54 protein-coding genes (1 of these 54 running past the window's edge) are annotated in these 57,671 nt (G+C 30.3%); 15 read left to right on the forward strand and 39 right to left on the reverse strand.

The annotated features are described in order from the left end of the window. Nucleotides 1-378: 378 nt before the first annotated feature. From ACTNBA_RS14715 to aroB, 5 genes are all read right to left on the reverse strand, one after another. Nucleotides 379-1,533 (reverse strand): AlbA family DNA-binding domain-containing protein, encoded by a 1,155-nt coding sequence (locus tag ACTNBA_RS14715; protein WP_441074993.1) that lies wholly within the window; start codon nucleotides 1,531-1,533, stop codon nucleotides 379-381. 95 nt (nucleotides 1,534-1,628) lie between these two features. After that, on the reverse strand, nucleotides 1,629-2,135 hold the full coding sequence (locus ACTNBA_RS14720) for a shikimate kinase (RefSeq protein WP_441074995.1): 507 nt from the start codon (nucleotides 2,133-2,135) through the stop codon (nucleotides 1,629-1,631). A 35-nt stretch (nucleotides 2,136-2,170) separates the two neighbouring features. Beyond that, the gene (gene aroC, locus ACTNBA_RS14725; RefSeq protein ID WP_441074996.1) at nucleotides 2,171-3,247 is read right to left on the reverse strand and encodes a chorismate synthase; all 1,077 of its coding nucleotides are present in this window, start codon (nucleotides 3,245-3,247) and stop codon (nucleotides 2,171-2,173) included. Then, the gene (gene aroA, locus ACTNBA_RS14730) at nucleotides 3,225-4,508 is read right to left on the reverse strand and encodes a 3-phosphoshikimate 1-carboxyvinyltransferase (protein WP_441074998.1); all 1,284 of its coding nucleotides are present in this window, start codon (nucleotides 4,506-4,508) and stop codon (nucleotides 3,225-3,227) included. The genes aroC and aroA overlap by 23 nt, the downstream gene beginning before the upstream one ends. Before the next feature lie 11 nt (nucleotides 4,509-4,519). Further along, the gene (gene aroB, locus ACTNBA_RS14735; protein ID WP_441074999.1) at nucleotides 4,520-5,581 is read right to left on the reverse strand and encodes a 3-dehydroquinate synthase; all 1,062 of its coding nucleotides are present in this window, start codon (nucleotides 5,579-5,581) and stop codon (nucleotides 4,520-4,522) included. 256 nt (nucleotides 5,582-5,837) lie between these two features. Between aroB and ACTNBA_RS14740 the strand changes: the two genes are divergently transcribed. Both ACTNBA_RS14740 and ACTNBA_RS14745 read left to right on the forward strand, forming a co-directional pair. Further along, complete coding sequence (locus tag ACTNBA_RS14740; RefSeq protein ID WP_441075000.1) at nucleotides 5,838-6,758, forward strand: CPBP family intramembrane glutamic endopeptidase; 921 nt, start codon at nucleotides 5,838-5,840, stop codon at nucleotides 6,756-6,758. A gap of 32 nt (nucleotides 6,759-6,790) precedes the next feature. Next, nucleotides 6,791-6,922: a hypothetical protein gene (locus ACTNBA_RS14745; RefSeq protein WP_278245262.1), complete on the forward strand. Its 132-nt coding sequence runs from the start codon at nucleotides 6,791-6,793 to the stop codon at nucleotides 6,920-6,922. Nucleotides 6,923-6,976: 54 nt separating this feature from the next. Here the strand turns inward: ACTNBA_RS14745 and nifJ are convergent, their stop codons facing one another. The 7 genes from nifJ to ACTNBA_RS14780 all read right to left on the reverse strand — a co-directional run bounded on the left by nifJ (nucleotide 6,977) and on the right by ACTNBA_RS14780 (nucleotide 17,091). Further along, nucleotides 6,977-10,495 carry a pyruvate:ferredoxin (flavodoxin) oxidoreductase gene (gene nifJ / locus ACTNBA_RS14750; RefSeq protein WP_441075001.1) on the reverse strand — a complete coding sequence of 1,173 codons (3,519 nt, stop codon included), beginning with the start codon at nucleotides 10,493-10,495 and terminating at the stop codon, nucleotides 6,977-6,979. Nucleotides 10,496-10,774: 279 nt separating this feature from the next. Next, nucleotides 10,775-12,178 carry a vWA domain-containing protein gene (locus tag ACTNBA_RS14755; RefSeq protein ID WP_441075003.1) on the reverse strand — a complete coding sequence of 468 codons (1,404 nt, stop codon included), beginning with the start codon at nucleotides 12,176-12,178 and terminating at the stop codon, nucleotides 10,775-10,777. Nucleotides 12,179-12,184: 6 nt separating this feature from the next. Continuing rightward, the gene (locus ACTNBA_RS14760; protein WP_441075005.1) at nucleotides 12,185-13,318 is read right to left on the reverse strand and encodes an ATP-binding protein; all 1,134 of its coding nucleotides are present in this window, start codon (nucleotides 13,316-13,318) and stop codon (nucleotides 12,185-12,187) included. A 13-nt stretch (nucleotides 13,319-13,331) separates the two neighbouring features. Further along, nucleotides 13,332-14,135 carry a hypothetical protein gene (locus ACTNBA_RS14765; protein ID WP_441075006.1) on the reverse strand — a complete coding sequence of 268 codons (804 nt, stop codon included), beginning with the start codon at nucleotides 14,133-14,135 and terminating at the stop codon, nucleotides 13,332-13,334. Nucleotides 14,136-14,379: 244 nt separating this feature from the next. Then, entirely contained in the window at nucleotides 14,380-15,609 is a 1,230-nt protein-coding gene (locus tag ACTNBA_RS14770; protein ID WP_441075008.1) for a sensor histidine kinase, read from the reverse strand. Continuing rightward, nucleotides 15,596-16,330 (reverse strand): LytR/AlgR family response regulator transcription factor, encoded by a 735-nt coding sequence (locus ACTNBA_RS14775; protein WP_441075009.1) that lies wholly within the window; start codon nucleotides 16,328-16,330, stop codon nucleotides 15,596-15,598. Before ACTNBA_RS14775 ends, ACTNBA_RS14770 begins: the two co-directional genes overlap by 14 nt. A 41-nt stretch (nucleotides 16,331-16,371) precedes the next feature. Beyond that, a complete protein-coding gene (locus tag ACTNBA_RS14780) occupies nucleotides 16,372-17,091 on the reverse strand; it encodes an accessory gene regulator B family protein (RefSeq protein WP_441075011.1) in 720 nt (239 codons plus the stop codon). Between the two features lie 379 nt (nucleotides 17,092-17,470). Between ACTNBA_RS14780 and ACTNBA_RS14785 the strand changes: the two genes are divergently transcribed. Continuing rightward, nucleotides 17,471-17,653, forward strand: coding sequence for a hypothetical protein (locus ACTNBA_RS14785; protein WP_150845295.1), 183 nt, complete (start codon nucleotides 17,471-17,473; stop codon nucleotides 17,651-17,653). 207 nt (nucleotides 17,654-17,860) lie between these two features. Here the strand turns inward: ACTNBA_RS14785 and ACTNBA_RS14790 are convergent, their stop codons facing one another. After that, a complete protein-coding gene (locus tag ACTNBA_RS14790) occupies nucleotides 17,861-19,177 on the reverse strand; it encodes an HAD hydrolase family protein (RefSeq protein WP_441075013.1) in 1,317 nt (438 codons plus the stop codon). A 590-nt stretch (nucleotides 19,178-19,767) separates the two neighbouring features. Here ACTNBA_RS14790 and ACTNBA_RS14795 point away from each other — a divergent pair. Together ACTNBA_RS14795 and ACTNBA_RS14800 are read left to right on the forward strand one after the other, a co-directional pair. Further along, nucleotides 19,768-19,968, forward strand: a complete 201-nt coding sequence (locus tag ACTNBA_RS14795) for a thioredoxin family protein (protein ID WP_346876296.1) — start codon at nucleotides 19,768-19,770, stop codon at nucleotides 19,966-19,968. Nucleotides 19,969-20,142: 174 nt separating this feature from the next. Beyond that, complete coding sequence (locus ACTNBA_RS14800) at nucleotides 20,143-21,024, forward strand: nitroreductase family protein (protein ID WP_441075014.1); 882 nt, start codon at nucleotides 20,143-20,145, stop codon at nucleotides 21,022-21,024. A 71-nt stretch (nucleotides 21,025-21,095) separates the two neighbouring features. Here the strand turns inward: ACTNBA_RS14800 and ACTNBA_RS14805 are convergent, their stop codons facing one another. Next, entirely contained in the window at nucleotides 21,096-21,896 is an 801-nt protein-coding gene (locus tag ACTNBA_RS14805; protein WP_441075016.1) for a MerR family transcriptional regulator, read from the reverse strand. Nucleotides 21,897-22,062: 166 nt separating this feature from the next. After that, nucleotides 22,063-24,078, reverse strand: coding sequence for a penicillin-binding transpeptidase domain-containing protein (locus ACTNBA_RS14810; protein ID WP_441075018.1), 2,016 nt, complete (start codon nucleotides 24,076-24,078; stop codon nucleotides 22,063-22,065). Between the two features lie 209 nt (nucleotides 24,079-24,287). On the opposite strand from ACTNBA_RS14810, the gene ACTNBA_RS14815 reads away from it, so the two are divergent. Together ACTNBA_RS14815 and ACTNBA_RS14820 are read left to right on the forward strand one after the other, a co-directional pair. Next, entirely contained in the window at nucleotides 24,288-25,589 is a 1,302-nt protein-coding gene (locus ACTNBA_RS14815; RefSeq protein WP_441075019.1) for an alpha-L-fucosidase, read from the forward strand. A gap of 33 nt (nucleotides 25,590-25,622) precedes the next feature. Next, a complete protein-coding gene (locus tag ACTNBA_RS14820; protein WP_441075020.1) occupies nucleotides 25,623-26,879 on the forward strand; it encodes an MDR family MFS transporter in 1,257 nt (418 codons plus the stop codon). 108 nt (nucleotides 26,880-26,987) lie between these two features. Here ACTNBA_RS14820 and ACTNBA_RS14825 read toward each other — a convergent pair whose 3' ends face one another. From ACTNBA_RS14825 to ACTNBA_RS14840, 4 genes are all read right to left on the reverse strand, one after another. Then, nucleotides 26,988-27,419 (reverse strand): MarR family winged helix-turn-helix transcriptional regulator, encoded by a 432-nt coding sequence (locus ACTNBA_RS14825; protein ID WP_035134710.1) that lies wholly within the window; start codon nucleotides 27,417-27,419, stop codon nucleotides 26,988-26,990. Nucleotides 27,420-27,569: 150 nt separating this feature from the next. After that, nucleotides 27,570-28,433 carry an NAD(P)/FAD-dependent oxidoreductase gene (locus ACTNBA_RS14830; protein WP_441075021.1) on the reverse strand — a complete coding sequence of 288 codons (864 nt, stop codon included), beginning with the start codon at nucleotides 28,431-28,433 and terminating at the stop codon, nucleotides 27,570-27,572. A gap of 57 nt (nucleotides 28,434-28,490) precedes the next feature. Next, on the reverse strand, nucleotides 28,491-28,802 hold the full coding sequence (gene trxA / locus ACTNBA_RS14835) for a thioredoxin (RefSeq protein WP_035134706.1): 312 nt from the start codon (nucleotides 28,800-28,802) through the stop codon (nucleotides 28,491-28,493). Between the two features lie 363 nt (nucleotides 28,803-29,165). Continuing rightward, nucleotides 29,166-30,380, reverse strand: coding sequence for a NupC/NupG family nucleoside CNT transporter (locus ACTNBA_RS14840; RefSeq protein WP_441075024.1), 1,215 nt, complete (start codon nucleotides 30,378-30,380; stop codon nucleotides 29,166-29,168). A gap of 394 nt (nucleotides 30,381-30,774) precedes the next feature. Between ACTNBA_RS14840 and ACTNBA_RS14845 the strand changes: the two genes are divergently transcribed. The 4 genes from ACTNBA_RS14845 to ACTNBA_RS14860 all read left to right on the forward strand — a co-directional run bounded on the left by ACTNBA_RS14845 (nucleotide 30,775) and on the right by ACTNBA_RS14860 (nucleotide 33,448). Further along, the gene (locus tag ACTNBA_RS14845; RefSeq protein ID WP_441075025.1) at nucleotides 30,775-31,416 is read left to right on the forward strand and encodes an undecaprenyl diphosphate synthase family protein; all 642 of its coding nucleotides are present in this window, start codon (nucleotides 30,775-30,777) and stop codon (nucleotides 31,414-31,416) included. A gap of 325 nt (nucleotides 31,417-31,741) precedes the next feature. Continuing rightward, nucleotides 31,742-31,984, forward strand: a complete 243-nt coding sequence (locus tag ACTNBA_RS14850; RefSeq protein ID WP_346879808.1) for a hypothetical protein — start codon at nucleotides 31,742-31,744, stop codon at nucleotides 31,982-31,984. Nucleotides 31,985-32,219: 235 nt separating this feature from the next. Beyond that, entirely contained in the window at nucleotides 32,220-33,002 is a 783-nt protein-coding gene (locus ACTNBA_RS14855; RefSeq protein ID WP_441075026.1) for a threonine/serine exporter family protein, read from the forward strand. Next, a complete protein-coding gene (locus ACTNBA_RS14860) occupies nucleotides 33,002-33,448 on the forward strand; it encodes a threonine/serine exporter family protein (RefSeq protein WP_441075028.1) in 447 nt (148 codons plus the stop codon). Before ACTNBA_RS14855 ends, ACTNBA_RS14860 begins: the two co-directional genes overlap by 1 nt. 91 nt (nucleotides 33,449-33,539) lie before the next feature. On the opposite strand, the gene ACTNBA_RS14865 is transcribed toward ACTNBA_RS14860, so the two are convergent. Next, nucleotides 33,540-34,532, reverse strand: coding sequence for a DUF4003 family protein (locus tag ACTNBA_RS14865; RefSeq protein WP_441075030.1), 993 nt, complete (start codon nucleotides 34,530-34,532; stop codon nucleotides 33,540-33,542). A gap of 541 nt (nucleotides 34,533-35,073) precedes the next feature. On the opposite strand from ACTNBA_RS14865, the gene ACTNBA_RS14870 reads away from it, so the two are divergent. Continuing rightward, complete coding sequence (locus ACTNBA_RS14870; RefSeq protein WP_441075031.1) at nucleotides 35,074-36,396, forward strand: sodium-dependent transporter; 1,323 nt, start codon at nucleotides 35,074-35,076, stop codon at nucleotides 36,394-36,396. A 140-nt stretch (nucleotides 36,397-36,536) separates the two neighbouring features. On the opposite strand, the gene ACTNBA_RS14875 is transcribed toward ACTNBA_RS14870, so the two are convergent. Continuing rightward, nucleotides 36,537-37,349 carry a DUF2225 domain-containing protein gene (locus ACTNBA_RS14875; RefSeq protein WP_441075032.1) on the reverse strand — a complete coding sequence of 271 codons (813 nt, stop codon included), beginning with the start codon at nucleotides 37,347-37,349 and terminating at the stop codon, nucleotides 36,537-36,539. A gap of 288 nt (nucleotides 37,350-37,637) precedes the next feature. On the opposite strand from ACTNBA_RS14875, the gene ACTNBA_RS14880 reads away from it, so the two are divergent. Next, nucleotides 37,638-38,918 (forward strand): M28 family metallopeptidase, encoded by a 1,281-nt coding sequence (locus ACTNBA_RS14880; RefSeq protein ID WP_441075033.1) that lies wholly within the window; start codon nucleotides 37,638-37,640, stop codon nucleotides 38,916-38,918. A 153-nt stretch (nucleotides 38,919-39,071) separates the two neighbouring features. Here the strand turns inward: ACTNBA_RS14880 and ACTNBA_RS14885 are convergent, their stop codons facing one another. From ACTNBA_RS14885 to ACTNBA_RS14910, 6 genes are all read right to left on the reverse strand, one after another. Continuing rightward, nucleotides 39,072-39,422: a DUF2200 domain-containing protein gene (locus ACTNBA_RS14885; RefSeq protein ID WP_441075035.1), complete on the reverse strand. Its 351-nt coding sequence runs from the start codon at nucleotides 39,420-39,422 to the stop codon at nucleotides 39,072-39,074. A 176-nt stretch (nucleotides 39,423-39,598) separates the two neighbouring features. Further along, a complete protein-coding gene (locus ACTNBA_RS14890) occupies nucleotides 39,599-40,393 on the reverse strand; it encodes a class I SAM-dependent methyltransferase (protein WP_441075037.1) in 795 nt (264 codons plus the stop codon). Nucleotides 40,394-40,748: 355 nt separating this feature from the next. Further along, a complete protein-coding gene (locus ACTNBA_RS14895; RefSeq protein WP_441075039.1) occupies nucleotides 40,749-41,366 on the reverse strand; it encodes a hypothetical protein in 618 nt (205 codons plus the stop codon). 144 nt (nucleotides 41,367-41,510) lie between these two features. Then, nucleotides 41,511-42,764: a 2,3-bisphosphoglycerate-independent phosphoglycerate mutase gene (apgM, locus tag ACTNBA_RS14900; protein ID WP_441075040.1), complete on the reverse strand. Its 1,254-nt coding sequence runs from the start codon at nucleotides 42,762-42,764 to the stop codon at nucleotides 41,511-41,513. Nucleotides 42,765-42,813: 49 nt separating this feature from the next. Then, on the reverse strand, nucleotides 42,814-43,527 hold the full coding sequence (locus ACTNBA_RS14905; RefSeq protein WP_441075042.1) for a hypothetical protein: 714 nt from the start codon (nucleotides 43,525-43,527) through the stop codon (nucleotides 42,814-42,816). 12 nt (nucleotides 43,528-43,539) lie between these two features. Next, nucleotides 43,540-45,006, reverse strand: a complete 1,467-nt coding sequence (locus ACTNBA_RS14910; RefSeq protein WP_441075043.1) for an SLC13 family permease — start codon at nucleotides 45,004-45,006, stop codon at nucleotides 43,540-43,542. Nucleotides 45,007-45,320: 314 nt separating this feature from the next. Here ACTNBA_RS14910 and ACTNBA_RS14915 point away from each other — a divergent pair, with 314 nt between their 5' ends. Continuing rightward, nucleotides 45,321-46,223: a LysR substrate-binding domain-containing protein gene (locus ACTNBA_RS14915; protein ID WP_441075045.1), complete on the forward strand. Its 903-nt coding sequence runs from the start codon at nucleotides 45,321-45,323 to the stop codon at nucleotides 46,221-46,223. A gap of 192 nt (nucleotides 46,224-46,415) precedes the next feature. Here ACTNBA_RS14915 and ACTNBA_RS14920 read toward each other — a convergent pair whose 3' ends face one another. The 11 genes from ACTNBA_RS14920 to ACTNBA_RS14970 form a co-directional block, all read right to left on the reverse strand. After that, nucleotides 46,416-47,033, reverse strand: coding sequence for a cyclase family protein (locus tag ACTNBA_RS14920; protein WP_441075047.1), 618 nt, complete (start codon nucleotides 47,031-47,033; stop codon nucleotides 46,416-46,418). Nucleotides 47,034-47,161: 128 nt separating this feature from the next. Then, entirely contained in the window at nucleotides 47,162-47,665 is a 504-nt protein-coding gene (locus ACTNBA_RS14925; RefSeq protein WP_441075048.1) for a kinase, read from the reverse strand. A 193-nt stretch (nucleotides 47,666-47,858) separates the two neighbouring features. After that, nucleotides 47,859-49,304, reverse strand: a complete 1,446-nt coding sequence (locus tag ACTNBA_RS14930; protein WP_441075049.1) for a DUF4367 domain-containing protein — start codon at nucleotides 49,302-49,304, stop codon at nucleotides 47,859-47,861. After that, on the reverse strand, nucleotides 49,297-49,851 hold the full coding sequence (locus ACTNBA_RS14935; RefSeq protein ID WP_441075050.1) for an RNA polymerase sigma factor: 555 nt from the start codon (nucleotides 49,849-49,851) through the stop codon (nucleotides 49,297-49,299). Before ACTNBA_RS14935 ends, ACTNBA_RS14930 begins: the two co-directional genes overlap by 8 nt. A gap of 326 nt (nucleotides 49,852-50,177) precedes the next feature. Further along, entirely contained in the window at nucleotides 50,178-50,411 is a 234-nt protein-coding gene (locus ACTNBA_RS14940; protein ID WP_035134670.1) for a hypothetical protein, read from the reverse strand. 108 nt (nucleotides 50,412-50,519) lie between these two features. Beyond that, entirely contained in the window at nucleotides 50,520-51,233 is a 714-nt protein-coding gene (locus tag ACTNBA_RS14945) for a class I SAM-dependent methyltransferase (protein ID WP_441075052.1), read from the reverse strand. A 33-nt stretch (nucleotides 51,234-51,266) separates the two neighbouring features. Further along, the gene (locus tag ACTNBA_RS14950; protein ID WP_441075054.1) at nucleotides 51,267-51,497 is read right to left on the reverse strand and encodes a shikimate kinase; all 231 of its coding nucleotides are present in this window, start codon (nucleotides 51,495-51,497) and stop codon (nucleotides 51,267-51,269) included. Nucleotides 51,498-51,744: 247 nt separating this feature from the next. After that, nucleotides 51,745-52,221 (reverse strand): pyridoxamine 5'-phosphate oxidase family protein, encoded by a 477-nt coding sequence (locus tag ACTNBA_RS14955; RefSeq protein WP_441075056.1) that lies wholly within the window; start codon nucleotides 52,219-52,221, stop codon nucleotides 51,745-51,747. A 72-nt stretch (nucleotides 52,222-52,293) separates the two neighbouring features. Beyond that, on the reverse strand, nucleotides 52,294-52,911 hold the full coding sequence (locus ACTNBA_RS14960; protein WP_441075057.1) for a DUF6273 domain-containing protein: 618 nt from the start codon (nucleotides 52,909-52,911) through the stop codon (nucleotides 52,294-52,296). Between the two features lie 351 nt (nucleotides 52,912-53,262). Then, a complete protein-coding gene (locus ACTNBA_RS14965) occupies nucleotides 53,263-55,704 on the reverse strand; it encodes a PEP/pyruvate-binding domain-containing protein (protein WP_441075059.1) in 2,442 nt (813 codons plus the stop codon). A gap of 439 nt (nucleotides 55,705-56,143) precedes the next feature. Next, nucleotides 56,144-56,953, reverse strand: coding sequence for a DUF1189 domain-containing protein (locus ACTNBA_RS14970; protein ID WP_441075060.1), 810 nt, complete (start codon nucleotides 56,951-56,953; stop codon nucleotides 56,144-56,146). Nucleotides 56,954-57,278: 325 nt separating this feature from the next. Between ACTNBA_RS14970 and ACTNBA_RS14975 the strand changes: the two genes are divergently transcribed. Beyond that, nucleotides 57,279-57,380 (forward strand): putative holin-like toxin, encoded by a 102-nt coding sequence (locus ACTNBA_RS14975; RefSeq protein WP_035134660.1) that lies wholly within the window; start codon nucleotides 57,279-57,281, stop codon nucleotides 57,378-57,380. A 273-nt stretch (nucleotides 57,381-57,653) separates the two neighbouring features. On the opposite strand, the gene ACTNBA_RS14980 is transcribed toward ACTNBA_RS14975, so the two are convergent. After that, nucleotides 57,654-57,671 carry the 3' end of a TfoX/Sxy family protein gene (locus tag ACTNBA_RS14980; RefSeq protein WP_035134657.1) on the reverse strand. It continues 297 nt past the right edge of the window, so only the last 18 of its 315 coding nucleotides appear in the window; its start codon lies beyond the right edge, outside the window; it ends in the stop codon at nucleotides 57,654-57,656.

Genomic DNA, 57,671 nt, shown 5'->3' on the forward strand with positions numbered 1-57,671 from the left:
CTTCAGATTCCATCTCACGGTGGACACCCTTGTCTTAAGCTATACACTTACCACTACTAGGTCGTGTTAGGGACTTTCACCCTTAAGATTACGCCCATGCTGGGCGCACTAGAAAAATGCACAAAATGGTATATTCTGTGCATGAAATTCCAACTTAATAGCAAAATTGGTGAATAAATAATCTTATTCTGCTACGTAGTCTTCAACAGCTTGAATTATAACTTCTCCCTTTATAGATAATGGAGCTATTACACATATGTCCTTACTAACATTAATTTCGTTACAAAAAAATTAGACGATAAATTCTAGTTCCTTCTTTATCGTCTAATCTTTTACTTATAAGGATTATAAATTTAATTCTAATTAGCCTTAATATCACTATTTTTTACCTTCATAGAGTTTTGTTCCTGGTAAAATTACCTTAAAACAGTCTTCTGCTCTAGAGTTTATAAAGGTCACATTTTTTTTGAAAGGCTTTTTTATCCTTCCAAATCCACCTTCATTGTTTAAAAATCTTTTATTTTCATCTAGTGTTACTAGTTTTTCATAAAGCCACATATTTCTTCTATTATAGTTAATTCTTTTTCCTGTGGAATTGTTCTGTATCATTTGTCCTGGGCTATTAACTATTATACTATTTCTAGATATCACCACTTCTATAACTCTATCTATGGAAGAATACTCCCTATAAAGTACTGCATTGTTTATTGCCTCAACTATAGCTCCTATAGGATAACTCTTAGGTAATATTTTTCTTAATATATCTTCGCTTTTATCTATCATAGATAAGAGATTACCTTGTACAACATTTACTCGGTCTTTTCCCTTACCTAAATTATTAGTTATTCTAATCATGTTTTGAGGTATGCAAAGACTATTGTTATCAGAAAATACTAAAAGACCACCCAAGGTACATTTCTCTTCTCCAGTATCCTTATCTGTATATGATATTCCTGCACTTCTCATAAGAAATTTTTCATTAGAACTATTTATAACTATACCTTTTTTATGAAAATAGTTTTTTACTATTTCAATATTTATAAGATTTATATCACTTCTTACTACTTGGGAAGTTTCAATAAAAAAGTCTAAATTCTCCTCAAAAGCTTCTACGAGTTCCTGTTTTCTCATAGTATCAGTGGTAGAGCCTCTTCTGATATAAAATGCTCCGTTCTCCTTAAGTTGATATGGCTTTTGTTCTCCATCATATATTGTAATTATACAAATCCTTTTTTTACTTATATTATACTCATCTACAGAGATTGGGATTGGTGGCTCACATCTAGAAGATATTATTTGTTGTACTTGTTCTTCTGTGAAAACTTCACTTTCATCTAAGCCTATTAACTCTTTTGTTTTATCCTCAATACCTACAACTATATATCCTCTTCCACCCTTTGAATTAGCAATGGCACAAACATCTTTAGCTAGTTCTTTTTTGCCACTTTCAAAATCTAAGGATAGCTTTTGTTTAAAATCTAACTTTAATCCTTCTTGCCGTTTTATGATAGACAGTATTTTCTTAGTATCCACGATCTCACCTCAATTCTCTATATTAATATAATATTAAAAAGGATCCATATATGACTTTATAAACAGATAAGATTTAAGGAATATATCTATTAATACTAACGCTTATGGAGCTTAATTTTAATTATATCCTTTATAATATTAATAACCTTTTCCTTACTATCATTATTATCTATAGTAATATGAGCATATTTTTTATAGAGCTTATACCTTTCTTTATGTAAGTCATATATCTTATCTTTTCCTTCTTTTAAAAGAGGTCTATTTGATATATCTAAAGTTTCTATTATTTTTTCCGGTTTTCTGTCTATAAATATTATACATCCACTTTTTCCTAAGGCATCCATGTTCTCTTTTCTCTTTATAACGCCACCGCCTGTGGCTATAAGAGTATTTTCTAATTTAGAAACCTGTTTAACTGCTTCTGTTTCCCTATCTCTAAAGTATTCTTCGCTAATGTTAAACATTTCCTTTATAGTCATATTGTTTTTTTCTTCTATATATTCATCTAAGTCAATAAAATTTATTTCCTCATCGTTACTAATTATATTACCTAGACATGTTTTCCCACATCCTGAAAGACCTATTAATATGATATTATTCAAAACTCTTCTCCCTTCTAGAATACCTATATATTATTCTACTGAAGCATCATATCTAAAATCGCAATGGCAGTGACACACTCCACCACTGGAACTGCTCTTTGTACTATACAAGGATCATGTCTTCCCTTAATTTCTAAAATATCATCAGCTTTTGTCTCTATATTTACAGTTTTCTGTGGTAAAGCTATAGATGGAGTTGGTTTAAATGCTACTGAAAATGTAACTGGCATTCCACTAGTAATTCCACCTAGAATCCCCCCATTATTATTAGAATAGGTTTTTATGTCCTCACCTTCAATATAGTACTGGTCATTTGCCTCACTACCTCTTAGGGTTGAGATGTTAAATCCTTCTCCAAACTCTACTCCCTTAACTGCTGGAATAGAAAAAAGCATATGGGATAATACACTTTCTACTGAGTGAAACATTGGACTTCCAAGTCCTACTGGCAGATTAATAACAGCTCCTTCTATAACACCGCCAATAGAATCTCCTAAAGCTTTAACCGCTAAAATTTCTTCTTTCATTTCTTCGGAAATAATCTTATTTAAGGTAGGAAATCTATCCTTCCTTAATTCTTGTAATAATTCTTTTCTTATATTTACTTTGTCAAAGCCATGATCTTTTATCTTTCCAATAGACTTTATATGTGCACCTATATACACATCATATTCCTTTAAAATATCCTTACATATTGCTCCTGCAAAGACTAAAAGAGCTGTGAGCCTACCAGAAAAATGTCCACCACCTCTATAGTCATTATATCCTTCATATTTAATCATAGCTGGGTAATCACAGTGGCTTGGTCTTAGCTTTACCTTAAGCTCTGAATAATCCCTAGATTTAGTATTATTATTTTCAATTATGGCTGATAGTGGTGCCCCTGTAGTTCTTTCTTCAAAAATTCCACTTAAAACCTTAGGTATATCTTTTTCTACTCTAGAAGTAGACAATGAATCTTGACCTGGTGCTCGTCTTCTCATTTCTTCATTAACAAAGTCAAAATTTATCCTATGCCCTGCTGGTAATCCATCAATTATAACTCCTATGGCATCACCATGGGATTCCCCAAAAACTGATACTTTTATTTTATTCCCTATAATTGAACTCATCACCTTCACCCCCTAATTTAATATAATCCTTAAAGAAATTAGGATAAGACTTCTCTACGGCACTAGGATTATTTATGATAACATTACCACTAGCTCTTGTGGCTGCTATGGCCAAGGCCATTACTATTCTATGATCATTGTGAGAATCAACTTCTCCACCCTTTAATTCATTAACTCCTGATATTATTAAAGAATCTTCTAACTCTATTATATTTGCTCCTAGTTTATTTAACTCTTTAGTTATAGCATGTAGTCTATCACACTCTTTAATTCTAAGTCTTTTAGCATTTACTATTTTAGTTTCACCCTCTGAAAGGCTAGCAAGCACCGTAAGAACTGGAACTAAATCAGGACAATTAGAGGCATCTATTTCTATGCCCTTAGTCTTAGAAGGTTTTACTTTTATACCTTCTTCACTTTCTTCCACATTACATCCCATAGCTTCTAAAATATCTAATATGACCTTATCTCCTTGAAGAGAATCCTTATTTAGACCATAACATACTATAGAAGAACCTAATGCCCCTGCTACTAAAAAGAAGGCTCCCTGAGAATAATCTCCCTCTACATAATAGTTTCTACTATTATATTTTTGCGCCCCTCTAATATTAAACTCTTTATAATTATTATTTTCTATCTCTATGCCAAAATCCTTTAAAATATCTAAAGTAAGATCTATATATCCCTTAGATTCTAGTTTTGTAGTTATCTGAATTCTAGAATTACCCTCTAAAATGGGGAGAGAAAACAGTAGCCCTGTTATAAATTGTGAGCTTATATCTCCCCTTACTCTATATGTACCACTAGTAAGTTTTCCGCTTACCTTCAAAGGCAAACCGTCCTCTTCCATTGAGTATTTTATACCCTTTTCTTTAAAGATTTCGTAATATGGTTCTAGTGGTCTTGAAATTAACTTTCCTTCTCCATGAAATATATAGTCACCATCTTTAGTTAAAGCTAGTGGAATTAGAAATCTTAGGGTAGAGCCAGATTCTCTGCATCTTAAATCTAGTTTCTTTTCATAGGAAAACATCTTTCTTCCATTAATGTACAAACTATGCCCTTCAATATTAACAACTGCTCCTAACTCCTTCATTATCTCCATAGTAGCTTCAATATCCTTAGAAAGTTGTATATTATCCACCCTAGATATTCCTCTACTTAGAGCAGCTGCAATTATCCCCCTATGCCCTAAACTTTTAGAAGAAGGAACAACTATATTCCCTTTAAGTAACTTGGGTTTTATTATAATTTTATCCACAGCTTTTCCTCCTAAATAAATTTTTCTAATTCTTCATGACTAATCTTATGAATAAAAACCTTACCTATGTCTTCAATAAGAATAAGGTTTATAAAATCTCCTATTGTCTTTTTATCTACTGAAATAGCATCAATAATATCTCCTCTGGTTTTCCCTTGGAAATCATAGGGCAAGTTAAATTTATCTAGTAGCCTTTTTATTCTGTTAGCAACTCCACCCTTACATATATTTAACTCCTCACATCTAAGGGCTATAGAATACATACCTATAGTCACGGCTTCTCCATGGGAAACACCCTTGTAATTTTCAAGCTTTTCTATAGCATGGCCTATGGTGTGACCAAAGTTTAAAATCATCCTCTCTCCCTTGTCCTTTTCATCCTGCTCTACTACCTGTTTTTTTATACTACAGCATTTATATATTATATCTTCTATATATTCAAATAAAGCTTCATAGCTTTCTATACTTTCAAACTTTTCAAAGAGCTTTTTATCCTTTATTAATCCATATTTTATAGCTTCGCCTAACCCATCATTTACATATCTCTTTTCTAAGGTTTTAAGCACCCGAGGATCAATATATACTGCCTTAGGATGATAAAAATTACCTATTAAATTTTTTCCCCTAGGTAAATCTATAGCAACCTTACCTCCTATAGATGAATCGATTTGGGCAAGCAGTGATGTTGGAACTTGAACAAATGGAATTCCCCTTAAAAGAGTAGCTGCACAAAAGCCTGATAAATCTCCAATGACTCCTCCCCCTAAAGCTATAATTAAATTTCCCCTATTTAGCTTAAAATCTAAAAGTTCATTATATAACTTCATTAAAGATTCTATTGATTTACTACCTTCACCAGGTTTTAAAACTACCTTTAAAACTTTAAAATCATTATCCTCTAAAGACTTTTTAACTATATCTCCATAAAATTCATCTACATTCTCATCAGTAATTAAAGCTATTTTATTTCCTTCATACATCTTTGAAATCTCTTTACCTATACTATTTATAATTCCTGATTTAATGAGAATTTCATATTGATTATTAGGAAGGTTTATTTGTAAATTTCTCATAATTATCTTCCTCCGCTTTATTGTTCTCTCCTTTTATTTTAAATAGTTACTTACTGTTATTATAAGATATTTATTACTAATTATTATACATTAATGAATTATATTTTCACATATGAATTCATTAATAGAAACTTATGTACTAAATTACTCCTTTTGTATTATATATATTGTGAATTAATATATATAGTGTAAAATATAATATAATGTTACATATACATTACTGTGTATATTTTATAATTTAAATTGGGGGATTTTTATGAATTTTTTTAACACACCTTCCGTTATGATTGATGAAGCAAAAAAAGCTAAACTGAAACACAATCCATTTCTCAACTTACTTATATCCTTAGTTCTTATTTTAGTAAGTCAATTTATACTTGTGATTCCTATGGCAATAATAGGTTTTATAACTGTGATTAAATCCAATGGATTATCTATGACCATAGATAATGAAACTTTAACTCTTATAAATTTATTTGGTACTGGATTTTTAATTATACTCTGTATTTTATATTGCAAATTTAGTGAAAGAAGAAATCTTCGCTCTATGGGGTTAATGAAAAAAGGTGCTTTTAAAGAATATGGCATTGGATTAATAGTAGGACTTGTTATGTTTAGTGCTGTTGTATTGATTCTAATGATTTCTGGACAATTATCCTTTGTTAAGGTTACTCTGTCTTCTCTTCCTATAATTATTATTTTCTTTATTGGTTTTATGATACAAGGTGCCAGTGAAGAATTTCTATGTAGAGGCTTTTTATTAACTTCCATTGCTGCTAAAAATGGAATTATTCTCGGTATTATTTTGAACTCCTGTTTATTTGGGTTTCTCCACATTTTCAATTCAGGCTTTTCTATACTCCCACTGATTAATATTATTTTAGTTGGTATATTCTTTTCCGTTTATGCTTATCGTACAGATAATATTATTGGAGTATGTGCAATTCACACCATGTGGAACTTTGCTCAAGGTAATATATATGGAATTCTTGTTAGTGGAATGAACATAGGACCTTCTATTTTGAAAGTTAATAGTTTTAGTAACTCTTTACTATCTGGTGGTAACTTTGGAGCTGAGGGTGGCCTTGCTTGTACAATTGTATTAATTACATCTACATTGATTGTAGTATTTATTCCTAAAAAATCTATTTCTACATCACATAGTGAATCAAATTAAATTATATTATATTAGATTATAAGGAGGCTTTTATGGAGACTTTATTTGCTTTTATTCCAATGTTAATTATTTTACCCATAATTTTATTGTTTTGGGGTTTAGGTATTTATGCACTGGTACTTATGATTAAAGCTTTAAAAATTTATATTAATAAAAACTCATAATGTATCTAAATTATAGAAGACCATATCATAAATATGACATGGTCTTCTAATTTTTTATTCTTGAGCTGATAACTTCTTATAGTTATTATATCTTTCCATAGCATCTGCTTCTGTCTTTGCAAATAATTCCTCTGCTACTTCTGGGAATACCTTGGCTAAGGATGCATATCTAACCTCACCTAATAAGTAGTCTTTAAAGCTTCCATTTGGTGCTTTTGAATCTAAGGAGAACGGATTCTTAGTTCCTTTTAAATCTGGATTATATCTATATAAAGTCCAATATCCACACTCTACTGCTCTCTTCTGTTCTTCTTGTGAATAAGACATTCCAGCTTTAATACCATGATTAATACATGTAGAGTAAGCTATTATTAATGATGGTCCATCATAAGCTTCAGCTTCTGAAATAGCTTTTATAGTCTGATTTTTATCTGCTCCCATGGATACTTGAGCTACATATACATAACCATAGCTCATAGCCATCATTCCTAAATCCTTCTTCTTAGTTCGCTTTCCTGATGCTGCAAACTTAGCTACCGCAGCCGTTGGAGTTGATTTTGATGATTGACCTCCTGTATTAGAATAAACTTCTGTATCAAAGACTAATACATTTACATTTTCTCCTGATGCCAATACATGGTCAAGGCCGCCATATCCTATATCATAAGCCCATCCATCTCCTCCAAATAGCCATTGAGATCTCTTAACAAAGAATTCTTTATCTTCTAGTATCTTCTTAGCTAGTTCACTATTTTCTTTCTGAAGAACTTGGGTTAACTTAGTTGCTCTATCTCTTGTACCTTCACCCTTATCTATGTTATCTAACCAATCCTGTAACACGGGCTTAGCTCCCTCTGAAATATTGCCACTTAGAGCTTCTCTTATATTCTGTGCAATTCTTTCTCTTATGGTTTTAACAGCCATAAACATTCCAAAACCATACTCAGCATTATCTTCAAAGAGTGAGTTAGCCCATGCTGGTCCATAGCCTTCTTTATTAGGTCTATAGGCTGTTGAAGGTCCTCCAGCTGCCCAAATTGATGAACAACCAGTAGCATTAGCTACCATCATTCTATCTCCAAATAATTGAGTTACAAGTTTAGCATATGGAGTTTCTCCACAGCCTGCACATGCACCTGAGAATTCAAGTAGAGGCTGCTCAAACTGACTACCCTTCACAGTATTTTTGTTCAATGGATTCTTCTTGTTTGCAACTTTTTCTACAACATAATTCCAAACTTCTATTTGATCATGTTGACTATCCTGTGGTTTCATAACTAAAGCTTTTTCTTTAGCTGGACAAACCTCTGCACAGTTTCCACATCCAGTACAATCTAAAGGTGTAACTCCTATATGGAAGAACATAGGAGCTTCAGTTTTAAGAGCCTTGGCTTCTAGCAACTTCATATCCTTTGGAGCATTTTCTTTTTCTTTTTCATCTAATAGAAAGGCTCTAATAGTGGCATGTGGACATACATATGAACATTGGTTACATTGAATACAGTTCTCTGATATCCACTGTGGCACATTTACTGCTATTCCTCTCTTCTCAAAGGCAGTAGTACCTGCCATGAAAGTACCATCATCTACTCCCTCTCTAACCAATGTAGAAACTGGAATAGCATCTCCTTCCATCCTATTCATTGGTTCTACAATATCTTTAATAAATGCAGGATAATCCTTCATTATATCTAACTTATCATCCTTAGCATCCTTCCATTTACTTGGGACTTCTATTTTAACTATAGAATTTATTCCTGAATCAATGGCAGCATGGTTCATATTTACTACTTTTTCACCCTTCTTACCATAGGAAGTTATAACTGCTTCTTTTAAATATTTTACTGCATCTTCAATAGGTATGATATCTGCTATCTTAAAGAAGGCAGCTTGCATTATCATATTTATTCTTCCACCTAACCCAATTTCTTGGGCTGTTTTAACTGCATTTATGATGTAGAGATCTATATTATTTTCTGATATATATCTTTTTAAGTCAGCTGGTAATCTATCTTCCAAATCTTTTTCTGTCCATTGAGTATTTAAAAGGAATTTTCCACCCTTCTTTAATCCTTGTAATAAGTTATAGCTATAGACGTAGGATTGGTTATGGCAAGCAACAAAATCCGCTTTGTCAATGGTATAGTGAGATTTAATTGGTTTATTACCAAATCTTAAGTGAGAAACAGTTATTCCACCTGATTTCTTAGAATCATAAGAGAAATATCCTTGAGCATACATGTCTGTATGATCTCCAATAATCTTTATAGCACTCTTATTAGCTCCAACGGTACCGTCAGAACCTAATCCCCAGAACTTACATGAGGTTGTGCCTTCTGGCGTAGCATCTATATCTTCCTTTGGCATTAACGATGAGTTTGTAACATCATCAATTATTCCTATAGTAAATCTATCCTTTGGTTTATCTTCTTTGAGGTTTTCAAATACGGCAGCTATATGAGCTGGAATTGGATCCTTTGAACCAAGTCCAAATCTTCCACCTACTACTAATGGAGCATTTTCTTTTCCAAATAGTGCTCTTACTACATCTAGATAAAGAGGCTCCCCTATAGAACCTGGCTCCTTAGTTCTATCAAGTACTGCTATCTTCTTAACTGTACTTGGCATAGCTTTTATAAACTTCTCTATAGAGAAAGGTCTATAAAGTCTTACTTTTACAAGTCCTACCTTTTCTCCCTTAGCTCTTAGATAATCTATAGTTTCCTCAACTACTTCAGATACAGAACCCATTGATATGATTATCCTATCTGCATCCGGTGCTCCATAGTAATCAAAACAGTGATATTCTCTTCCTGTTAGTTTTGTTATTTCACTCATATAATTTTCTACTACAGTAGGTATATCTTCATAGTATCTATTAAGTGATTCACACATTTGGAAATATAAATCAGGGTTTTGAGCAGTTCCTCTTGTAACTGGATGATCTGGATTTAAAGCATTTTTTCTGAACTCATCAATAGCTTTATAGTCTACTAGTTTTGCAAGTTCCTCCTGCTCTATAACCTCAACCTTTTGTATTTCATGGGAAATTCTAAAGCCATCAAAGAAACTAAGAAATGGCATTCTAGCCTTTATAGCACTTAAATGTGCTACTGCTGCTAAATCCATAACCTCCTGAACAGAACCTTCTGCAAGCATTGCAAATCCTGTTTGTCTTGTAGCCATAACATCTTGATGGTCACCAAATATACTTAAGGATGACGTAGTAAGAGCTCTAGCTGCAACATGTATAACTCCAGGTAATCTTTCTCCTACCATCCTATACATGTTAGGTATCATAAGTAATAGACCTTGTGATGCTGTATATGTAGATGATAGAGCTCCTGCTTGTAAGGAACCATGTAATGCTCCAGCTGCCCCTGCCTCAGATTGCATCTCTACTACTTTAACAGGATGACCAAATATATTTTTTCTTCCCTTAGCGGCCCATTCATCTACTAGCTCAGCCATAGGTGTAGATGGTGTAATTGGGAATATAGCAGCTACTTCTGTAAATGCATAGGATATATGTGCTGCTGCTGTATTACCATCCATAGTCTTCATTTTTCTCATGTTATTACCTCTTTTCTTACAGTTTAAATATATTGGTATGAAGGTATTTAGACATATATCTAATGCCTCAATAGCCTTTTGTTACTTTGCTCTAAGTTATAAAGCTTTAATTTTTACTCTTATACCATTTATATGTTGAGCTAAATAAGTGGATATTATGTATAGCATTAAAATTTATTAAAGACTTATTACTTAACTATAAGAAAATGAGACTTTCACAAAATAGAGTTATCCATTTTGTGAAAGCCTCATTGGTAAAACTATATAATTTTTAATACTTTATATTGTAGGTTCAACACTATTCATGGACCAACCATCATTTCTTACGTCATGTATATCTATAAACTCATCCTTCTCTTCTATAGCTTTAAGCCTCTTTACTACTCCATAAGGCTCCTTTAAAGATAATTTATCTCCTCTGCCTGATATTATCCATAGAGTTCTATAACCTTTTGGAGTAACCTTTAATTTATCTTCACCTTTACCATCAGTAAAATATATAAGTAAGTTAGTATCAGTGTTATTTATATATTCAAATACAGGAGTAAACTGTGTTCCTCCCCCTTTAGTAACCCTTTCTCTTATATCCTTTACAGACTTAACCTTATATGCTCTTTTAATATTGCTATCACACTCTATTATAGTTACTTCACTATTATAATTTTTTACTATTAAAAGTACTTCTTTCATAGATTGCATAAACTCAGCATCACTTATACTTCCACTTATATCTATAGCTACAGCAATTTTAGCCCTATGCCCTCTTAACTCCCCTTTTAAATCTAATCTATTAGGTTGCCTTCGACTTCTTCTTGTTACAGTTTTCTTCTTACTACTCTCTAAGGTTCCCATTATTTTTTTCAAATAAATATTCCATGGGATTTCATTTTCACTTCCCTTTAAAGTTTTTAGCATAGCTTCTATCTCTATTGGAAGCTTTCCTTTACTAGAAAGCTCTGCAAATTTCTCAGTAAAGGACTTCAGAGTTTTATCATCTATATCATCAGATTCATCCCAGGTATCATGAGTCTTTTTAGGATCATATTCATCCTTAGTATCGCCTTTAGAATCATCCTCTTCGCCTTCTTTGTCCTCTTCTAACAAATCCAATTCTCCTTGAATTTCTCTTACATAGTACTCCATAGAATTATATGGTTCTAACTTCAAATTATATTTTGTATTTACCCATTCTAAGGTAGTTGCATAGGCAGGTAAGAAATTAATATATTGATTTGCAACTATGTCCATAGCCATATTAACAGCTAAGGTGCTGTATTTTTTTCTTAATTCCTTTGCCCTTACTAAATGTAATGCTAAAATATGATGTATTTCATGTTTTATAGTCCCTTGCATCTGACTCAAATCAAGTTGTAAAAATATAAGAGGATTAAAATAAACAATATATTTAGCTCCCTTAAAACTTATAGCTGTAGGTGTATCTATATCATATCTTATTTCTCTTTTTACCTGAAATAAAAAGTATCCATAGAAATTTTCATTATCTTCCATCAAGGCTAGATTTACTCTATCTACTAGTTTATAAAACTCCAACTTTAAGTCTTCTGGCATATCTACTACAAATTTTTCGCCATCTCTTCTGGCTTTAAACATCTCTCCACCATTAACTATATTAGTTACCCTATTATAAAGCTTAACCCTCAATTCTTCAAAATTCTTACTCATGGCTATCTACCCTTTTATCTCAGTATAAGCTGCAAAGTAATTCTCTACAAAGTCTTCATTTTCTAATATGAAGTTATATATTTTCTTTTGACTTTTTCTCATATCCTGCATAATTCCAATCATCAAATCTACTGGATAAAAGCTAAGAAACTCTACAAATCTATCTATAACTTTTTTTATAGCTGCTCCTTCTAGCTCTTCAACTTTGCTGCTAATATAATTTATCATATTACTACCTGTTAAATATAATCTAGTGTGGCTCTCATTGGATATCCTAATTTTAACCTGCTCTGATAAAACTTCTTCTTCAAATACTTCTTCTGGAGAAATTAAAGTAGTATTATCCGACTCCATAAAATCCATAAGTTGCTCTGCAATAATTCTTCCAAGATTCCCCCTTAAAACATTTAAAAATACTCTTCTTGGTATACTATCTTTATTTTCTTTATATAACTTATAACTTTTAGACACTCTTTCAAAGCTTCGTGGGGTAGCCCTTATATCATCTTCGTTAATACTGTGTAGATGCTCTGGAAAAGTAGATATGAATTCTATTACTTTTCTATCAACTTTATTTTCCGAAGCCCATTTAATCCAACCCTTTGCATCACTTTCCATGTTAAGCCAAACAAATCGATTTTCTTGGGCAGCATCCATATCTACTACTTGATAATCAAAGTCTGAGCCGTATTTACTGGATGGATTCATTGCAGCCAATATCTTTACTTTATCATGAAGCTTATATCCATTTATCTCTCTATTTAATATCAAATTCATAAGCTCTTGTTGTACACTATGCTCACACCTATTTATTTCATCTATAAATAAAAGCACCTCTTTACCTTCTAAAATAAGATTATCTATTTCTCTAAGCTTTGTATGAATAGCATAGATAGTTGTCTTTTTACTTACTACTCTTCCATGTTCATCTTTAATAGTATATTCTTCCACTGTAGGGAGTCCACCTATTTCACCCTCCTTTAAAAGGTTTCCATCTATAACAACTAAACTCCATTCTCTTTGTCTCGCCAAAGTCTTTGCAAGAGCAGTCTTGCCTATTCCACTCTCTCCTACAATAAGAGGTACTTCATTAGTTTCTATTACAAGCTCTACACTTTTTAATGTATCATTAAAGTTCATTTGCATTATCCTCCTACATAATCTTTAGCTTTTCATCTATAGCAACTCTTTTTGATCTATTACTTCCATACTTATGAATAAATATAATCTTATCCATAGAAATATTATTATACTTTTTATTTATACTTTCACAATTGATAAAATTTCTTACATAGCTCTCTTCTATATCTTCACTAGATAATCTTTCTTTTAATACTCCTTCGAGCTCTTCTATAGAAATATCTTTTATAAGATATTTAATTACTAGTATATTTTCTTTTAAAAATTTTATCATCTTTTCCTTATCTAGATTATGAACAAACTTAATAGCAGCTTCATTATTTCTAATGGCAGATATCTCAGCTTTTTCACTAGGATTGTTAATATACCTTAGGGCATCATAGCTAATATTTACAGCCGCTAGCTGCACCTCTTCACAAGGATTTTCTATATACTTAATAGAATCATAATTTTTCTCAATAGCCAACCTCTGAAGATGACAGCTAGGATTCTTTATATACTGAATAGCCCATCCCTTTTGTTCAATCCCTAGATTTACTAGTTCTTCACTAGGAGCATCTATATATTTTAAAGTATTCCAGCTTTCCTTTACTGCATACTCTTTCATTTCTAAGGTAGGCTCATCTATAAATTCAATAGCATTTATATTACTCTTCAATGCTTTTATATTCATTTCCTCTGTTGGATCTTTTATGTACTGTAGAGACATTCCATCCTTCTCTACAGCCAAAAGCTTCATTTCTTCTGTTGGGTTCTTTATAGTTTTTATAATAATTGGATTCCTCTTTACCATTTCTATAGCTCTATTATAATCCATAACCATATTCCTCCTAGGTTTATAGCACACATAAGACTTGTAAAATCTTATAACTGCATAACCTTCACTAAACAATAACTTTATTAAGTAATAATAATTCTCCATTTAATTATATCATTTTATAGTATATTTAAAAGCACTTTATTAAATATTTTTTTATAATTTCTTCAAGGTATATATGATTATTTTCAAAAAAATGGATATCAAAATTAATTGATATCCATTTTTAAAATTTTTTAAGTTTTTAAATATGTATTTCAACAGAAAGCATGTCGTCGTCTGTTTCTATTAAAATATTGCCTTTATTACCACTCACTATTTTTTGCACATTATGTAGTCCATAGCCCCTACTAGAACCCTTAGTTGAATATCCTTCTTTAAACATTGAGGATATATTTATTTTATTCATATCTTTTACAGTGTTTTTTATAGTGATAACATATCTACCGTTAGTTGAATAATCTTCATCTATATATATATCAACTAATTTATTGGGACTCTCCTTAGCTGCTTCTATAGCGTTATTTAATAAGTTAGTTAATATAATTACCATATCTGATTGACTAATCTTTATATTATTCAAGCTATTTTTAATGTTACACTTTATATTTACATCAGCTTTTTCTGCTTCGCAAATTTTACTATAAATAAGAGCTCTTAAAATTATATTATCTATTGTCATTAGCTTTGTTAAAGTATCTTTATAAGTTATATCTTCTATATACTTCTTTATTACTTTATTAACTTCATCATAATTTCCCACCTGAAGGGTTGAGTATATCACATTTAAATGATTTTTATATTCATGTTCACTAGCCCTTAACTTCTCAATATACTCATTTAAAATCAAATTATATTTATTTTGAATTTCTAATATCTCATTCTCCTTCATAATTTTATATATATCTCTACATAAAGTCATAGTTATTATAATGAATACTAACAATGCTGAAAATAATCCAATTCTTAATCCACTGCCTATAAAATGACTATCATTTATAAATATTAATATAGTTAATATTAGAAATAAGTTCACTATTCCTGTTATGATAATTTTAGTACTTATCTTAGGTATAGTTGAAATATTCAACTTAACATATTTAGTAAAATAATATATAGTACCTAATGTAATTGTAAATACCCCCGCCAATGTTAAGGTTAAATTTATACTTTCTGTATTTATATCTAATATACCTACTATAATTCCAACAATACTTTCTGCTATCATTAAAACTAATAATGATATAGTTATCTTTATTAGAGACTTATAAAAAGTGTCATTATGTAAAAATTTATTTATGAATGCATATATTATAGTTAAAGCTCCTATGGTGAATAATGGTATTTTTATAACACTACCAAAAACATATGCTAACATAATAGAAATTAAAACATTCTTAATATTAATTTTATCAAATAAAATATTGCAAATCATACCCAATGTAAACAACTCTAAAAAATTATTTATACTCATTTTCATACCCTAAAATTTCAAATACTTTTTCACAGTAACTTATAGATAAGTCAATAATGTCACTAATGTTAACAAAATGCACTTTCCATAACTTAGTATACATCTTGTCTATTCTTTTTATATATTTAGTGTTTACAATAAAGGATTTATGGCATTGTACTATACTATTTGATTCAATCATACTTAAAAGCTTCCCTAGAGATAATTTTGCATAAATTACTCCATTCTTAACTGTTACAATTTTGCACTTCCTTGGTATATACTCAGCAAAAACTATATCATCATGATATAGTTTATAGGTTATTTTATTTTCTATAGTTATCATACTATACTTTCGATTGTCATTTTTCTTAACATTTTCTTTCATAAACACATCTATGATTCTTTTAATATCTTTTTTACTATAAGGCTTTATTAAAAAATCATAGCAGTGTATATTTTTAAATGCATCTACCATCTGATAACCTTGACTTGTTATAAATACTATTCCTTTTAATTCATAACCTTCCATGGCTCTAATTTTTTTAGCTATATCTATCCCAGATCCATCTGGTAAGTTGATGTCAATAAAGAATAAGTCAATATTTTTTTCACTAATGACTTTTAATGACTCTTTAAATGAATGTGCCGTTAGGAGCTCCACATTATTATAGCTTTCTTTAATTAGGTTAGACAAATTATCACTTTGAATAATATCATCTTCTATTAACAATAATTGCATCTTCATCACCCCTAACAATTATAGCACATTTTAGATAATTATTACTTACCTTTTTCTCTTAATTCTAATGGTAATTCAACTTCTCCCCAAAAGAATATAGAAGAAGATTTCAACGCTGCTTCTCCTACTCCTATACTGGCATTAGTTAATACACCACTCATAAGTTTTCTTAAGTCGAATTTTTTCATTAAATTTTTCATTACAGATTTCCCCCTGTTATTCATATGATATTCATAAATCATATATATTCCAAATAATAATACAAGATTTATGTACACAGAATCATTTACTACTCTTACTAAAGTATATGTAAATAAATATATGAAGCTTGTCTTTAATTTTAATTTTAAAATTACCTTAGGAGCTTCTATTGCTTTAATCTTAGTTCTATATTTAGCAGTAAAAATTGTAGCTATAACAGATACTAATATTAAAACTCTTATGAATCTTGGTATTATTATTATAGAAGATAAAAAATACATACTTAAATATATTCCTGTAGTCTTTATAAAGCATCTTGCAAAGCTTTTACAATGCCCACCTCCAAGTTTAGTTCTAACCCCTAAAATTAATACTGTAATTATGAAAAATTCAGGTAATCTTTTAAGCATAATAGATATTAAAAGTATTATAAAGAATTTAACTCCTTCACTTATAAAAACCTCTACCCCATATCTAATTCTATCAAGGTAATATATATCTTCTATATTAGATTCTGTGGCAATAAAATTCACAATTTTTTTTACTAAAATACTAATCATAAAATCCCTTCTTAATTTCAAGTTTTAACAAAATTATACACCATTGCTATATGGTTTATTTTGAATTTTCATGAAATTACTTATTTCATACCTAAAATTCCTTATTTTTCACGCTCAAACTTTATTTTACATTAATTCTTAACTTACATGTTCGATATTTAACCTTTCGTTCCAAAAACCACACTACAAGATTATTTTAAGCTATAATCATATATGAATAACACACTTATATAGAGGTGGTTTAATTACAACACCAGTAAAATATTAATAGAAATAATAATCTCAAATTCCTTTCATTAATATACATAAAGCACCTCTATATTCATTTTATACTAAATTTATATTTATATTTATAATCTTTTATTGTGAGGTGCTTCTGATGAAATCTATCAGAAAAGATTTAAAATTAGATTTGATAGCTTCTATTATAGCTATATTGATTTTCTTATTTTCAGTACCTAGATTAATAAAGACATCTGACCCTACTACCATTGCATTTTTAGGTATTTGTGTATTACTACTCCTTATATGTAACTTGCGTAAAATTCATAGTAATAATTAAGTTATTATTATAATAAATTATATTCAATAATTTAACTTAATATATGTAATTAACCAATTTAATTGTAATTGTGACTATAGAGTGTAAAGTCAATGTCCCCTATATAAAAAAGAAAACACAGTAAAGTTTCTAATCTTTTAGTACTTTACCGTGTTTTCCTTTTGTTGATAAATAAAAGTAATTAAGCTTTAAATTTAATATATTAGTTTAATAATTAATTACTTTTGAATAAAATATTTTTTTAATGGTCTTTACTACAGAATCACTTTCACTATCTCCTATGATTTGTGAATTATTTTCTTTAACTGTAATAGATGCATTTTCTACTACATATCCTTCATCTGCTACTTCAATCATAGAACTATCCTGTTCTACACCAGCAAATACAACTACTTTCTCACTTTTAATCATCTCTCTTAACTTTATCAAAGCACTTCCTCTAGATGTTTTACCACTATACACTTTTAAAATATAGTAATCTTCGTTATATCTTTCATATATAACCTTGATGTTTTTATAATCCCTACATCCTTTAAGCCTATTATGTAGTATTTCTATTTTATCTATCTTGTTAATAACCATGATGCAAATTACGTCTAGCCCTTGTGGTAGTTTACTATAAATATAATTTTTCAATGGAAGTACTTTCTCTAAATTATAAAATCTCTTTTCTTCTTCATTAGTAAAATTACCATAATAAATGTGCATCACATCATTAATTATAGTATGAGTAAAGGTATTTATAGATAACTCATCACATATATTTAAGATTCTTTCAGCTATTTCATTATTTATTCCTTCATGGTAAACATAGCTTTTCTTATTAAAATCATATATTGCTGCTCCATTCATTGTAATTACTGGTAACTTAATATCCATACTACTAACTATAGGCGCTACAGTTTCTGGAGTTTTATCTGTTACTAATGTCACTAGTGCTCCTTCTTCTATCATTTCCTTTAGTTTTACCTTAGTATAAGCACTAACTTGATTTTTAGAATCCATTAAAGTATTCGTTAGTGTACTTATAAACAAAATTTTGGTATTTCTCTTCTTAGGTAACCTCATAGCATTGACCCCTAACGCTACAAAAATCCCAATTAAAGTGTCTATAATTCTATTAATAGTAAATGCATAAGGAACTACATCATCTCCATGATTTATAGCCACACTTAAAAATACTACACAACTAATATAGGATGCTGTTTGTCTTTCAAGTAATATTGTAGTATATATTAAAGGTATGATAGCTACAGATGTTAATAGATATCTTAGTTGTGGCATAGATTCAGGTATAAATCTTCTTTCTAATAATAACACCATCACTCCAAAGGCACCTCCAATTAAAGTCCCAATGGTACGATTTAAACCAACCTGCTTAGTACTCTCCACACCTTGTTGCATGCATAAAATTGCCGCTATTGCTGAATAGAATGGCATTCCTGTGCCTCTTACTAAATATATTAAAAAACATATAAAGACTGCCACTGCTGATTTTATAATCCTCATTCCTATCCTTGGCATTAAAATCCCCTTCTTTAACTAATAATTTATAATACATTATATCATGAGTATTTATAACTTTTTATATTTAAACGTATTCTAATTTTACATATAAATATTCAAATATTCTTTAAAATCAAATGAATTTTAGTTATTCTGAAGTTTACACACATAATTAATATTGACATTCATCATGTTTTCCATATATAATTATTCCAATTATATGGAATTTGTTGTCATTACCTTTATAAAATAAGTATAAATATAAATATAGGATTTTAAGGGGGAGAAACTCATGCTTGAATTTTTTAAACTCATACCTATAATTATTATGATTATATTTCTTTGTCTGGGAATTGGTGTCTTTCTACTTATTAATAAGATATTTAAATGACGTATTTATCTAAGTTTTGATTTGACTTTTATAATGAATAAAGTTATATCTTATTAGATAATATAAATATATAAACTTAATAGGAGGTTCATAAATGAATAGCTTAAATTCTAAAGAAGACCTTTTAAAACTAATTGATACTACGGATTTACTTTTATGCTTCTTTACTGGAAAATGTTTTTGAGGAAATGATGACCTGCTTTGTAAAGTAGATGACTTGCTTACTAATTATCCTAAGGTTAAATCTATAAAAATTAGTATTGATGAATTTCCTTCCTTGTGTGCAGAATTTTCAGTTTTTACAGCACCTACAATTTTACTTTTTACTCAAGGAAAAGAAACCCTAAGAGAATCTAGATTCATTGTCATGAATGAGTTAGATAAAAATATAAATAGATATTATAGTTTAATATTTTAATAATATCCTTTTCAACCTTTTAGTAATTTATATAATAACTAAAAGGTATTTTTTATATCTTCACTTAAAATAATTATTAAAATCATTTTATATTTGTATAAACTTCCTTGACTCTATAGTCCCTATAGGGTTTAACCTTTGAAATATAAAATATTGAATTTAGGAGATGATTTTATGAATAAAGAATATTTAAATGATACTATCAAATTATTATGTGAACGTGCAAGTTGCCGAAGCTTTCTAGATAAGAAAATTCCTGACGAACTATTGAATGAGATTATATCTTGCGGTTTACATGCTGCTACTGGAGGAAATCTTCAACCTTACTCTATAATAAAGATAACTGATGATAAGACTAAGGAACGTTTAGTTAATGAATGCGATATGCAATCACTAGTTAAAAATGCACCTGTTAATCTTCTATTCTGTATTGACTGGAGAAGAATTCAACGTTGGTGTGAAGCCTCTGATGCTCCTTTTGTAGCTACCAAGAGTTATAGACATTTTTGGATTGCTCTTCAAGATACAATAATATGTGCTCAAAATATTTGTACTGCTGCTGATTCTATAGGTTTAGGCTCTGTATATATAGGCACAGTAGAAAGTTGTTTTATGGAATTAAAATCTATATTTAATATTCCAGAAGGCGTATTCCCTGTAGTTCTTTTAAGTATTGGATATCCAAATCAACCTTTAATTCCTGCTCCAAAGTTAGGCATAGAAGCCATAGTTCATGAGGAAAGCTATAAAGACTTAACTATAGACACTTTAGTAAAGCTACAAAATGAAAAATACAATTCTAAAAAATTTCCCCTTAGTCCAACTAATATGGCATCAATGAAAGAAGTGACTTTAGATATAGGTGGAGAAGATTACAGTAATAAGATTATTACATCTATAGAACAGCAAGGGTATATTAATATGGCCCAAAGATACTTTGGTCTTCACTATAAAGCAAATTGGTCTTGTATAGGAAATAAGAATTTTTTAGAAGCTCTTAAGGCATATGGATTTACATGGATTATGGGAGAGGACTTTCCTACTGATGACAAATAAATTTTAAAATTAAAGGATATAATTAGTCAATAAACTACCAATTATATCCTTTAAATATTTCACAATAATTACTATTTCAATAATAGCTGAATCCGTCTCACCCATTCTTCATTATTATCAGATATGTTTGGCCCTATAATCAATTCTTCTATACCGATTCCTTGTAATTCCATTTTAGAAGATTTTATATATTTTAATAAGCTATCATAACTTTCTTTTAAACTGTCTCGACTACCTATATGGTCAATGACTCCATAGACCCCTTCTTTTAATGTGTATTTATTCTTAGAATCATTTAGCTTTTCTTCTTTGCTAAGAGCCAGATAACTTTTAAGATGAGTTTCTCCTTTATCATTAATATTTATTAACCTTGACGGCTTAAACATAACTTCTACACTAATACTACAATTTCTATCAAAACTTACCAAAGACCTTATTACATTATCTATAGTGCTATTTTCATTTACGTCTATTAAATATCCTTCCCTTCTTTCTAATACCATAATTCTCGGCTCTGTAGAATAATTTCCTTCCCTTAAATCATTTATATTTTTTAATTGCTCTTCTACATAACAAGAAACTTTTTTTAAGTTCTCTATGTTTTCATCAATTACATTTTTCAAATTATTAAACAATTTTTCTGTTTCACATATATCTCCACTTAAAACCTTCATAATTTCACTAAGAGATAATCCCGTAGACTGTAATGCTTTTATTTTCCACAATCTCTGACTAGAAGTACTATCATAATATCGATAACCTGACTTAGAATCTACTTCTACAGGAACTAATAATCCAATATTATGGTAGTATCTTAAAGTTTGTATGTTTATATTATGTAGTTTAGCCATTTCACCTATACTAAATTTCACTTCGTTTTCACCTCATATATTAAATAAAATTAAGTTTAATATTATAATAAAACAGGAGACACATTATGTCTCCTGTTTTTATACTACTGTAAAATAAAAGTTCCTTACATACTGAAATGATTTAAGTATTAAAAATATTACTAATAATTTTCACTATAAAGAATAATTATTTCTTTAAATAGTATTCCATAACATTTTTAACCTTAGCTGTTGGTATTCCACTACCACCTCTACCTTTTACGTCTTCTATTATCATAGATATGGCAATTTTAGAATCATCTGTGTTTACAGCTACAAACCATCCATTTTCTTTACCCGATTCATCTTTTTGATCTTTCTTTATCTCTGAAGTTCCAGTTTTACCAGCTATATTAAATCCATTTACTTTTGCAGTGGTAGCTGTTCCATCTGCATCATTTATTACAGCTGAGAAAGCATCTACTAAAGCTGGTACTTTTTCTGCCTTTATAGCATTTTTCAATACTTTTGCTTCTGGATTTTTTCCAATGTTAAGTCTTGGCTGCATTATATCTCCATTGTTTCCTAATGCACTATATGATAATGCAATATCTAATGGTGACATAAGCACCTCACCTTGACCATATCCTGTGTCAGCAAGAAGTATTTCTTTACTTAAAGTATTATCATTACTAATTTGAGAAGTTTCCATTGGGAAATCAAAAGTTATCTCTTCTCCAATACCAAAGTTTTTAGCTCCATTTATAAAGGCATCTGCTCCTATATTCAATGCTACTCTTGCAAAATAAATATTATCCGAGTATTTTGTAGCTTCTTTTAAGTTTATAGCCTTACCAGGATCTTTTACTCTCGTAACCTTATATCCACCCCATGATGAATTATTTTGCCAATCTAATCCCTTAATATCCATAGTTTCTCCTGGATTAAGTGCGCCTACATCCAATCCTATAGCCGCTGTAACTAGCTTCATTGTCGAGCCTGGTGCGTATACATTATTAAACCTATTGTCAAACTGCTGACCATCAAGCTTTTTCCACTGATCACTTAAGGATTTTGTTTTATATGTTACAAATATATTTGGATCATAGGAAGGTGAACTTACCATAGCTAAAACTTCTCCAGTTTTAGGGTCTACTGCAGTAGATGCTCCCTTCTCACCTTTCATTTCACTATATATCTTACTTTGAAGCTCTGGGTCTATTGATAGTTTTATATCCTGACCATTCTTTGCTTCTGTTTTAGCTAAAGTTATTTTTTCTTCTCCCTTTTCAATGTATATTTCTCCACCATCTTGGCCCCTTAATATATCTTCATAAACCTTCTCAAGACCAGCTTTTCCAAGGAGACTTATTTGTGAATAACCCTTATCTTTATTATTTTCCATTTCTTCTGCTGTAATGGCTCCCACATATCCTATTAGATTTCCAAAAGCTTCTCCTCCGGTGTAAACTCTGGAGTTTTTATTGTTTATTTGAACGCCTTCAATAGTGGAAAGCTTATTTAACTTTTCAGAATCAGATTGAAGTACAGATACTATTGGTACAAAATAATCTGGGTTAGTATTAGCTGCTAGCTGTTCTTCTATATATGACTCACTTATGTCTAATATAGTTGCCATAGCTGTTATTTTTTCTGACTTTTTATTTTCAAATTTACTTGGATGAATTCCTACAGACTTTACTATATCATCTTGTGCTAAAAAGTTCCCATTTCTATCTAATATACTTCCACGTTTAGAGTAATAATCTTCTACCCTCACCTTATCATCTGGTTTTTCCATTTGAGGGAATATTAAACTCTCATTCCACTTTACTTTATACCCATCCTCTTCTTTAACTAAAGTTGCTTTATAATCTTTGATATCTACCTTTCCTGCCACTGTATCCATAGTCATAGTAAATGGTATTTCTAATGACTTTTTATCTCTTTCCTTTTCTCCTACTATTTGAATATCCATATTACTAGCTACAATAGCACTATATATATTAGTGTATCTTTCTAAAAACTCTTCCTCGTTTATATATGCTTTTGATTCCACTGAAAGCATATTATACATACTTTTAAAATCTTGCTTAATCCAAGCATTTTTATAAATGTTAAAGGCATCCTTTATTTCATCTTTCTTAGAGCAACCTGTAAATAAAGCTATACCTATAATTATAGTTCCAATAATTAAGCTTAGTTTCTTTAAATTATTTTTCATTGCTATCCTCCTTATAAAATGTATTTTCTTACTGGGTACTTCACAGTTTAAATACAAGCTTATCTATTCTGCTCAATAAATAAACTACTACATCTATTGTAAGTTTATATATACTTTTATTCAATGAATTTTCTTAAAAATAAAAGTGAATCTTTTACAAATTTTTAAAATATTAATGTATAATTAATATAGAAAGGATTGGTGAAATCATGATAGATATTGAAAATGAAAGCAAAATTTATCTTCAACGTGAAGAAAGAACTAAATGGTTCCAAGAAGCTAGATTTGGAATGTTTATACACTGGGGATTATATAGTATACCTGCTGCAGGTGAATGGATTATGACTAACCGACAGATGACTGTTGAAGAATATAAACCATACTTTGCTGAATTTAATCCAACCAAATATAACCCTAGACAATGGGCCAAACTTGCAAAGAAAGCCGGTATGAAATATGCAGTTATGACTGCTAAACATCACGATGGATTTTGCTTATTTGATAGTGCTTATACTGACTATAAATCTACTAATACAAAAGCTAGAAGAGATTTAATTAAAGAATACATAGATGCTTTCAGAACAGAAGACATTAAAATTGGTCTTTATTACTCACTTCTTGATTGGCATCATGAAGACTATCCAGCCTATGGTGATAGGCACCATCCAATGAGAAATAACAAAGCCTTTAAAAATAAAATTCATAACTTCGATAATTATGTTAAGTATTTTCATAATCAAGTTAAAGAATTAGTTACTGGCTACGGTAAAATCGATATAATGTGGTTTGACTTTTCTTATGATAATATGACCGGTGAAAAGTGGAAAGCTACTGAACTAGTAGATATGATAAGGAAATATCAACCTGATATAATTATTGATAACAGATTAGATGATAAAAAAAGTATTAAAAAAGCTAACCTTTCTACTTATACCGGTGACTTTGACTCACCAGAACAAATTATTCCTCCAAGGGGCGTACTTAATGAAAATAGAAATCCTGTACCTTGGGAAGCTTGTATTACTCTCAATAATAATTGGGGCTATGCTTCTATGGACAAAGATTATAAATCCTCAAAGCAAGTGGTTAGGAGCTTAGTTGAATGTGTTAGCAAAAATGGTAATATGATTTTAAATGTAGGACCTAATGCAAAGGGTGAAATTCCAAAAGAATCCGTAGCTATCCTGGAAGAGGTTGGGGAATGGCTTGATGATAATGGAGATAGCATCTATGGTTGTAAAGGTAGCTACCTACCAAAACCAGAATGGGGAAGATATACCCAAAAGGGGAATTTACTTTATGCTCATATTTATGATAGAGGAATCGGTCACACTAATCTGAACAATCTAAGGGGAAAGATTAAAAAAGCTAGATTCCTTAAAGACTATTCTGAAATTAAAGTAGAGTTTCCATGGATGGCAGAAGAATTTGAAGCTGATGCCTTTATAAACTTACCTAGTGCAATTCTTCCTGATGAAAAAGATACAGTAGTAGAGTTAGAACTACTATAAACTTAATTTATATGTTATATAAAAGGAGATTTTATGCATATTAATAAAAATAAATTTAATGATATTTTTAGTACCTATATGGGCTTACCAAAAGAAGTGTACATACTTTTTTTAGGTAAAATGATTAACTGTATAGGTGCATTTGTTTATCCTTTATTATCCTTAATTATCACCCAAAAGGTTGGAATGTCCATAAAGGATGCTGGCTTAATTCTAACGCTTACAGCAATTCCTCAAGGTATTTGCATAATATTAGGTGGTAAACTAGTAGATTCAATTGGTAGAAAAAAAGTTATTATATTTTTTCAAAGTTTTGCTGCTGTATTTTTTATAGTTTGTGGCTTTATAAAACCCTCTACTACCCTAATCTTTTTTATAATTTTAGCTTCTTGTTTCTCTTCATTAGCTCAACCAGCTTATGATTCAATGGTAGGAGATATTACTACAAGTGAGAATCGGAAAGCATCTTTCTCTTTAATCTATATGGGACTTAATTTAGGCTTTGCCATTGGTCCCTTTATAGGTGGACTTCTTTTTGAAAGCTATCTTCCTTTAGTATTTATCGGTGATGCAATAACTACACTAATTTCTATTGGATTAATTGCCTTGTTTATTAAAGAAACTCATCCTAAATTAATAAATTCTAATAGTTCTGAATCAGATTATGAAAATCAAGTATCCAGTCTTGAAAAAGAAGAAACTGGTTCTGTATTTAGGGTGTTTTTAAAGAGACCTATTCTAATATATTATGCCTTACTTATGCTTACCTTTCAGTTCGCCTATGCTCAATGGGGTTTTGCAATTCCACTTCAATTAGGACAAATCTTTGGTTCTGGTAATGGAGCTAGGTATTTTGGAATATTAGCTAGTTGTAATGGTCTTATAGTAATTCTATTAACTCCTATAATTACCTCTCTAACAAAGAAATATAAAACCCTTAGTATAATTGCTAGTGGAGGAATATTATATGCCATTGCCTTTGGTTCCTGCAGTTTTATATCAGAACTGTCATTATTCTTCATTGTAATATTAATAATAACCATTGGGGAAATTGCAATCTCTACAAATTCTGGAACCTTTATAGCTAATTTAACTCCTGCTTCTCATAGGGGTAGGGTAAATGCATTCTTACCACTTATTTATGGTACAGGTAACGCAATAGGACCAAGCATAATGGGATCTATGATAGACTCTATAGGAATGAATAAAGCTTGGCTAATAGTAGCAATAATAGTAGGAATAGGTGCAATTTTTATGTATTCACTAAACTCTATTAAAGTTCAAGCTTAATCCATGAAAAAACCTCTTTAGTTAAAATCTAAAGAGGTTTTTATCCATAATTTTTCCTATAACTAACTTTGTATGAATATTTACTATAGTTATTAAACCTTTGCTGCACTATTCTAAACTTTGTAATAAATTATCTAAATTACGTTTAAGCTCCTTTGCTTCATCATTAGATATATTCAATTTGCAAAATACTTCTCCTGGCACATCTAAAATCTCACTTTTTAGTTTTAAGCCAGCTTCTGTTAATTCTATTATGACTACTCTATCATCATTTACGTCTCTATGTCTTGTAATTAGCCCCATAGATTCTAATTTTTTTAATAATGGAGTTAAAGTACCTGAGTCTAAGTGTAGTCTTTTACCAATGTCCTTAACTGTCATCTTTTCTTCTTCCCATAACACTAACATAGCTAAGTATTGTGTATAAGTAAGATTATGCTTATCAAGAATGGATTTATACAACTTTATTACCTCTCTAGATGCTGCATATAGAGAAAAACATATTTGATTTTCTAGTTTAATACATTCACAATTCTTCATATAAATTCTCCATTTCACAGAATGGTTTATTAAAATTAATTCTTAATAAACCATATTGTTTGAGATTATTTTACAATTTTAAAATTTATATGTCAATACAACAAATAATTTGAATAACATTATAAATAATTCATACAAATATCTCTTACTTTACTTTTCCTTTGAATCTACATAGGAAACCGCTGATAATGCAGCCACATTTCCTTCCCCTGCAGACTTTATATATTGATAAGGTCTTCCTACTATATCTCCTGCTGCGAAACAACCTTTTAAGTTCGTTTGCATTAGCCTATCAACCTCTACATGATTGTCTACGATTTTTAATCCCGGAACTAATTGACCTGGAGATATGCTATCTCTTAGTATAAATAAACCATCAGTAGTAATTTCTTTATTCTTTAAAACTAGCTTTTCCACCTTATCTTCACCAATTATTTCTACTGGTGTATCATTTACTACTTCTATAGATGAATGAACATTTACAAACTCTTTATACATAGGAATATAATATACCTTTGATGCTAAAGTAGCAATAAAGTTTGCCTCTTCCTCTTCTTTTTTACTATAGGCTATTATTGTAACTACTTTATTTCTATAAAGTGGTGCATCACAGGTGGCACAATATCCAACACCCTTACCTAGAAGTTTTTCTTCACCAGGGAATAGTTTACCATATTGAATTCCTGTAGCTAATATTACTGATGTCGCTTCATAGATTTTATCATTTACCATTAAAGCAAAGTAATCTCCCATAGCATATATATTATTTATTTTTTCTTCTGTTATTTTTATATCCATAGCTCTTAAGTGATTGATAAAGGCTTGTTGTATCTCTTTACCACTTTTACCATGGAAACCTAAATAATTATTAATTTCATTAGCTTTTACTAATTTATTTGAAAGTTCATCATTACCGAATATGACAAAACTCTTATTTCTTATTTTTGCATTTAAAGCGGCTGATATTCCTGCTGGTCCACTACCAACTATTGCAATATCATATCTTTCACCCATAGCTTTATCCTCCAAATTTACAGATTAAAAATATAGGAGTAACCTCCTATATTTTTATTATATATAAGCTTCTACAATTTCTTTTATTCTCTCTTTTGGTACAAACCCTACTGTAGTATTTACATTTTTTCCATCTTTAAATACTATTATTGTAGGAATGGATGCTACACTATATTGCATTGATATGTCTGGGCATTGATCCACATCAACTTTTATAAATTTAACCTTGCCTTCCATTTCAGTTGATAATTCTTCAAATATTGGAGCTAACATTTTACAAGGTCCACACCATGTTGCGAAAAAGTCTACTACTACAACACCATCTTTTATTTCATTATTAAATTCAGCTGAATTAACTATCTTTGCCATCTTTTATTCCTCCTAAAATCAATTTACCAAAATATTATTTATCTAAATTAAATTTTGTTCAATTTAATTTGTTAATACTAATTTACATGTTTATATATTAAATGTCAAGTCATTTCAAAAATATTTTTATATAATTACATAATGAAATCTTATGTTTTAAAATTTAATAATAGTAAACCCTCTAATTATATTATTTCATACTTAAATAGGTTTTATTTATTATAATAATATTTCTATTATGAAGTTTTTAACATCTATTTTAATATCTAATAAAAATATATCTCATTTTAAGAAAATATAATTATCTTAAAATGAGATAACAGCATCAACTTTTCTGTGATACTTACAACATGACTAATAATCTTATAATCCTATTAAAAGTCCTGCAATAGTTGCACTTAAAAGGTTTGCTAAAGTGCCTGCAACCACAGTTTTTAATCCTAATTTTGCAACTTCATGCTTTCTCTTTGGTGCCATTCCTCCAATTCCACCGATTAAAATAGCAATGGAAGATATGTTTGCAAAACCACATAGTGAAAAAGTCATTATAGCTGCAGTTTTTTGTGAAAAGTCACCTATTATAGGTCCTAGTTTACTAAAGGCAACAAATTCATTTAAAATTATCTTTTGTCCTAGAAGAGCTCCAGCCGTTAAAGCCTCATTCCAAGGAACTCCTATAATTGCAACCACTGGTGAGAATATGTATCCAAATATCATTTCTAAGCTTAATCCATCTATTCCAATAAGTCCACCAATAAATCCTATTATTCCATTTACTAAAGCTATAAGAGAAATAAATGCAAGTAACATGGCACCTATGTTTAGCGCTAAACCTAACCCTTCTGATGCTCCCTTCGCTGCTGCATCTACCACGTTAACTGAATCATCTTTTCCTAATTCAATTTTATCTTCTAAGGCTTTTACATCACTTTCTGGAAATATCATTTTCGCCATTATCAGTCCTGCTGGAGCAGCCATAAAGCTCGCTGAGATAAGATATTCTAGTGGAATCCCCATAAGTGAATATCCAACTAAAACAGAACCTGAAACTGAAGCTACACCTCCAACCATTACAGTAAATAATTCTGATGTAGACAGTTTATTGATATATGGTTTTATTAAAAGAGGTGACTCTGTTTGCGATAAAAATATATTTGCAGCTGCTGATAAAGTTTCAAGTTTAGACGTTCCTAGGAGTTTTGCTAAAGCCCCACCTATTATCTTTACAATAAATTGCATTATCCCAAAGTAGTATAATACAGAAACTAAAGATGAAATAAATATAATAACAGTTAATACCTGAAAAGCAAAAACCATTCCTCCATTAGTAGGTATAGCTGATCCAAACAAAAAATTTATTCCTTCATTTGCATACCCGATAATTGAAGTTGCCATTGTGGCTACCTTCTGTAAGGCTTTCTTCCCAACAGCTGACTTTAAAACTATAACTGCAAAACCCAATTGAATTAAAAATCCTATAACAATAGTTCTCCAGTTTATTTTCTTTTTATTATTTGACAGTAAGAATGCTACTATAAAAATAAATATAATACCTATAATGCTATTTAATATATCCATTGAATCACCTTTATCCTTTGTAATTTTTCTATTATATTGTTATCTTCAATATAATCTACTATTCATTTGTAAAAATATTTAATAATTAACCTCCTATAAAATAAATAAAAAAATAGTTCGCATTAGAACACTCCATTTCCTCCGCAAACTATTTTATGTTGAATCATTAAAAATGTCAATTTATCTTATTGAATAATTAATTTACTTAGTTTATCTACTCTTAACATACTCATCTTTAATCACTCCATAATAATTATTTCCTATATATTGTATATTATCATTAACTTCTTACAACCTTCTTACAAAATAGTATTTTTTATCTATGTTTATTTTATATTTTTATGGAAAACATAGTATTATAATTTTAATTTTTACGGAGGTTAATTGAGATCATATGAGAATACCAAATCATATTGGAATAATTCCTGACGGCAACAGACGCTGGGCTTTACTTAATAATCTAACCAAAGATAAAGGATATGAACATGGCATAAATCCTGGTCTTGAAGTGTTTAAACTTTGCCAAAAAGAAAATATAAAAGAGTTAACATTCTACGGTTTTACTATAGACAATACCAAACGTCCCTCTGAGCAAAAGCTTGCTTTTATACAAGCTTGCATTGATTCTGTCATGCTTTTAACAAAGGAGGATTGTGAAATTTTGGTTATTGGAAATACTGAATCAAGTGCTTTTCCCAAAGCTTTAATTCCCTTTACAACTAGAAAAAAATTTGGTAATGGTGGTATTAAGGTAAACTTTCTAATCCATTATGGATGGGAGTGGGACTTAAATCTATTAAAAGAATCCAAATCCTCTAATAAACATATTCTACCCTACATACATTCAGAGGATATTTCTAAAATTGATCTAATAATAAGATGGGGAGGTAGAAGAAGACTTAGTGGTTTCTTACCAATTCAGTCTGTTTATTCTGATTTTTACGTAATAGACACCTATTGGCCGGATTTTACTTCTACAGACTTCTACAATGCTTTAGACTGGTACAATGAACAAGATGTTACCCTTGGTGGTTAAAATGAGTTCAATAAAATCATAACTACTGATGGGTGGTATTCATTAAATAGATCAAATAGATGAAAATATAGAAATAACATATTTTCATCTATTTTAATTAAAAAACGCTCTATATATAAAAACTCTCTCTTTAACTTAATCATTTACACATATCAACTTTAATCATCATTACCCTGTAACTTAAATTCAATATCTTCATATCATAATAGTGAGAAACATCTTTATAAATCGTATATATTTATATCAGTGTGTTTCAAATTCCTTTTATATTACATACTCCCAAAACATAATCTTAGGAGTAAATATAAAAAGTGAGGTAATATATATGAGTAGTCATAGAAGACGTCATTCTAATTGCAAATGTGATTGCTGCTGTTGTTGTAATATACATTCATGTTGTGACAGATGTCCAACCTCCTGTTGTACAGGATTTACAAACCGTAATTGTAATTCTAATTTTGGTTGTGATTGTGATAATAACCAATGGCTAATATGGTTGGTATTATTGGGTTGTGGCGGTTTTGGTGGCTTTGGAAACAACTGCTGTAGACGTGGATTATTCTGGTAGTAACTTAAGGAATTTTCACCCTTGTGGTAATTCATAAATCAATATAAAGAAACACCTGATTAGTTAAAATACTATTCAGGTGTTTTGATTTTTCTCTTTAACATTTTATTTCTGACTAACATCTATTTGTATTTAAAATACATAAATCGAACTTATTAGAATTATCTCATTGTAATAATCTTTATATTCTAATATTATAAATATGGGAATATAAACTAACTTAAAGGAGACATTTATGAAGGAGAATGAAATCACAATTGAAGCGTCCAAAATACTAAGCCTTTCCTTAGATATTGGTGAACATATGCTACGAGTTGGTGGTGAAACTAATCGTGTTGAAGATACAATTATTCGTATTTGTAAGGTTTATGAGATTGACCGTATAGATGTTTTCTCAATAAGATCATTAATTATAGCTACTATAAAAACTAGTGATGAAGAAACTCTAACACAAACACGAAGGATTTACTCCTATGGAACAGACCTTAGTCAACTTGAGAAGCTTAACTCCTTATCTAGATATATATGTCAAACTAAACCTTCTTTCAATGAAATAAAGGGAAAAATACAAGAACTATCAGTAAGTGAACACAGTATAAGGTGGAGTTCCTGCCTAGGATACATACTAGCTTCTAGTGGATTTTCTATCTTTTTTGGTGGTAATCTCACAGATGCTGCTGCGGCTGCAATCATTGGTATCCTTATATTCTTTATTGATACTTTTATCAAAAGAGAAAGCATTAATCAATTAATATATACTTTTGTTTGCTCAATTATTACTGGACTAGCTGCAATTTTATTTACTAAAATAGGAATAGGAGCTAATGTTGATAAAATTATTATAGGAGATATTATGCTTCTTATTCCCGGAATTCCATTAATAAATTCCGTTCGTGATATGCTTTGTGGCGATATTATAGCTGGCCTATTACGATTAACTGAATCCATATTAATTGCCATAGCTATTGCCTGTGGTTTTGCAATTTCATTGATTATATTAGGAGGTATATTGCAATAATGAAGTATTTAATTCAAATCATTACTGCTTACATAGGTAGCCTAGGATTTGCCTTATTATTTAATATAAAAAAGGAAAGAATACTCTATGCATCTATTGGAGGTATTATTACTTGGTGTATCTATTTAATTTCTTTTTATTATTGGAATGATATTTTTATATCTAATATGATAGCTTCCATTCTTGGTACCGCATACTCTGAACTCTTAGCTAGAATTCATAAAGCACCTACAACTGTATTTTTATTACCATCTATCGTACCTCTTGTACCTGGTGGTAGCTTATACTATTCTATGAGTTATGCTGTAACAGGAAATAAAATAAAATTTGATCTTTACGCTCTTAATACACTTAAAACCTCCTTAGGGATTGCAGTTGGAATTATTGTGGTTTCAGTAGTTGTCTATCATTTAACCAATTATAAATGTAAGCGCAGTAAAATATAAATTACATACTAAAAATTTTTTAAATAAAAAAGTCTGTTAAAGTTAATTATTTACTTCAACGGACTTTTATGTGTATAGACTTTTTATATTTCTAGTTTGCTGAACTAGCCGCTGCTGAAGTTGCTGCCATAGTTGCTGCAACGGTTGCCATCTGTTGTGCAATAATAATATTAGTAATATTATTAGATATGGTTCCTTCTAATAGATTATTCTTCATGTCACCAATATATTGAAGTGCTACAAAATTTGCAGAAAACATAGCACGTTGCACTTTACTAATGGAAAATGCTCCAAACCCTTTTTTATCTTTTAAGTATTCTGCACCATTCACTAATTCTTCTGCTATAAGGTTCATATCATTAGAAGTCATGGCAAGAACTCCAAGAGTTGACATTGTTCCGTTATAACTTAATTTATACTTTTTATCCTTTAAGTACTTATATAACTGTAAAACCTTATTACATAATTCATCATCGTCATTATCTGCAAGAAGTAACACAAGTGCCAAGGCCTGCATATCATTTCCTCCACCAAGAGTTGGCCTTAATCTATCTTCTATTGTTACTACACGTCTGATTGCCAATTCCAAATCAATATCTGTCATTGCCACCATTGCAACATAAATATAATCATCTGTACTTGTTAAAAATGGATGTATTTTACGTAATCTATCATAAAACTCCTTCATACGATTAATAATTCTATTGTATTCAGATTCAGTTTTTATTTTAGCAACCTGCATTGCCGCAATGGTAAGATACTCGGAACCCCGAAAATTCTGTTGTTTCATTTTATCATATAAAATTTGAGTTTTCGTAAATAAGCTCTCTGGATTTTCATCTAAAGATAGCATTGTTGCTATTATTGGGAGAGTAGTCCCTTTAAAGCTAGAAAATATTCCTGTATTCTTCTTAATGTATTCTCTCATTTCTTTTATACGATTTGCATCTAATATACGTTCCTCATTAGTATATAGCATTGAACATAACATATGTGACAGTTTATAATCCCATTTCAGTACTTTGCCTAATTGCATTGTATAATCTGCAAATATATCTAATCTATTTTCGATTCTAGTATTCATTATTTTAATCTTCTCCTTTAATTTCTCATGTTGACTATAATCCTACTTCCCACTCTATAATTAGATTCATATATCAAATTTTTATAAATAATTACTGTATTTCCATATAATTTATTATATCATTTTTAACTTTACTCTTCTATATTTTATTCATAGGTATAACTATAGTAATATATATTCTGTATCTATCTATTGACTTCTATATCTTTCAATGATATGATACATAACATAAAATATCGTATTAGGAGATAAGATTATGAATTTAAAAACGAACCTATCAATTTCAAAATTAAATAATAACTTTTTCTTTAGCTTTTTTAGATAGGTTTGTGTCTATATAACAATTATCATAGATACAAACCACACCAATGGAGTGTTTTGTATCTATGATAGCTAAAGAGTTTATGTTGCAATAAATTTAGCCTCATAGATAAACTATGAGGCCTTTTTATATCCTAGGTTAAGGGTCTCATAGTATAAGCTATGGGTCTTTTTTATTATTATAAATATTTTATATCATATTTCTAGGAGGTAATTAAAATTGCAAAATGTTAAAAATAGAGAAAAATTCTCTAGTAAACTTGGATTTATTCTTTCATGTGTTGGAGCTGCTATTGGATTAGGAAACATATGGATGTTCCCTTATAGATTAGGTGAAAATGGTGGTGCTGCATTCCTAATCCCATATTTTATTTTCGTAGTACTACTAGGAACAGTTGGTTTAATTGCTGAGTTTTCCTTTGGTAGACAGTTTAGAATAGGGTCAATGGGTGCACTTAAAAAGGTATTCAAAGAAAGAAATATTAAACATGGCTCTATTATATCTATAATTCCAACCCTAGGACTAACTGGTATATTTATGTTCTATACAGTTGTTATTGGTTGGGTATTAAAATATTTTTTCATAAGTTTATCTGGTGAGATATTAACTATAAATATAGAGTCTTACTTCACTACTTTTATAAATAGTAATATCACAGTATTTTGGCATGGTTTAGCTGTTGTTATAACTTTAATAATAGTTAGTTTTGGAATTTCTAAGGGTATTGAAAAAATAAATAAAATCATTATACCTTTGTTATTTATTATATTTATACTTCTAATTGCCAAATCATTAAGTCTACCAGATTCCATGGAGGGTGTGAAGTATCTCCTTACTCCTGATTGGTCATACCTTTTAAATCCAAGTACTTGGGTTATGGCTCTAGGACAAGCCTTTTTCACAGTATCTTTAACAGGATGTTGTATGGTTATGTGTGGTAGCTATACAGATGAAAATTTTGATATACCTACTTGTGCTATAACTACAGCGTCCTTTGATACTTTAGCTGCTATCCTTGCTGCCTTTGTAATAATGCCAGCAGTATTTGCTTTAGGTCTAAACCCTACCTCTGGACCTGCTTTACTATTTGTAACTGTACCAAGTATATTCCAGACTATGAAACTTGGACAAGTATTAAGTTCTTTATTCTTCTTAAGTATTATTTTTGCATCTATTTCATCTTCCATCGCTATGTTAGAGGGTCCCGTAGAAGCAATTATGAACTTAACTAAGTGGGGTAGAAAGAAAACTACTTACATTACCGCTATTTCAGCTTTTATACTAGCTATACCATTAAGTTTAAGTAGCTCTTTATTTAACAATTTCACAAACTTTATTACTATAGTACTATCTCCATTGGGAGCATTAATTACTGCTGTTGTATTCTTCTACATACTTGACAGAGATGAGACTCTAGCTCAGTTAAATTTAGGTTCAAAATATAAAATTGGTATATGGTTTATGAATTTTGGAAAATATGTTTTTGTGCCAACAACTATTATTGTAATAATTTTAGGATTAATATACGGTGGTATTGGTTAATATATAATTTAATAAAGCCTATAGTTTTCTTTCATAAAATAAACTATAGGCTTTATTATAATCTTAGCTAAAATTTATATACTTAATAGTAGATGACCACAAGTCTTTTAAATACCTCATTAATATACAATCATATATCTCTATTCACAAGTAGCTTCATTTGCTTTTATCTCTAAATCTTTTGCTAAATCTCTCATGTCTCTAGCTTTATCTTTTAGTTTTTGATCTGCCTTGCTTAAGATTACTCTTCCTAACCATAGTTTAGCATTTGTATAATCCCCTATTCTTCTATATAACTCACCTATAATATATTGTAAAGAATAAATACTTAATCCGTATATTGGAGTTCGTTCATTTTCATAAGCAATAACAAATCCTTGAAGTGCTCTTTCTAAAAATGCCTTCTCATCTTCTTTATTTTCCAGAAGTCTATACATCCATGCAATTTTCAAGCAAAGTATTGCCTTTGTACTATCTTTAAATTCTCCTAGCACTGCATTTAGTAATGCAAGCTTATAACGTTCAATTGCTATTTCTTCATTATAAACTTGAGGATATTCTTTACCTTGCCATTGATTGCCTATCTTTACAAGTATAACTTCACGTTTATAGGATTGTATTTTCTGAAAATCACTTTTTAATGCTGCATATCCACATGTTGGACATACCAATACTTCGTAAAAATATGGATTTACCCCCTCATATCTTATAAAAGCATCTGTATCTTTTGATTTTACTTTAGGAACATACGCCTTTACAACTCTACATGTAAAAGCTTTTAAACAAACTGGACAAGTAACCTTCTTATCATAAAGTAATGTATTAATATCAATTTTTGTTGATTTTTTATCTTTTGTTTCTTCATCGTATTTATCTTCTTTTTTTGTATATAACTCTATATCGTCTTCATAATTAAGTCCTAAGCTTTTTAACGAAGAAAAAATTTTAATCATACTAAGTTGCCCCCTACTTTAGTAATGTTCTTCATTTATCATACGCTATAGCATTCTATACTAACAAGTGTATTTAAATATATGTAATTCTACTAACATAACTTCATATTATATCAAATTTATATAAGAAAATAAAGGTTTATTTCAATTCATCATGGATTTAGCAGGTGCTTCTAATCACAATAGGTTAGGCTTTCCCCCTTCAACTATATATCTGCATTTATATTTTCAATTTTCATACAACTCTAGTATAATATATTTATATGGACAAATAATGGGGGGAATATAATGAAGATTAATGCTGAAAGAGAATTTGAACTACTAAAGAAAATAGGTTTTGTAAGAATCAGTGGCTCAGAGGAAGAATTAAAAGCTGCTAACATTTTATTAGAGGAAATATCCTCAATTGGCTGTGAAGGACACTTAGAGTCTTTCAAAGCTCCTAGCTCTGTAATTAAAAAAGCTACACTAAAAGTTGTAGAGCCCTTTGAAAAAGAATATGAGGTTGCACCATATAACTGCTCAATCGGTACACCTGAGGGTGGAATAACTGCAGATTTTGTATACATTGAAGACGGCTTGGATGTAAATTTAGTTGACCTTAAAGGAAAATTTGTACTTATAAATACTCGTCCAAATCCTAAACTTTATAAAAAACTTATGGATGCTGGTATTGCTGGATATATAACTATGTCTGGTACTGCCATGGATGAAGAAGATAAAACTGATATTTCTATAGCTAGAATCCGTGAAAAGAATACACAGCATGGAAGAATACCTACAATTAACATGCGTATGAAAGACTGCTTCCATATGGTTAAGAACAAAGCTTCTAAAATCCATGTAGAGCTAATTATGGAAGATGTAGAGCTAACTTCTCAAAATGTGGTGGTAACTTTAGAAGGTACTAAATACCCTGAGGAGATAATCTCCTTCGGTGCTCATTATGACAGTGTTCCTTACAGTACTGGAGTATATGACAACGGAGCTGGTTCAGTTATTATAATGGAACTTCTAAGACACTTTAAAGAAAATCCACCAATGAGAACTGTAAAATTTATGTGGTATGGCTCTGAAGAAGTTGGACTTCTTGGAAGTAAAGCTTACTTAAAAGACCATGAGGAAGAGCTTAAGAAACACCTTCTAATGATTAACGTAGACGTGGCTGGCTCTATTCTTGGAAAAGAAATGGCTCTAGTTACTGCCGAGCAAAGTTTAGTTGATTATATTGATCAAATGGCTAAGATTAAAGGTTTCCCACTTAAAGTGGAACAAGACATATACTCAAGTGATTCTACAGCCTTTGCTGATGAGGGAATTCCATCTCTTACCTTCTGTCGTTTTGCACCACACGGTGGAGCTTTCATCCACACAAGAAATGATGTTATGGAATATTTAAGTGCTGAAGCCTTAGAATTGACTACTATTATAACTAAAGAATTCAGTGAATCAGTTATAAATTCAGTAGCCTTCCCAATAGAGAAAAAGGTTCCAGATAACATGAGAAAGAAATTAGATGAATATTTTGATAAAGACCCTAAAAAAGAAGAAACATCTGAAAAAAAATAATAGGGAAAAAGGCTTACATCACTGTATGTGAGCCTTTATATTTATATAATTTATGTTACTTGTGGTATTCTTCACCCCGCGTAAATAACGAGGCGATCTCATCCATCACATTCTACAAAATATCATTAGTATTTTTTGTTTTCACTTTAATCATTATTTCCTCAAAATCTTATCCATGGATTTTCCTTTTGCTAACTCATCGATGAGCTTATCCAAATAGCGAATTTCCTTCATAATTGGTTCTTCGATATTTTCCACTCGTACACCACAAACCACACCTTTAATTAAAACCCTTGCTGGGTTCAGCTTAGGGGCTTCCATAAAGAAGGTCTCATAGGCTATCTGTTTTTCCAATTGAGCTTCTAATTCTTCCTGGCTATATCCTGTGAGCCAACAGATGATTTCATCCACTTCTGCTTTAGTACGTCCCTTTTTCTCCGCCTTTGTAACCAAAAGAGGATAGATTTTTGCTACGCTCATTGTATAGATATTATGTTTACTCATAACATATTCTCCCTTATATAATTTTTTATATTATATCACAAAAAACTCCAACCTATTAAAAGATTGGAGTTACATTTTTACATCATTTATTACTAGACTTTCGTAAATTTAGCATTTATTTATGGTACAATTTATCCTATCACACCCAAGTTCAAAATCTATAACTGCATCTTATTCTAATAATTAAATCTAAAATTTCCTGTCTCATTAGATGTTGATACCTTCTTAGCAACAATAAGAAATCTATGCTCTGTTCCTTCTATATACCCAATTTCATTGAGTTCTCTCTCTATTTTACATAAGTTTTCAAAACAAGTATCAACGGAAAAACTAGGAAACTCCCATTCTATTATCCTTGCAAAGTATACCAAAGCTCCTGTATCATAAAAACGTAAAGGAGTAAAAGCCTCTTCTGACTTAAGAATTTCAAATCCGCTATCTTTAAAAGCTTTAATATTATGCTTCAAGTCATGAGCAGGGTATGATGGTTTGAAATTATTGATTAACTTTTCTGATAAATCAACATTATTTTTTACCCCTACTTGTTGAGTAATAAAATGCCCACCTGTCTTTAAAATCCGGTTAACTTCACCAATATCATAGTATCCATGCCTATTAATTATTATATCGAAAGAAGCATCTTCAAAGGGCAATACTGCATCATCAAATACCTGCCTAACTGTTATGCCAAGTGGTTTTAGTTTCTCCTGACAAATTACAACATTAGGTTGATATGCCTCTGTTACAGCTGTATTATAAAATGGATGGTCCAAAGTAAGTAGGAATTCTCCTCCTCCTGTTCCCATATCTAAAAGCTTATGCTCTGCTTTTAAATAAGACAATAAGATTTTTTTATAATCCCATGGTATATGTTCTCCATCCCATCTACCATCAAGATACGAAAAATCCCATCCTTGAAACACCTGATTTTCCTCATTTTTTAAATAATTTTTAAACTCTCCTCTATTCATTTAACTACTCCTTTTCATAATATACTAAATATGATAATTTAATTTGAAAAGTAATGCAGTTAACTGATAACAAATATCTTATTATCTCAGTACAATCTGCTATCAGACTATATTAACTGCACTGAGTAATTACCTAGTTTGTTTCTCATAATGAGTTTCACCTCTTCTAAATACTATAAATAATTTGAAGTTACAATTTTCTGTAACTAAAGTTGTATATATAAATTTTATCATGTAAATTGTGTTAATACAAACAATTTATAACATAATATTGTATAGAATTATAACATCTATTTTGTATTAATTAGTTGCTCTATTTTCAACTACTATTCAATGCATTAGAGCTTTCAATCTTTTATTCCCTCTCACTAAAAAAATCATCACAAAACTTATCCCACTTTATCTTATATTCTTCATGAGATATTAACTTAAGGTCATATGGCGAATAGATTTTTCTTTTCCTTGCTTCTTCTACAAAGCCCCCTAGGTAATCACCTGATTCTGTTAAATAGCCTTTTACCTTAGAATATCCCTTACTTACTGCATAATAAAGTCTAGTATGTCCATCCAAAGATATAAAAGAATCATTGATTTTTGTTAGAGGAATGATAATATCTTCTTCACTTTTTATGAAAGACTCTATAGCTTTAACTTTGTCTATATCAACGAAAAACTGTGAAGGCTGAATATCCTTAATAGTTATGTGAAATATATCATTGGGTGTAAAAGCTTTTATTAATTCCATATTTTCCTCATAGAAATTAATAATGTGTTCAGAATAAAATCTAAATTCATCTATCAATTGAAATATATCAACTTCCTTATCAAATAATACAATAGCAGAATCTTTACTTATTATTTTAAAACTACATTTATACTTTTCATCAGCAATAAAGGCACCATGTTGATTTAAAATAGTTTTATCAAACCTATCATCCTCATAGCTATTAATTCTTTGTATTTTATGGTTCATTTTCTCACTTCCTATCTACTGTTATGTCTACATTTTACACAAAAATCATATAATTCCAAAGCATTATAAGATAAAACTTATTTTAGGGTTATACAAACGAAATAAATGACCCCCTGACTTATCAGAGGGTCATTATATACTGTCTTATGAACCTACTTTATCAGTAAAACCTAATAAATCCATTTGCATCATAAAAATATCGTTTGCAGTAAGATTATTTAGGCTCCCTGCCATAAACTGAGATTCTCCAGCAGAATTAACACTATCTTTACGAACATCTCCACCAGCGATAATTGTTGGTACTCCATCACCAGTGTGATCTCTTGCCTCACAAGGTGTACTGTGGTCAGCTGTAACTGTTATATAACATTTATTTAAGTCGATTTCCTGCAGAATCATTCCAATGGCGTTATCTACTTTTTCAATCATATCTCTTTTTTCAATGGGAAGATTATCATGCCCTGCCAAATCTGTTGCTTTAACATGCATCACAACCCAGTCATATTTCTTTTCCTTGAGAAGGTTAATGCTTAAATCAACCTTACCTTTTAGATTAGTATCAAAACTTCCAGTGAAACTGTCATCGCAAAAGTAATCCATTCCTACAAGTTCTGCTATCCCCCCAACAGTTATATCCCCGGCTACACAAGCAGCTTTGATATTATAGAGTTCCTTAATAGATGGTATGTCTCTTTCTTGCCCTGCACCTCTAGCTATTACAACATTAGCTACATTTAGACCTTCTGCTTCACGCTGTTTATTTATAGGATGCTCCTTTAAAATCTCATAAGCTCGATTTGTAAATTCCCATAAATTTTTTGCTGTTTTTTCTGCACTACTTGTACCATCTAATGGACTTGGAATAATAAGTTTAGCACCTTCTTCTGCAGTTCCCGGGTCAGTGCAAGATATTTTATCACTTAGCCCCTTACCTCTTAAAACAATTGCTACTCTATGTTCCGTTAGTTCCTTAACAAATACTTGTGTACCATCAGATAGTTCTAAACCATTAATTGCAGTTGCTAGTTCTTTTGTTCCTTTACGAATTCTACCAGCACGTCTATCGATAACAGTATAATCATCCTCAATAGTTCCAAAATTACCTCTGAAAGCAACATCCCCTGGCATCAATTTCATTCCAGCACTATAGGCTTCAAGTGGTCCCCTTCCAGAGTAAACCTTATTACTATCATACCCAAATATATGGAGATGTCCAACATCAGTACCTACTCTTATGCCTGGAGCTATTGGATAAACATTTCCACACATGCCCTGTGAAGCAATATAATCTAAATTGGGCGTTTTTGCGCTCTCAAGTGGAGTCATCCCATTTAATTCTGGGTTTACACGATCTCCTAAGCCATCTAATATGATAAGTAACCCTTGTTTTTTTCTCATAATCTACACCGTCCTGATATTTAAATTTTAATTTCTATCACTTTTCTTTTTAAGCCTTCTTAAGCAAATGCTTATTCTTTATCATAAATAACACAGATAATATAACAGCTAGTACCCATACCTGTATAACATATGTTTTATTAGGCTTCATAATATTGATAGCTAGTTCAGTCTCTTGTCCCGCATCAATATCCTTAAAGTCGAACCCACCAAATACATATCCATCTTTTTCAATTATATTAAAAGCTTCTTCAGGATCATAATCTACAATATTTAGAAGTTCCTTTCCCTTTGGAACAGCTATCTCAGCAGAGTAAGATTCAATATTGTTTGGAGAAGTATTTACTACTTTATGCTCTATTGCTAACACCCCACCTGGAAAAGTATCTCCTAATTTAGCCTCTTCTCCTTCGTATACCCCTTCTTTATTCATAGTCACTTCAAAAGTAACTTCAGACTTCTTTTCATTAAATACTATTAAATTATATTCTTGATCACCATTTTCTACCTTCTGTGGCGTCTCTACAATACTACCTTTTGTAGCTTCTACTTTTAATATTTCACTTTCATCATATAATGAAAATGCAACTTCACCCTTGTCATTGGTTACAGCAGTTATTTTTTGTAGTATTATTGCATTTTTTCCATCAGGTATAAGTGTGTCTTCTACCTTTTCTAATTTTCCTAAATCCATTGCATAAACTCTAGTAGAAAACAAGCAAACAAAAGCAACAATTAATAATAAAAATCTCTTTTTTTTCATACCATACCCCTCCTATGCAATTCCTATAATTTTAAACCATGTCACTGAAGCTATAACCAATATTGCCCATTTAGCTAATAATACCAAAATCCCGTAAAGCATTTGTTCAAGTACTGTAAAATATCCTGTACCATAATAAATCAAATTAACCTTACTATGAGGTGGCAACGTAATAGTATCCGCTATACAAAATGCTGCAGGTAATGCTAAAGCAACTGGATTATAGCCTGTAGCATTTGCAATACCAATTATAGTAGGAATAAGTATAATCGTTCTCACAGTCTTCGAAGTAAAGAGAATATGACTAAAACTTGCTATAAACATTATTACCGCAAATAATACAACAAAGCTCATATTTTCTATACCCATTTTATTGAAAACAATATCTAGTCCCCAAGATGCAAGCCCTGTTTCATCAAGAGCTACACCACCAGCGTAAGCACCACAAGCGAATATCAGTAAATTCCATGATATTTTTGCTTCTTTCCACTTTAGAATTCCTACATATGGCAAAAAGAAAAGTGCTGATGATAGTAATGCAACCATTACAAGACTTAACTGAAATCCAAAAAGTTTAAGCTGTAAACTGTCCATTGCCCAAAGAACTAGAGTCACTGTAAATATTAAAAGTGCTTTCTTCTCATTAATAGTCATCTTTCCAAGCTTTTTATACTCATCCTTAATCTTACCAAGGTCAAGAGTTTTTGAATCTGACTTAGGTAATTTAAATAATAACTTACCTATAAAAAACATTGAAACTAGAGTTAAAATTGTTATCGGCGCAGATGCCAAAAACCATTCCATCCAAGAAACCTCATGACCTGTAAGGTCCTTTATAAAGCTTATTGCAAGAATCTGTGATGATGTTGCAGTAACAATTGCTGCAGTAGATAAGTTATTAGCCTGTATACCATGTAATGCAAGTAACTTTCCAAAGTTATTCTTTGGATCATTAATGTTGACTTCAAATGCTTCTACCACTAGAAGTACTATTGGAAACATCATAGCCGCTCTTGCTGTAGTTGATGGTACAACAAATGCTATTAAGAAGTTAATTATGATAAGAAGTATTAGTATACTATTAACACTCTTTCCAAACTTAGATATTAAATAAAGTGCCATTCTCTTGGCTAGCCCACTTTTTTCCATACCAGAAGCTATGATAAATGCTGCAAAGGTAAGCCAAATTACCTCATAGCCCAACACTCCCATTGCCTGTTTCTCAGTCCAAGCTCCTGTTAGTGGTAAAGCAACTATTACTAATAAGGATACTGCATAGTTAGGTATACTTTCAGTAACCCATAGTGTAAGAGCTGTAACGAAAACTCCCAATGCCATCTTTCCTGCATAAGATAATCCTTCTGGAGTTGGCATAGTATAAATTATTGCGAAAATCAATAATGCCAGTGGTAAGCCAAAAAACTGCATTTTTAGCTCAAAAGGACTTTTTACCTTTTTAACCTTAACCGTTGATTCCATAACTCTAATCTCCCCTTTATTAAAATATAAAAATTCATCAAAAGTTAACCATTTGATATTTAAATAATACTGAAAAAGCTATAAGTTATCCAATTACATTTAATTATGGTAATGATAAATAAAATTTATATTCATGAAAAACTTGATAATTATAAATAATATTTATACATCAACTTTAAAAAATACTGTAATATCATTTATTTATACACTTTATAGCGAAAATAGTTTATACTATAATAAATAATATTTATGTGTAAATGTATTAATATTATTAACTCACACATATTGATACTCTAATGAGGAGGTTATAAAAAATGGATTTAGAAACCCTTGAAACCTTTTTACTTTTATCAAAGAATAACAATTTTACCAAAACAGCAGAAGAAATGTTCTGTACACAAGCTGCAGTTTCAATGAGGATTCAACGCTTAGAAACCTACCTTGACTGTCGTTTATTTAGCCGTAAATCAAAAAAAGCTGAATTAACTAAAGCAGGTCTCCTTTTTTTACCTTATGCCCAGCAGATATCCAATACTTTTGTAAATGCAAAAGAACATTTGCTACAATCAAAATTAATGGAGCAGTCTGAGATATTCATTACATCGTCTAACACACCTGGAACATACATATTACCTAATATAATGTTCTTATTTAGACAGAAATATCCTTATATTACTGTGGTTAATAATGTACAATATACTAAAAATGTAGTTAGCAGTGTTCTAAATAAAAGCTATTCTGTTGGGATAATTTCACAACCATACTTTTCTGACACTGAACACATATTGTGTGAACCTATATTAGAAGACCCCCTTGTCATAGTTGTAAATAACGAACATCCATGGGCCACTAAAAAAAGAATTTTTTTAAGTGAAATAAAAAATGAAATTTTTTTAATATCAAATCCAAATACTTCATTAGTGTCTTACTTAGAGAAAGTAGGTAACTTTAAGTTTGTTCCAAGTAACTTATACGTAGTCGGTAGTATCGAAGCAATAAAGCAAAGTATATATGATAATTTAGGAATATCAGTAGTATCGGAAAGTGCTGTGAAGCAAGAACTTAAACTAGGACTTTTGAGCAAAGTTGAAATAGTTGATGAAATTAAGCTTCTGCGTCATGTTTACTGTATAAGACGTAAAGATGAAAAACTTCCATTTTCTACGGAACTATTCTTAAAATTTGCAAAAGAGTTTATAACTTCGAAAGGTAAATAGATTAAAATAATAGGTCAACTATTAATTGGCAGTAGATAGAGTGTTTCAATATAATCCTCAATTTCTAGATTAGACCATTATTTTAACCCATTGAAAAAGCGAGCTCTAAAGAACTCGCTTTTGTTTGACTTACTTATAATATAATGTTTTAGTGCTATTTCAAGTCTACTTCATAATAAGCCATTCTTAAATTTAAATCCTAGCTACAACTCTCACAGGGGATGCTTCCGCTTTTATTTTAAGAGGCAATGCAATAATCTCAAATTCATCTACATTCAATAAACTTCTGAGATTTTTCATATTTTCAATAATAAGAATATCTTTTTCTAGTAGCATTTTATGAACTTGAAAAGGGTATTTATCTGGAGATGGCAAGTCCATGCCAATCATCTTAATATTTCTATCTATAAAAAATTCAGCTAACTCTTTTTCCACTATGGGATGGCAATTAAAGTAATCATCGCATCCAAATTGGTTTTCAAACCCGGTATATAGAAGAACTATGCTATCCTTTTCTACAATATCTAAATACATCTTTTTCATTTTAATAACATCTTGGTTTCTAACATCAAGTAAACATCCTTTTCCAATAAACTTATCTGCTGGATAATCATCTATTAAAACATTACTATCTAACATGTGGCTGACAACATCAATATGAGTTCCAACATGCATACCAGTTTCTAGTTTCGTGTCATTGTATTTGTCTTTAACCAAAAATCTATTTTGATATAACTTTAGTTCTTCATCGTAAGGATGAGTACTTAGTCCATTTTCTATGGTATAACTTAAATCAATATATTTAGCCATCTACATTCCCCTTTACAATTGTTAATATAGAATCTACAAACAAATCTCTAATCCCTTCAACCCCTCTTTGTGTAGCATCAATAAGGTCGTCTTTCCAACACCCGGTGCCGAGTTTAAAATTATAGCCTTCACTTTACAACATCCTGATAAATAATATTCACTATTTCAGTTAAGCTTAATTCTTTATGTATACATACCTCTGGAATCATACCTATTAAATCTTTTTCATTCCACCATTTTCTCATTTCTTTTTCCCCAAATTCATGTGCATTAGGTTTTTGTTTATGACGATTTAAAGTTTCTTCAAAAGGTATATTAAAATAATATGCAAAAATTTGATTACCAAACTCATTATGTAAACTTTCAAATAGTTTTCTATACCACCTTGAATTTAAAATACCTTCTAAAATTACAATATTGCAATGCTTTTTCCCATATAGTACAAGTTCATTTAATAATTTAATTGCTTCTGTGTCAGGACCATCTTTCACAAACAACATTTCTCTTCTAACAACATCCTGTGATATTAACATGGTACCATGCCCAAATTTCTTTTGTAATGCCTTTGCTGTTGTAGTTTTACCACTTCCTGAATTGCCTCTTAGTATTATTAACTTAACCTCTTTATCCATCTATTATATTCCCTTTCAAATTGATTAAACTAACATTTCATACCATATATTAAAAATATAGATTATATAAACATTATTTACTATTGATTATACCATTTTATTGAAAATTGTATATTAAAATAATTTTTCATACTACTTATGATAAGGACTATCTCAAAGTTTTTTAAGATAGCCCTCATAGATTTTAATTTAATTACTTTAGCTTAACATAATTTCCAAGAGGAGTACCAACAGGCATGTGAATGTAAGCATCATCAATATGATCAGCGTCTACTACATAAATAAAATGTGCTTCTTTAGTTTCATGTGGTTCAAAATCACACAGCATAAATTCCATTCCTTCATAAAAAGATATATACTCTGCATAATTTTTAAAGCCTAATTTATCAAGCTCTGTTTGATCAATTTCTGATTCTTTAGTTTCTTCATTCTTAAATTTATCAAAATATATTGGTTCTCTAACTGCTGCAAGATCACTAATAAAATCACTATTATTAGTAAAAGCTTCAAGGGTGCCATTTGCTGCTTTAGTCCTAAGCTCAACTTTTGGATCAATAATTTCGTTTATTAACTTTGTATCAGAATGATTTGTCATGATTACAGTTACGTAAGCAAACTTTAATTTTGCTGTTTCAGTAACATTTTTCATTTCATTGCTTTCCCATTTAACAGAAACTCTTTCATAATCCTTTAATGTTCCGTCTTCATTTATCATTTTAGAATACTCATCATAGTTATAGAACTTACTTTTATCTAATGTAGGTAATTTATCCATAAATTTAGCGTCTTTTACAATATAACTTAGCTCACCATTAGCAGACTTTTTACCAGTTATTTCTTGTCCCATATCACATATTCCATCAGCAGGAATTGGTAGGTCAGTAGTGTCTCCTGTTATATCAATGGTTTCACCAGTAACTGGATTATATTGAACCATGAATTTTCCTGGAATTACTTCATATTTAATGTTTTCTGCTACCTTTTTAAGTTCTTCTAAAGAAATACCATTAAGTCCGCCAACTCTAATAATTTGTCCATCTTCTTCATAACATAAATCAATAGTACTATCTCCATCTTCGTATGTTGTAATCAGTGCTTTTGCACCACCAATAGTGGTTTCTTCTATACTTTTATATTTTGGTGGTTGATAAACATAATCGGATTGATATATTAATATCTCGCCACCTCCTGCAGAAGCGTCACCATTAAGGAAATACTTCGAATTGTCTCCTACATATTGCTCATATCCATCTGGAAGATAGCCTGGAGTTATATTTATTAGTGGTATTCCTTTGATAGGAACTTCTGATTGTGCCTCAACAGTAGTAATTCCTGTTTCTTCGTTCCTACTTGTAGTAAATATAATTCCTTTGTTTATTCCATAGGCTGTTACAGATAATGCTAAAGTTGCTGTAATGGCTGCAATAAGTACTATAGTCTTTTTCTTTGTCATTCCTTTCCTCTTTCTATTTGATATAGGAATAGGCTCTATATTTTTTACCTTTTTAATCATTTTCATCTTCTCACTTTCATATTTTTTTGAGAAACCATGTGGTTCTGTAAATTTATCTAATTCTTCCATAGCATCTTCTTCACCTATAAGATACGCCATTCTATCAATATCAATTTTATTATCCATACAATTCATCTCCTATCATTTCTTCTTCCATCAGTTCTTTTAACAGCTTTCTTCCACGTTCATATCTTTTAGCTGCTGCCTTTTCACTGATATTTAATAATAGTGATATTTCCTTATAACTAAGTTCGTAATAACAACGATACCTAATTATCTCACGGTATTTTGATGGTAACCTAGAAAGTAAATGTACGACGATTTGTCTATCTTCTATTGTTTTTACATCAGCAATTCCTTGTTGATTTTCATTTATCACTGACTCGTTTACGCCTTTAGCAAATAGTTCAGATTCTTTCCTATTCCTACGATATATATCAATTGCAACATTTTTTATTGTGTATGTTATTAATCGTTTGGTCTGTACACTTGCTACACTATTAATATCTTCAAGGTGTGGAATTAACTTTATAAATGCATCCTGAACTGCATCTTCTGCTTGACCTTCATTATTTAAAATTGAATATGCAATGCCATACATTTTATATTCGTAAGAATCATAAAGCTGTTCTAACATGTTATTTTGAAAAATTTCATCTGACGAAGCTTTCACTTAATCACTCCTTATCCTTTAAGAGTACTCTCAACTAATATAACGAATGAAACTTAAATTTGCGACATTTTTATATTAAAAGTTTTTTTCTGATTTACTATAATTATTATATAACCGTTTATTACATTTCTCATTTAATATTACTTATGATAAAGCATTTAGTCATAAAAATAGCTTTAGCCAATTTATGTCAAAGGCTAAAGCTATTTTTCACATTTATTTATACGGTGTATAAGTTCTGCTCACCAAATTAAAGATTTGGAGCATCACTTACGGTATGGTTCTTAACAACAATCCTAATATAATTTATTTAATGAAATATCATTTTAACTATTTCTTTTTATATTTTTTCCAACTTCAATACCCAAAAACATTCCTATAGGCGTACATATAAGTGCATTCATTATATAATAACTAGAAATAGCGCCGATTACAAAGCCAAGGATCATACCTTCAGACATATAAGTTTCCTTATGGTTTTTCTTCATCACTTTTATTGCTGTAACAACAATAGTACACACCACTATAACTGTAAATATTATTTGAATTATGTGTTTCATTTCTACATATCTGCCTCCTCAATCTAAATTTCTAAATCAATTTAACAATATGATTATATTCCTTTAATAGTAGAGATTTCTGTAACGAAGGGGTAAGTTCATATTCGTCTATTTTTTTCCAATAATCATTAATTGAGTGGCTCCTGCTAAACCATACTTGTTCATCCATTCCTTCAGGTCTTCAAAACGTTTCTTTATTTCTTCATACCTTGGTGACTGCTTTATATTTTCTATCCTTTTCCCAACAGCAGTGTATATTTCTTCAAACTCATCTGTATTTGTACTAATCTCATCACTATATTTAAATTCGAAAGCATCAAGAATTTTAATGCCCTGTGATCTTATAATTTCCTTTATTTCTTCTCTTCTATAGGTGTAATTATGATTCATTCGGTTAGTAATCATGTCAATATCTGCACCTATATGATGTACATAAACATGTGACATCTGAGCTTCGTTCTGATGATCACAGAACATCTCATTTATAATAAAAATCCCATTAGTCTTTAATACCCGCTTCATTTCTTCAATTACCTTTGTTTTATCTGATAAATGATGTAGAGTATTTGATAGACAAACTGCATCAAAGCTTTCATCTTCAAAATCCATATTTTCTCCATCCATTTTAATTAACTCAACATTCTTTATATGAAGCTTTTCCCTAGTTGCATCCAATATTTCTTCATGGCTATCAATTCCAACAATCTTATCATACTCCTTAAGATTTTCAGTCAAAAGTTTGATGAAATCTCCTCGTCCTGTTCCTACATCTAAAATCTTTCCTCCATAAAACTTGCTAAGGTTCTCTTTAATAATCCGCACATTACCACTCCTTTTTCTACCATCTTCATAAATTTATCCTTGAGAATTTTGTTTCAAATATTCATGTACTATTATTTGAACATTCTTATTTAAGTCCTCATCTCCATTTAGCCGAAGTACTTTACAAGGTAACGTATTAGCCCATTGTGCATAAATATAATCATCTATATCAAAATAAGGGAATTTAAGTTTTTCTGCAACCAATTTTCCTAATGTTGTTTTTCCAGAGCCAGATGAAGCAAAAATAATAATTCCTCTTGCCATTTATTTTACCTCCTTAACACAAGATTCTTATTTGTCTTACATATAAAAATTATTCTTCCTCTTTAATTGTAACATATTTTGTAAATTAGTATTACTTAGGATACGTTATTTCCACTTGCAAAAATAGCCTTAGGCATTCGTATCAATGCCTAAAGCTATAAACCACACTTGGTCTTAATTGAATATTTATAATCAGGTAGTGTAATTTTTTTGATCTCAAGTTATAAACTGTTTATTCTTTACGGATTTATTTCGCCGTTTTATTTATATAATCAATTTCATACTGATATTCACCGTATTTTTTTTCGTTGTCAGTAATCGTACCCTCTGTTAGGGAGATGCGCAGGACGATTGAGTCCGGATTATCTTCGTCGCCAACTTCATCGAACCAATCGAAAATTTTTTTGAATTTCGCTCTGATTTCCGCATTCTTCTCGTCCTTGACCCAACCGAGATTTTCAGCCGTACCTTGGAACGCATACCAATCTAACCCACAGACAGAAACCTGGTTGTTCTTCTCAATTTGTAGCATTTTACTTTTTTTTGCATCCGTAGAAACATAAAATACACCGTCTTCATAATAAGCGCATACCATACGGACATCAGGACGAGGATTACCGGCAGCGCTTGAGGATAGTGATATTGTCGCAAGGGCAATAACTTCCTCTTTGCCATTTCCACAACGTTCCTCCATAAGTTTCATTGCATTTTCATACTTGCTCATTTTAATTCTCCTTTAAATTTAATTATTCTATTCTGTAATTATAGTAAAGCCACTTTAAAAGTGACCCAAGATTTACAATTCAAGCTTTAGCCACAAAGCAGGACGAACACCGCCTGTACATTTGCCATCACTGATGTTACCTTTCAATATATTGTTGCCTTGTATACCTATATTACCGTCAGTCCCGAAGATGTACACGGCTTTTACATTAACGCGACCGGGTGATCGAAGCCACCACCACCAACTCCCTTCTTTATCCAGAAGTTTTGCTATTCGCTTACTGTTGTTTTCATCTTTTCTTTCAAACCAATATCTTTGGTTTTTTCCTCGGTTATACAGTTTTGAAGTGCTATCACCAAAATATTTGCACACTTCCTCAATGCTTAATAAAAATATACTGTCTTCCGTATCTGCTCCGCCCTTTGAACCATACCACTGATTATCAAGATTTTTATTTATTACCGGAATTATCCTTGATTTATCAGTTGCGTTGAATTTGTCATAAAATTCACCATTAAGATATTTTCTTAACGCGCAGTCAGCCCATGTTATATCTTTATAAGCATCATGGTAAGGGCGTTGTTCTATAATATTTTCGGTTATAATCAAAGCCGTATTGTTTTGTATGTCAAGCACACGCCAATTATAACCGCCCAATGATAATACTGAGTGGATTTTAATATCTTCCATTTAAGCACCTCTTTCTTTGTAATAGTTAATCTACCTTACCCTTCGAACTTATTCTTAAGCCTTCTCCTTAATTGGAAACAGTAAATCAAGCTGTAAATCTTCCATTTTATCTTCCTTTTATACAAAATTATAAAAATTCAACGTTTCTTCAAATCCTTTCCCCGCAATCGTTTCCACGATGTCCAACGTTGGGAATCCAATCATTATCATATTTATCGCTTGAGTTAACTCATTTTTTAATTAATTTATATTTTCTAAGAATTGATTAATAATTATTATATCTCACATAAATGATTTGGTAAATCATTTAAATAGAAAAATTTATCAACTATGTTAATAATTGATTTACTTCTACAGCTCGGATTTTATGATTTTAACTTCACCTGTAAAACCATCTAACTGAACTTCATCTCCATCCCTAAAGATGCTCATTGCATTTTCTACATTATATAGCACTGGTATATTCAGCTCCCTAGCAAGGATTCCCATATGCTCAAAAGGCGACCCTACTTCTACAACTATGCCTATTACATGGTCAACTATGAGCTCAAGTTCTCCGCATCTTGTGAATGGAAGTACTAAAATGCTATCTTCATTTAAATAAACAGGCAATCCGATTTTAACCTTTCCTTTAACCTTTTTTCTTAGGCCTGGAATCCCTTTTAAAATAATATCCTGTTCACGTAATTTTCCTATGCCATTTTCATCATTTTGATTTTTATAATCTGCCTTTTCAACAGGCGCTTTTCCGATAATAGGAGGTGCTAACAGCTTTTTTTGATAAGTAAATAACCCTTTTCTTTCATTAATAAGCTTATTATAATCCCTACCTTGTAATAGTCCTTCCTTCAGTTCATTTACGGTAAGAAAATACATGTCTCCTTTATGCTGAATTTGTTTATTTCTTATTAATACTTTTTCGGCCTCAGTAATAGCCAATCGAAGATATGATCTTGTCATTCGCTCAAAATAGTAATGATGATTATCTCTTGCTAAATATGCTTTTTCTGCTAATTCAAGCTTACTTAGAAATTCTTGAGAATCTTCTTCTCCTAATTGGCTTAGTATAATGGATTTAATCCTTTTTTTATTTTCTAAAGATCTTTCAATAGACCTTTTAAAGCTGTCACTATTAAACTTTAGAAATCCACGAATGTGTCCTATTACTTTGTACGGCGCTTCCATTAATATAGGCTCTGGATAGTCACTATTGATATCACATTCCAAATTACAAATTCCGTACAAAGCAATATAATCATCTATTAATTTAAGCAGCTTTTTGCTCTCTGGGATATTTTTAAGCCTAGCATACAAAAGTTCATCATGCCTACAGTCTTTAAAGATTTTATTTAATACGAGATTTGAATTCACCTCATCTGCCATCTCAATATAGAATCCTCGTTCTTTATTTAATATACTGATATTAAATACTAAATCATATAACTCCTCTACACTAAGATCATTGTGTATTATTCTGCAGTATTGCATAAAATCCTCTAAATAATCACATCTGTGAGTAACTGGTTGATGCTTTTCTGCTAAGTATTCCATGTACTGTAATGACTTGTCCAAGAACTCTGCTACTTCCCTTTGAGACAAGTCTCTAAATAAATATTTATCCAGTTCCTCTTTCAATATCAATAATTCCGGCAGTACTACATCTTGGAATATATTTTGATTTTTAACATAAAACTTATTTAATGAACTTAAAAAGCTTTGCTTTTGTACCTTATGATTTGGCATTTCCTTATCTCGATAATACCAATATCCATTATGAATACAGTACTCTGTATAAAATTCTTCAAGTCCAGTGTCATAACATCCTCTATTTAATGCCTCTCCCAGGATTATGTTAATCTCATTAATTAACGATTCCAAAGGTTTTTCCCCTTCTCTATACCAAATATAATTGCCCTCATTTTTATCAGACCAAATAATTTCAAAGTTTTTTTCTTTAAAAGTTGTTATAGGCCTAGCTTGAAGAATATATATATCTTTATTTCTGATAGTCCATTCGATATCTTGATATTTACCGAAGGTTTTCTCAATTCTTAATGTGCACTCATATAGTTCATTTACTAAATTCTTTGGCAGAAAGTTACTGTCCTTCGGAAGCTTCTCTTCAAGTATGGCTCCACATTTTTTATAGATTTTATAAAAAGCTGAATTTGCTTTACCGCTAACATAATCTTCACATAAGCCTTTTACAGCATTAATATGCATTACTTCTTCATCCATATCAATAGTATCCACAGAAAAGTTTACTCCAGAATAGCAACCTTCAACGAATTGCTGAATTATTATACACATTTTTAGCTCATCCAAATTTAAATTTTGTTTTATGAAATATGCTATTACCTTATCACTAAACAATGAAGCATAACACTTCTTTATTGCAGTCTTAACTTCTTCAAAAGTATTCAATTTAATAAATGAATCGAACATTCCTGCCATGCTATAGTTATCGCTGTCTTCACACAGAGCAGAGGATCTTACTACATATTTCAGTCCCCTGCCTTTTATACAATTGAAAAATTTAAGTAACCCCCTCTCCATATCAGGAGAAAATGAACCTTTTAATATTACTTTGCATATTTCTGCATTATAAGTTAAATAGTCTCCAGCACTATAGGAAAAGTTATTATATTCAAGAAACCGCATGAAAAATTCTAAAGATAATGCAAAGCCAATTGGAACCTTTTCTCCGCTTCCTATTAACTCTCCTAACGCACTTGCTTTAGCACCATACTGTACCTTGTCACTTTCTCTTAACTCTGCTAACATTGACAACATAATCAACACCTCAATTTCAATTTATAAATTTCCTAACCAACGAAATTAATTATATTGATTTAGGTTGGTTATTACAAATGTACAAAATACATCCAAATAGGATCCATATATATTATCTACTTAACACTTATTATTTCAAGCTTTTTAACATATTATATTGACAAACCACTGTTTTTTCTATATAATATATTGACTGGTTATGAGATAACTATAATGTAAATCCAATTACAATATGGACTATATATCTTCAATTCTGATTAACGTAGAAAAAGCTACAGATTTTTATACAATCTGTAGCTTCATTTTTTAACCTTAATATACTTTTCATTGCATATCTTAAAGGGAATTTTAATACCCTAAACATATATAATATAGAGAGTCATGGTTACTTATGGTACCATTAACCAAAATATTTATGACATTAACCTTTTTATTTGATTTATACACCTAATGAAATATTATTCTTAGAACTTTTTAGTTTGTTTAGTGCAAAGCCAATATAAATATAAGCTATAGTATGATATACTAACCAATAGAAACTAAAATGTTCTATACTTAAAATTTTCAAGATTGTATTTATTATAAGCGGAGTAGTTAGTGCATAAATGCTTAATCTATACAACTGTCCATATTTCAATTTTGTTTTAAAAATTCCATTGATTATAAGGGCAAATAGAGCTAAAAATAGAGAGCTTAAGAGTCCACCCAAGAAATACCCAAGGATATTTACAATAAAAATAAATGGTATAATAATCTTTGCATAATGGAAGTAGCTATATGCTATATCTTTATTTATGGTTAATCCTTGTAATGATTTAAATTCGATTACTTGAGTTTGTAATTGGTTCTCTTTTTGAATCATTTTATCTTTTAGTACTAAAATACCTTTACTATGAGAATCTAGAACATCAGGATTAGTGCTGTTAGTTGTATCTATAATAATATAATTATCTTCATCCTCTGATAAAACCATTGGCATAACGCCCTCAACACTTAACTCTCCATTTATAAGCTCAAAGTTTGGACAATTATCATTATATATTTTTATAAACTCTGATATGCCATTATTAACCTCAATAGATCCTCTTATAGATCCAATAGCTCCAAGAAACAACGATATTAATAGCAAATATATTACTGCCTTCCCAGTAGTTTCTTTTAACACATTCTCATAATGCGCTATTCCTTGAATGCTACCTATTATTTTCTTCCAAAAACTTAACTTTATTTTTTCTGTGTTATCTTCCATAAAATCCTCCCAAATATATAAATATTTCTAATTATATATTTATTCGATAATTTTAGGACAATTCCTCTTTGCGCTTAGAAAAGAGCTACATCATTTATGGTATGGTTCTCCGCAACTATTATAAATGAGGTTTTCCCATTTTATTGTTCTGTATATATTCTAGATAGAGGAAACTCACTATTCACATACGTTCATAGGAGTAAGTTCAATTAACTAAATCATAGATTTAGAATTTCACTTATGGTATAATTCTAAAGTACAATTTTATAGCTAACTGTGGGCTACTGGTATCACTTACCTCTTTTATGAAGGGAGGTGATACTTAATGAGTAATGACGTTTTAATGTTACTATTTACTGGTGGATTATTTTTATTAGCACTATTAACATTTATGGTGTTACTTATAGATAAAATATCAAAAAAATAGTAGCCCCACGCGCAATTTGGAAGCTACTATTTTTATTACCATAAAAATATGTGATACCAGTTGCCTAAGCAACTAGAATTGTATATAGTAGAGTGTTAGCGCACTCTACTTTTTTATTATCTGCATTTCTTATTTAGCTTTGCATAAGTTCGATTAACTAAATCATAGATTTAGAATCTTATTTATATTATATCAAACTTTTATCAAAAATAAACCTAAATAATTTTTTCTATTTAAAAATCTTTAACTAACACATAAATTAGAATTCAAAAATTACTTTTTTACTTTTGG

This window comes from Clostridium sulfidigenes, assembly GCF_052067195.1.
Classification (GTDB): domain Bacteria; phylum Bacillota; class Clostridia; order Clostridiales; family Clostridiaceae; genus Clostridium_J; species Clostridium_J sulfidigenes.

Coding starts and splice junctions, on each gene's coding strand:
- aroC (WP_441074996.1), bottom strand. CDS start 3,247: ATGAGTTCAATTATAGGGAATAAAATAAAAGTATCAGTTTTTGGGGAA.
- aroB (WP_441074999.1), bottom strand. CDS start 5,581: ATGAGAAATTTACAAATAAACCTTCCTAATAATCAATATGAAATTCTC.
- ACTNBA_RS14740 (WP_441075000.1), top strand. CDS start 5,838: ATGAATTTTTTTAACACACCTTCCGTTATGATTGATGAAGCAAAAAAA.
- ACTNBA_RS14745 (WP_278245262.1), top strand. CDS start 6,791: ATGGAGACTTTATTTGCTTTTATTCCAATGTTAATTATTTTACCCATA.
- nifJ (WP_441075001.1), bottom strand. CDS start 10,495: ATGAGAAAAATGAAGACTATGGATGGTAATACAGCAGCAGCACATATA.
- ACTNBA_RS14755 (WP_441075003.1), bottom strand. CDS start 12,178: ATGAGTAAGAATTTTGAAGAATTGAGGGTTAAGCTTTATAATAGGGTA.
- ACTNBA_RS14760 (WP_441075005.1), bottom strand. CDS start 13,318: ATGAACTTTAATGATACATTAAAAAGTGTAGAGCTTGTAATAGAAACT.
- ACTNBA_RS14765 (WP_441075006.1), bottom strand. CDS start 14,135: ATGGATTATAATAGAGCTATAGAAATGGTAAAGAGGAATCCAATTATT.
- ACTNBA_RS14770 (WP_441075008.1), bottom strand. CDS start 15,609: ATGAGTATAAATAATTTTTTAGAGTTGTTTACATTGGGTATGATTTGC.
- ACTNBA_RS14775 (WP_441075009.1), bottom strand. CDS start 16,330: ATGCAATTATTGTTAATAGAAGATGATATTATTCAAAGTGATAATTTG.
- ACTNBA_RS14780 (WP_441075011.1), bottom strand. CDS start 17,091: ATGATTAGTATTTTAGTAAAAAAAATTGTGAATTTTATTGCCACAGAA.
- ACTNBA_RS14785 (WP_150845295.1), top strand. CDS start 17,471: ATGAAATCTATCAGAAAAGATTTAAAATTAGATTTGATAGCTTCTATT.
- ACTNBA_RS14790 (WP_441075013.1), bottom strand. CDS start 19,177: ATGCCAAGGATAGGAATGAGGATTATAAAATCAGCAGTGGCAGTCTTT.
- ACTNBA_RS14800 (WP_441075014.1), top strand. CDS start 20,143: ATGAATAAAGAATATTTAAATGATACTATCAAATTATTATGTGAACGT.
- ACTNBA_RS14810 (WP_441075018.1), bottom strand. CDS start 24,078: ATGAAAAATAATTTAAAGAAACTAAGCTTAATTATTGGAACTATAATT.
- ACTNBA_RS14815 (WP_441075019.1), top strand. CDS start 24,288: ATGATAGATATTGAAAATGAAAGCAAAATTTATCTTCAACGTGAAGAA.
- ACTNBA_RS14820 (WP_441075020.1), top strand. CDS start 25,623: ATGCATATTAATAAAAATAAATTTAATGATATTTTTAGTACCTATATG.
- ACTNBA_RS14825 (WP_035134710.1), bottom strand. CDS start 27,419: ATGAAGAATTGTGAATGTATTAAACTAGAAAATCAAATATGTTTTTCT.
- ACTNBA_RS14830 (WP_441075021.1), bottom strand. CDS start 28,433: ATGGGTGAAAGATATGATATTGCAATAGTTGGTAGTGGACCAGCAGGA.
- trxA (WP_035134706.1), bottom strand. CDS start 28,802: ATGGCAAAGATAGTTAATTCAGCTGAATTTAATAATGAAATAAAAGAT.
- ACTNBA_RS14840 (WP_441075024.1), bottom strand. CDS start 30,380: ATGGATATATTAAATAGCATTATAGGTATTATATTTATTTTTATAGTA.
- ACTNBA_RS14845 (WP_441075025.1), top strand. CDS start 30,775: ATGAGAATACCAAATCATATTGGAATAATTCCTGACGGCAACAGACGC.
- ACTNBA_RS14850 (WP_346879808.1), top strand. CDS start 31,742: ATGAGTAGTCATAGAAGACGTCATTCTAATTGCAAATGTGATTGCTGC.
- ACTNBA_RS14855 (WP_441075026.1), top strand. CDS start 32,220: ATGAAGGAGAATGAAATCACAATTGAAGCGTCCAAAATACTAAGCCTT.
- ACTNBA_RS14860 (WP_441075028.1), top strand. CDS start 33,002: ATGAAGTATTTAATTCAAATCATTACTGCTTACATAGGTAGCCTAGGA.
- ACTNBA_RS14865 (WP_441075030.1), bottom strand. CDS start 34,532: ATGAATACTAGAATCGAAAATAGATTAGATATATTTGCAGATTATACA.
- ACTNBA_RS14875 (WP_441075032.1), bottom strand. CDS start 37,349: ATGATTAAAATTTTTTCTTCGTTAAAAAGCTTAGGACTTAATTATGAA.
- ACTNBA_RS14880 (WP_441075033.1), top strand. CDS start 37,638: ATGAAGATTAATGCTGAAAGAGAATTTGAACTACTAAAGAAAATAGGT.
- ACTNBA_RS14885 (WP_441075035.1), bottom strand. CDS start 39,422: ATGAGTAAACATAATATCTATACAATGAGCGTAGCAAAAATCTATCCT.
- ACTNBA_RS14890 (WP_441075037.1), bottom strand. CDS start 40,393: ATGAATAGAGGAGAGTTTAAAAATTATTTAAAAAATGAGGAAAATCAG.
- ACTNBA_RS14895 (WP_441075039.1), bottom strand. CDS start 41,366: ATGAACCATAAAATACAAAGAATTAATAGCTATGAGGATGATAGGTTT.
- apgM (WP_441075040.1), bottom strand. CDS start 42,764: ATGAGAAAAAAACAAGGGTTACTTATCATATTAGATGGCTTAGGAGAT.
- ACTNBA_RS14905 (WP_441075042.1), bottom strand. CDS start 43,527: ATGAAAAAAAAGAGATTTTTATTATTAATTGTTGCTTTTGTTTGCTTG.
- ACTNBA_RS14910 (WP_441075043.1), bottom strand. CDS start 45,006: ATGGAATCAACGGTTAAGGTTAAAAAGGTAAAAAGTCCTTTTGAGCTA.
- ACTNBA_RS14915 (WP_441075045.1), top strand. CDS start 45,321: ATGGATTTAGAAACCCTTGAAACCTTTTTACTTTTATCAAAGAATAAC.
- ACTNBA_RS14920 (WP_441075047.1), bottom strand. CDS start 47,033: ATGGCTAAATATATTGATTTAAGTTATACCATAGAAAATGGACTAAGT.
- ACTNBA_RS14925 (WP_441075048.1), bottom strand. CDS start 47,665: ATGGATAAAGAGGTTAAGTTAATAATACTAAGAGGCAATTCAGGAAGT.
- ACTNBA_RS14930 (WP_441075049.1), bottom strand. CDS start 49,304: ATGGATAATAAAATTGATATTGATAGAATGGCGTATCTTATAGGTGAA.
- ACTNBA_RS14940 (WP_035134670.1), bottom strand. CDS start 50,411: ATGAAACACATAATTCAAATAATATTTACAGTTATAGTGGTGTGTACT.
- ACTNBA_RS14950 (WP_441075054.1), bottom strand. CDS start 51,497: ATGGCAAGAGGAATTATTATTTTTGCTTCATCTGGCTCTGGAAAAACA.
- ACTNBA_RS14955 (WP_441075056.1), bottom strand. CDS start 52,221: ATGAGCAAGTATGAAAATGCAATGAAACTTATGGAGGAACGTTGTGGA.
- ACTNBA_RS14960 (WP_441075057.1), bottom strand. CDS start 52,911: ATGGAAGATATTAAAATCCACTCAGTATTATCATTGGGCGGTTATAAT.
- ACTNBA_RS14965 (WP_441075059.1), bottom strand. CDS start 55,704: ATGTTGTCAATGTTAGCAGAGTTAAGAGAAAGTGACAAGGTACAGTAT.
- ACTNBA_RS14970 (WP_441075060.1), bottom strand. CDS start 56,953: ATGGAAGATAACACAGAAAAAATAAAGTTAAGTTTTTGGAAGAAAATA.
- ACTNBA_RS14975 (WP_035134660.1), top strand. CDS start 57,279: ATGAGTAATGACGTTTTAATGTTACTATTTACTGGTGGATTATTTTTA.